The organism is Pseudomonas oligotrophica (assembly GCF_021726475.1).
GTDB classification, from domain to species: Bacteria; Pseudomonadota; Gammaproteobacteria; order Pseudomonadales; family Pseudomonadaceae; genus Stutzerimonas; species Stutzerimonas oligotrophica.
This window is the reverse complement of record NZ_JAKJRU010000006.1, coordinates 272,817-327,994: the sequence shown is the minus strand read 5'-3', so window position 1 is coordinate 327,994 and position 55,178 is coordinate 272,817. Positions and strand designations below refer to the sequence as shown.

Annotated in this window: 58 protein-coding genes and 1 tRNA gene (2 of these 59 cut by a window edge); 34 read left to right on the top strand and 25 right to left on the bottom strand. The window is 67.0% G+C overall.

Features of this window, described 5'->3' with window-relative positions; all coding sequences use genetic code 11:
* From ffh to thrC, 9 genes are all read left to right on the top strand, one after another.
* A protein-coding gene (gene ffh, locus L3N39_RS14860) for a signal recognition particle protein (protein WP_237258228.1) crosses the window boundary here: on the top strand, positions 1-613 show its final stretch. Its footprint begins 764 nt before the window's first position; 613 of the gene's 1,377 nt are visible here — the last part of the coding sequence; its start codon lies off the left edge, out of view; its stop codon occupies positions 611-613.
* A gap of 145 nt (positions 614-758) precedes the next feature.
* A complete protein-coding gene (rpsP, locus tag L3N39_RS14855; protein WP_237258227.1) occupies positions 759-1,010 on the top strand; it encodes a 30S ribosomal protein S16 in 252 nt (83 codons plus the stop codon).
* Between the two features lie 5 nt (positions 1,011-1,015).
* Positions 1,016-1,552, top strand: coding sequence for a ribosome maturation factor RimM (gene rimM / locus L3N39_RS14850; RefSeq protein ID WP_237258226.1), 537 nt, complete (start codon positions 1,016-1,018; stop codon positions 1,550-1,552).
* A gap of 4 nt (positions 1,553-1,556) precedes the next feature.
* Positions 1,557-2,309 carry a tRNA (guanosine(37)-N1)-methyltransferase TrmD gene (gene trmD / locus L3N39_RS14845; protein ID WP_237258225.1) on the top strand — a complete coding sequence of 251 codons (753 nt, stop codon included), beginning with the start codon at positions 1,557-1,559 and terminating at the stop codon, positions 2,307-2,309.
* A gap of 46 nt (positions 2,310-2,355) precedes the next feature.
* Positions 2,356-2,706 (top strand): 50S ribosomal protein L19, encoded by a 351-nt coding sequence (rplS, locus tag L3N39_RS14840; RefSeq protein ID WP_237258224.1) that lies wholly within the window; start codon positions 2,356-2,358, stop codon positions 2,704-2,706.
* A 164-nt stretch (positions 2,707-2,870) separates the two neighbouring features.
* Positions 2,871-3,767: a site-specific tyrosine recombinase XerD gene (xerD, locus tag L3N39_RS14835; RefSeq protein WP_237258223.1), complete on the top strand. Its 897-nt coding sequence runs from the start codon at positions 2,871-2,873 to the stop codon at positions 3,765-3,767.
* A 93-nt stretch (positions 3,768-3,860) separates the two neighbouring features.
* The gene (locus L3N39_RS14830) at positions 3,861-4,589 is read left to right on the top strand and encodes a thioredoxin fold domain-containing protein (protein ID WP_237258222.1); all 729 of its coding nucleotides are present in this window, start codon (positions 3,861-3,863) and stop codon (positions 4,587-4,589) included.
* A 130-nt stretch (positions 4,590-4,719) separates the two neighbouring features.
* Entirely contained in the window at positions 4,720-6,024 is a 1,305-nt protein-coding gene (locus L3N39_RS14825) for a homoserine dehydrogenase (RefSeq protein ID WP_237258221.1), read from the top strand.
* Between the two features lie 96 nt (positions 6,025-6,120).
* Entirely contained in the window at positions 6,121-7,545 is a 1,425-nt protein-coding gene (gene thrC / locus L3N39_RS14820) for a threonine synthase (protein ID WP_237258220.1), read from the top strand.
* Between the two features lie 81 nt (positions 7,546-7,626).
* Here thrC and rnt read toward each other — a convergent pair whose 3' ends face one another.
* Entirely contained in the window at positions 7,627-8,301 is a 675-nt protein-coding gene (rnt, locus tag L3N39_RS14815; RefSeq protein ID WP_237258219.1) for a ribonuclease T, read from the bottom strand.
* A complete protein-coding gene (gene pyrC / locus L3N39_RS14810) occupies positions 8,298-9,341 on the bottom strand; it encodes a dihydroorotase (protein ID WP_237258218.1) in 1,044 nt (347 codons plus the stop codon). The genes rnt and pyrC overlap by 4 nt, the downstream gene beginning before the upstream one ends.
* Before the next feature lie 163 nt (positions 9,342-9,504).
* On the opposite strand from pyrC, the gene L3N39_RS14805 reads away from it, so the two are divergent.
* The 3 genes from L3N39_RS14805 to gloA all read left to right on the top strand — a co-directional run bounded on the left by L3N39_RS14805 (position 9,505) and on the right by gloA (position 12,171).
* Positions 9,505-10,395, top strand: a complete 891-nt coding sequence (locus L3N39_RS14805) for a flagellar protein MotY (protein WP_348983404.1) — start codon at positions 9,505-9,507, stop codon at positions 10,393-10,395.
* Positions 10,396-10,473: 78 nt separating this feature from the next.
* Complete coding sequence (locus L3N39_RS14800) at positions 10,474-11,691, top strand: argininosuccinate synthase (protein WP_237258217.1); 1,218 nt, start codon at positions 10,474-10,476, stop codon at positions 11,689-11,691.
* 87 nt (positions 11,692-11,778) lie between these two features.
* Positions 11,779-12,171 carry a lactoylglutathione lyase gene (gene gloA / locus L3N39_RS14795; protein ID WP_237258216.1) on the top strand — a complete coding sequence of 131 codons (393 nt, stop codon included), beginning with the start codon at positions 11,779-11,781 and terminating at the stop codon, positions 12,169-12,171.
* Between the two features lie 141 nt (positions 12,172-12,312).
* On the opposite strand, the gene L3N39_RS14790 is transcribed toward gloA, so the two are convergent.
* From L3N39_RS14790 to rsxA, 8 genes are all read right to left on the bottom strand, one after another.
* Positions 12,313-12,492, bottom strand: coding sequence for a PA3496 family putative envelope integrity protein (locus L3N39_RS14790; protein WP_237258215.1), 180 nt, complete (start codon positions 12,490-12,492; stop codon positions 12,313-12,315).
* 106 nt (positions 12,493-12,598) lie between these two features.
* Entirely contained in the window at positions 12,599-13,237 is a 639-nt protein-coding gene (nth, locus tag L3N39_RS14785; protein ID WP_237258214.1) for an endonuclease III, read from the bottom strand.
* Positions 13,238-13,292: 55 nt separating this feature from the next.
* The gene (locus L3N39_RS14780) at positions 13,293-14,003 is read right to left on the bottom strand and encodes an electron transport complex subunit E (protein WP_237258213.1); all 711 of its coding nucleotides are present in this window, start codon (positions 14,001-14,003) and stop codon (positions 13,293-13,295) included.
* Positions 14,000-14,755: an electron transport complex subunit RsxG gene (gene rsxG / locus L3N39_RS14775; protein WP_237258273.1), complete on the bottom strand. Its 756-nt coding sequence runs from the start codon at positions 14,753-14,755 to the stop codon at positions 14,000-14,002. Before rsxG ends, L3N39_RS14780 begins: the two co-directional genes overlap by 4 nt.
* A gap of 2 nt (positions 14,756-14,757) precedes the next feature.
* Complete coding sequence (locus L3N39_RS14770; RefSeq protein ID WP_237258212.1) at positions 14,758-15,786, bottom strand: RnfABCDGE type electron transport complex subunit D; 1,029 nt, start codon at positions 15,784-15,786, stop codon at positions 14,758-14,760.
* Positions 15,787-15,875: 89 nt separating this feature from the next.
* A complete protein-coding gene (gene rsxC, locus L3N39_RS14765; RefSeq protein WP_237258211.1) occupies positions 15,876-18,323 on the bottom strand; it encodes an electron transport complex subunit RsxC in 2,448 nt (815 codons plus the stop codon).
* On the bottom strand, positions 18,320-18,895 hold the full coding sequence (gene rsxB / locus L3N39_RS14760) for an electron transport complex subunit RsxB (protein ID WP_237258210.1): 576 nt from the start codon (positions 18,893-18,895) through the stop codon (positions 18,320-18,322). The genes rsxC and rsxB overlap by 4 nt, the downstream gene beginning before the upstream one ends.
* On the bottom strand, positions 18,892-19,476 hold the full coding sequence (gene rsxA / locus L3N39_RS14755) for an electron transport complex subunit RsxA (protein WP_237258209.1): 585 nt from the start codon (positions 19,474-19,476) through the stop codon (positions 18,892-18,894). The genes rsxB and rsxA overlap by 4 nt, the downstream gene beginning before the upstream one ends.
* Before the next feature lie 195 nt (positions 19,477-19,671).
* On the opposite strand from rsxA, the gene L3N39_RS14750 reads away from it, so the two are divergent.
* Positions 19,672-20,094, top strand: a complete 423-nt coding sequence (locus L3N39_RS14750) for a hypothetical protein (protein WP_237258208.1) — start codon at positions 19,672-19,674, stop codon at positions 20,092-20,094.
* Between the two features lie 24 nt (positions 20,095-20,118).
* Here the strand turns inward: L3N39_RS14750 and L3N39_RS14745 are convergent, their stop codons facing one another.
* Positions 20,119-20,937, bottom strand: a complete 819-nt coding sequence (locus tag L3N39_RS14745) for an enoyl-CoA hydratase (RefSeq protein ID WP_237258207.1) — start codon at positions 20,935-20,937, stop codon at positions 20,119-20,121.
* A gap of 118 nt (positions 20,938-21,055) precedes the next feature.
* On the bottom strand, positions 21,056-22,300 hold the full coding sequence (locus L3N39_RS14740; RefSeq protein WP_237258206.1) for an ABC transporter substrate-binding protein: 1,245 nt from the start codon (positions 22,298-22,300) through the stop codon (positions 21,056-21,058).
* A gap of 259 nt (positions 22,301-22,559) precedes the next feature.
* Here L3N39_RS14740 and ung point away from each other — a divergent pair, with 259 nt between their 5' ends.
* Positions 22,560-23,255, top strand: a complete 696-nt coding sequence (ung, locus tag L3N39_RS14735) for a uracil-DNA glycosylase (RefSeq protein WP_237258205.1) — start codon at positions 22,560-22,562, stop codon at positions 23,253-23,255.
* A 37-nt stretch (positions 23,256-23,292) separates the two neighbouring features.
* On the opposite strand, the gene L3N39_RS14730 is transcribed toward ung, so the two are convergent.
* From L3N39_RS14730 to L3N39_RS14720, 3 genes are all read right to left on the bottom strand, one after another.
* On the bottom strand, positions 23,293-23,808 hold the full coding sequence (locus L3N39_RS14730; RefSeq protein ID WP_237258204.1) for a DUF4142 domain-containing protein: 516 nt from the start codon (positions 23,806-23,808) through the stop codon (positions 23,293-23,295).
* A 154-nt stretch (positions 23,809-23,962) separates the two neighbouring features.
* Entirely contained in the window at positions 23,963-24,799 is an 837-nt protein-coding gene (locus L3N39_RS14725) for an HDOD domain-containing protein (RefSeq protein WP_237258203.1), read from the bottom strand.
* A gap of 46 nt (positions 24,800-24,845) precedes the next feature.
* Positions 24,846-25,790, bottom strand: coding sequence for a CAF17-like 4Fe-4S cluster assembly/insertion protein YgfZ (locus L3N39_RS14720; protein WP_237258202.1), 945 nt, complete (start codon positions 25,788-25,790; stop codon positions 24,846-24,848).
* Between the two features lie 141 nt (positions 25,791-25,931).
* On the opposite strand from L3N39_RS14720, the gene L3N39_RS14715 reads away from it, so the two are divergent.
* Together L3N39_RS14715 and L3N39_RS14710 are read left to right on the top strand one after the other, a co-directional pair.
* On the top strand, positions 25,932-26,186 hold the full coding sequence (locus tag L3N39_RS14715) for an FAD assembly factor SdhE (RefSeq protein WP_237258201.1): 255 nt from the start codon (positions 25,932-25,934) through the stop codon (positions 26,184-26,186).
* Positions 26,170-26,625, top strand: coding sequence for a protein YgfX (locus tag L3N39_RS14710; protein WP_237258200.1), 456 nt, complete (start codon positions 26,170-26,172; stop codon positions 26,623-26,625). The genes L3N39_RS14715 and L3N39_RS14710 overlap by 17 nt, the downstream gene beginning before the upstream one ends.
* Here L3N39_RS14710 and nadB read toward each other — a convergent pair.
* Positions 26,594-28,210 (bottom strand): L-aspartate oxidase, encoded by a 1,617-nt coding sequence (nadB, locus tag L3N39_RS14705; protein WP_237258199.1) that lies wholly within the window; start codon positions 28,208-28,210, stop codon positions 26,594-26,596. The two genes, L3N39_RS14710 and nadB, sit on opposite strands and share 32 nt — an antisense overlap.
* 328 nt (positions 28,211-28,538) lie before the next feature.
* Between nadB and rpoE the strand changes: the two genes are divergently transcribed.
* The 12 genes from rpoE to pdxJ all read left to right on the top strand — a co-directional run bounded on the left by rpoE (position 28,539) and on the right by pdxJ (position 38,906).
* Positions 28,539-29,120, top strand: a complete 582-nt coding sequence (gene rpoE, locus L3N39_RS14700) for an RNA polymerase sigma factor RpoE/AlgU (RefSeq protein ID WP_237258198.1) — start codon at positions 28,539-28,541, stop codon at positions 29,118-29,120.
* Between the two features lie 31 nt (positions 29,121-29,151).
* Positions 29,152-29,754, top strand: a complete 603-nt coding sequence (locus L3N39_RS14695) for an RseA family anti-sigma factor (protein ID WP_237258197.1) — start codon at positions 29,152-29,154, stop codon at positions 29,752-29,754.
* 8 nt (positions 29,755-29,762) lie between these two features.
* Complete coding sequence (locus L3N39_RS14690) at positions 29,763-30,698, top strand: MucB/RseB C-terminal domain-containing protein (RefSeq protein ID WP_237258196.1); 936 nt, start codon at positions 29,763-29,765, stop codon at positions 30,696-30,698.
* Positions 30,695-31,174, top strand: a complete 480-nt coding sequence (locus L3N39_RS14685; RefSeq protein WP_237258195.1) for a SoxR reducing system RseC family protein — start codon at positions 30,695-30,697, stop codon at positions 31,172-31,174. Before L3N39_RS14690 ends, L3N39_RS14685 begins: the two co-directional genes overlap by 4 nt.
* Positions 31,175-31,213: 39 nt before the next feature.
* Positions 31,214-32,578 carry a DegQ family serine endoprotease gene (locus tag L3N39_RS14680; RefSeq protein WP_431978034.1) on the top strand — a complete coding sequence of 455 codons (1,365 nt, stop codon included), beginning with the start codon at positions 31,214-31,216 and terminating at the stop codon, positions 32,576-32,578.
* A gap of 132 nt (positions 32,579-32,710) precedes the next feature.
* Positions 32,711-34,510: a translation elongation factor 4 gene (lepA, locus tag L3N39_RS14675; RefSeq protein WP_237258193.1), complete on the top strand. Its 1,800-nt coding sequence runs from the start codon at positions 32,711-32,713 to the stop codon at positions 34,508-34,510.
* A 1-nt stretch (position 34,511) separates the two neighbouring features.
* The gene (lepB, locus tag L3N39_RS14670) at positions 34,512-35,366 is read left to right on the top strand and encodes a signal peptidase I (protein WP_237258192.1); all 855 of its coding nucleotides are present in this window, start codon (positions 34,512-34,514) and stop codon (positions 35,364-35,366) included.
* A 90-nt stretch (positions 35,367-35,456) separates the two neighbouring features.
* Positions 35,457-35,834 carry a DUF4845 domain-containing protein gene (locus L3N39_RS14665; RefSeq protein ID WP_237258191.1) on the top strand — a complete coding sequence of 126 codons (378 nt, stop codon included), beginning with the start codon at positions 35,457-35,459 and terminating at the stop codon, positions 35,832-35,834.
* Complete coding sequence (gene rnc, locus L3N39_RS14660) at positions 35,831-36,520, top strand: ribonuclease III (RefSeq protein ID WP_237258190.1); 690 nt, start codon at positions 35,831-35,833, stop codon at positions 36,518-36,520. Before L3N39_RS14665 ends, rnc begins: the two co-directional genes overlap by 4 nt.
* Positions 36,513-37,427, top strand: coding sequence for a GTPase Era (gene era / locus L3N39_RS14655; protein ID WP_237258189.1), 915 nt, complete (start codon positions 36,513-36,515; stop codon positions 37,425-37,427). The genes rnc and era overlap by 8 nt, the downstream gene beginning before the upstream one ends.
* A gap of 50 nt (positions 37,428-37,477) precedes the next feature.
* Entirely contained in the window at positions 37,478-38,167 is a 690-nt protein-coding gene (gene recO, locus L3N39_RS14650; RefSeq protein ID WP_237258188.1) for a DNA repair protein RecO, read from the top strand.
* On the top strand, positions 38,160-38,906 hold the full coding sequence (gene pdxJ, locus L3N39_RS14645) for a pyridoxine 5'-phosphate synthase (protein WP_237258187.1): 747 nt from the start codon (positions 38,160-38,162) through the stop codon (positions 38,904-38,906). The genes recO and pdxJ overlap by 8 nt, the downstream gene beginning before the upstream one ends.
* A 150-nt stretch (positions 38,907-39,056) precedes the next feature.
* On the opposite strand, the gene cmoB is transcribed toward pdxJ, so the two are convergent.
* From cmoB to lon, 5 genes are all read right to left on the bottom strand, one after another.
* Complete coding sequence (gene cmoB / locus L3N39_RS14640; protein WP_237258186.1) at positions 39,057-40,019, bottom strand: tRNA 5-methoxyuridine(34)/uridine 5-oxyacetic acid(34) synthase CmoB; 963 nt, start codon at positions 40,017-40,019, stop codon at positions 39,057-39,059.
* Complete coding sequence (gene cmoA / locus L3N39_RS14635) at positions 40,016-40,759, bottom strand: carboxy-S-adenosyl-L-methionine synthase CmoA (protein ID WP_237258185.1); 744 nt, start codon at positions 40,757-40,759, stop codon at positions 40,016-40,018. Before cmoA ends, cmoB begins: the two co-directional genes overlap by 4 nt.
* Positions 40,760-40,822: 63 nt before the next feature.
* A complete protein-coding gene (locus tag L3N39_RS14630; protein ID WP_237258184.1) occupies positions 40,823-41,392 on the bottom strand; it encodes a hypothetical protein in 570 nt (189 codons plus the stop codon).
* Positions 41,393-41,481: 89 nt separating this feature from the next.
* Positions 41,482-41,886, bottom strand: coding sequence for a protease inhibitor I42 family protein (locus L3N39_RS14625; protein WP_237258183.1), 405 nt, complete (start codon positions 41,884-41,886; stop codon positions 41,482-41,484).
* A 110-nt stretch (positions 41,887-41,996) separates the two neighbouring features.
* The gene (lon, locus tag L3N39_RS14620; RefSeq protein ID WP_237258182.1) at positions 41,997-44,381 is read right to left on the bottom strand and encodes an endopeptidase La; all 2,385 of its coding nucleotides are present in this window, start codon (positions 44,379-44,381) and stop codon (positions 41,997-41,999) included.
* Positions 44,382-44,506: 125 nt separating this feature from the next.
* Here lon and L3N39_RS14615 point away from each other — a divergent pair, with 125 nt between their 5' ends.
* The 3 genes from L3N39_RS14615 to putP all read left to right on the top strand — a co-directional run bounded on the left by L3N39_RS14615 (position 44,507) and on the right by putP (position 50,272).
* The gene (locus tag L3N39_RS14615; RefSeq protein ID WP_237258181.1) at positions 44,507-45,259 is read left to right on the top strand and encodes a helix-turn-helix domain-containing protein; all 753 of its coding nucleotides are present in this window, start codon (positions 44,507-44,509) and stop codon (positions 45,257-45,259) included.
* A 182-nt stretch (positions 45,260-45,441) separates the two neighbouring features.
* The gene (putA, locus tag L3N39_RS14610; RefSeq protein ID WP_237258180.1) at positions 45,442-48,600 is read left to right on the top strand and encodes a bifunctional proline dehydrogenase/L-glutamate gamma-semialdehyde dehydrogenase PutA; all 3,159 of its coding nucleotides are present in this window, start codon (positions 45,442-45,444) and stop codon (positions 48,598-48,600) included.
* 187 nt (positions 48,601-48,787) lie between these two features.
* A complete protein-coding gene (gene putP / locus L3N39_RS14605; protein ID WP_237258179.1) occupies positions 48,788-50,272 on the top strand; it encodes a sodium/proline symporter PutP in 1,485 nt (494 codons plus the stop codon).
* 57 nt (positions 50,273-50,329) lie between these two features.
* Here the strand turns inward: putP and L3N39_RS14600 are convergent, their stop codons facing one another.
* Positions 50,330-50,554, bottom strand: a complete 225-nt coding sequence (locus tag L3N39_RS14600; RefSeq protein ID WP_237258178.1) for a DUF3203 family protein — start codon at positions 50,552-50,554, stop codon at positions 50,330-50,332.
* A 184-nt stretch (positions 50,555-50,738) separates the two neighbouring features.
* On the opposite strand from L3N39_RS14600, the gene L3N39_RS14595 reads away from it, so the two are divergent.
* Complete coding sequence (locus L3N39_RS14595; protein ID WP_237258177.1) at positions 50,739-52,757, top strand: TonB-dependent receptor; 2,019 nt, start codon at positions 50,739-50,741, stop codon at positions 52,755-52,757.
* A 46-nt stretch (positions 52,758-52,803) separates the two neighbouring features.
* On the opposite strand, the gene L3N39_RS14590 is transcribed toward L3N39_RS14595, so the two are convergent.
* Complete coding sequence (locus L3N39_RS14590) at positions 52,804-53,613, bottom strand: DUF1206 domain-containing protein (protein WP_237258176.1); 810 nt, start codon at positions 53,611-53,613, stop codon at positions 52,804-52,806.
* 308 nt (positions 53,614-53,921) lie between these two features.
* Between L3N39_RS14590 and L3N39_RS14585 the strand changes: the two genes are divergently transcribed.
* Complete coding sequence (locus L3N39_RS14585) at positions 53,922-54,158, top strand: type II toxin-antitoxin system ParD family antitoxin (RefSeq protein ID WP_237258175.1); 237 nt, start codon at positions 53,922-53,924, stop codon at positions 54,156-54,158.
* Positions 54,155-54,481 carry a type II toxin-antitoxin system RelE/ParE family toxin gene (locus L3N39_RS14580; RefSeq protein WP_237258174.1) on the top strand — a complete coding sequence of 109 codons (327 nt, stop codon included), beginning with the start codon at positions 54,155-54,157 and terminating at the stop codon, positions 54,479-54,481. Before L3N39_RS14585 ends, L3N39_RS14580 begins: the two co-directional genes overlap by 4 nt.
* Positions 54,482-54,703: 222 nt before the next feature.
* Here the strand turns inward: L3N39_RS14580 and L3N39_RS14575 are convergent.
* A tRNA-Gly gene (locus L3N39_RS14575) sits at positions 54,704-54,777 on the bottom strand.
* 80 nt (positions 54,778-54,857) lie between these two features.
* Positions 54,858-55,178: the final stretch of a pseudouridine synthase gene (locus tag L3N39_RS14570; RefSeq protein ID WP_237258173.1), read on the bottom strand. 372 nt of this gene lie beyond the right edge of the window; the window shows 321 of its 693 coding nt (coding positions 373-693); the start codon falls outside the window, past its right edge; its stop codon occupies positions 54,858-54,860.

Below are 55,178 nucleotides of genomic sequence, written 5' to 3'. Positions count from 1 at the left end.
CGGCGGTGCGGCGCTCTCGGTACGGCATATCACCGGCAGGCCGATCAAGTTCCTCGGCATGGGCGAGAAGAGCGACGCGCTCGAGCCGTTCCACCCCGATCGCATCGCCTCGCGCATCCTCGGCATGGGCGACGTGCTCAGCCTGATCGAGCAGGCCGAGCAGACGCTGGACCGCGAGAAGGCCGAGAAGCTCACCAAGAAGCTGAAGAAGGGCAAGGGCTTCGATCTCGAGGACTTCCGCGACCAGCTGCAACAGATGAAGAACATGGGCGGGCTGGGCAGCCTCATGGACAAGCTGCCGGCCATCGGTGGCGTCAACCTGGCGCAGATGGGCAGCGCCCAGGGTGCCGCGGAGAAGCAGTTTCGCCAGATGGAGGCCATCATCAATTCGATGACCCCGGCCGAGCGACGCAACCCCGACCTGATCAGCGGCTCGCGCAAGCGGCGCATCGCGCTTGGCTCCGGTACCCAGGTGCAGGATGTCGGGCGGCTGATCAAGCAGCACAAGCAGATGCAGAAGATGATGAAGAAGGTCACCGGCAAGGGTGGCATGACCAAGATGATGCGCGGCCTGGGCGGTATGCTGCCCGGCGGTGGCATGCCGAAGTTCTGAATCCTCGCCGCGGCGGGCGCTGTTGTCGGCCGTCGCGGAAAAAGCCATTTGCAAAAATCCGCATAATCCTTAAAATGTGCGGCCTTTCGGGCCTTGGCCCTGTTTCCAAGATTTGCTGTACCGAACCTACAGGAACGATGTTCACATGGTAACTATTCGTCTGGCCCGTGGCGGCTCCAAGAAGCGCCCCTTCTACCACCTGACCGTGACCAACAGCCGCAACGCGCGTGACGGCCGTTTCGTCGAGCGCATCGGCTTCTTCAATCCGGTTGCCACCGGTGCCGAAGTCAAGCTGTCGGTCAACCAGGAGCGTGCCGCCTACTGGCTGAGCCAGGGCGCGCAGCCGTCTGAGCGCGTTGCTCAGCTGCTGAAGGAAGCCGGCAAGGCTGCTGCCTGAGTCGCATGAGCGCAACGTCTGCCCCGGCCGAAGACCTGCTGGTCATCGGCAAGATCGTGTCGGTGCATGGCGTTCGCGGTGACGTGAAGGTGTACTCCTTCACCGATCCGATCGAGAACCTGCTGGGTTATCGCAACTGGACACTTCGGCGAGGTGGCGAGTTCCGGCAGGCGCAGTTGGTCAAGGGGCGCGTTCAGGGCAATGTCCTGGTGGCGACGCTCAAGGGGCTGGATGATCGCGAAGTGGCGCGTGAGTATGCCGACTTCGAGATCTGCGTCCCGCGCGACGAGCTGCCGGCCCTCGGCGAGGGTGAATACTACTGGCACCAGCTCCAGGGCTTGAAGGTGATCGATACACACGGGCAGTTGCTCGGCGTGGTGGACCACCTGCTCGAGACCGGTGCCAACGACGTCCTGGTGGTGCGGCCCTGTGCCGGTAGCCTGGACGATCGCGAGCGGCTCCTGCCTTACATCGATCAGTGCGTACAGCAAATCGATCTGGTGGCCGGCGAGATGAAGGTCGACTGGGACGCGGACTTCTGAATCCATGTCCTCGCTGCGTGTCGATGTCATCAGCCTGTTTCCGGAGATGTTCGCCGCCATCCGTGACTTCGGTATTACCAGTCGCGCGGTGAGGCAGGGCCTGCTGGAGCTCAACTGCTGGAACCCTCGGAGCTACACCGAGGATCGTCACCAGACCGTGGATGACCGCCCCTTCGGCGGCGGCCCCGGGATGGTGATGAAAATCAGGCCACTGGAGCTGGCCCTGGCCGATGCCAGGCAGGCCAGTGGCTCGCAGGCGAAGGTGATCTACCTGTCGCCGCAGGGGCGTCCGCTCAAGCAGGCGGATGTCCGGCAGCTGGCAGGCGAGCGATCGCTGATTCTCATCGCCGGCCGCTACGAAGGTATCGACGAGCGCTTCATCGAGGCGCATGTGGATGAGGAATGGTCGATCGGCGACTACGTGCTGTCCGGTGGCGAGCTGCCGGCGATGGTGCTGATCGATGCCGTGACCAGGTTGCTTCCCGGAGCCCTGGGGCATGCTGATTCCGCCGAGGAGGATTCGTTTACCGACGGCCTGCTCGACTGCCCGCACTACACCCGACCCGAGGTGTACGAAGGCAAACGTGTTCCTGAGGTGCTGCTCAGCGGCAACCATGAACACATCCGGCGCTGGCGTTTGCAGCAGTCCCTGGGGCGAACCTGGGAACGCCGAGCCGATCTTCTGGATAGCCGCTCGCTTTCTGGAGAAGAACAGAAGCTGCTGACGGAATACCTCCGTCAGCGGGACGATAGTTGACTTAACGTATCGATGGCAGCCAGACGGTTTGCCTTAGGAGCACAGCATGACCAACAAGATCATCCAGCAGCTCGAAGCCGAGCAGATGAGCAAGGAAATCCCGGCCTTCGCCCCGGGCGACACCGTGATCGTCCAGGTGAAGGTGAAGGAAGGCGACCGCCAGCGCCTGCAGGCCTTCGAAGGCGTCGTGATCGGCAAGCGCAACCGCGGCCTGAACAGCGCCTTCACCGTGCGCAAGATCTCCAGCGGCGTGGGCGTCGAGCGTACCTTCCAGACCTACAGCCCGCTGGTCGACAGCATCACCGTCAAGCGTCGCGGTGACGTACGCAAGGCCAAGCTGTACTACCTGCGCGACCTGTCCGGCAAGGCAGCTCGCATCAAGGAAAAGCTGTCCTGAGGACTGCGCTCCTTGCACCGAAAAGGCAGCCTGCGGGCTGCCTTTTTCGTTTCCGCCGCCAGCCGTCCATGGCCTTGGCGCGTTCGTGCGGCCTGCCCGCCTTGTGGTCTGTCCTGGCGCTGCGGTAAAAGCCGGCAGACCGCCTGCCACTGCGTGATTGAACGATGCCTGCCCGTGAACATCCCCTGATCGACCGCTTCCTCGACAGCCTCTGGCTGGAGAAGGGGCTGGCGGACAACACCCGCGAGTCCTACCGCAGCGACCTGGCGCTGTTCAATGGCTGGCTGGCCGAGCACGGCCTCGAGCTGCCGGCGATCGGCCGCGAGGCGATTCTCGATCACCTGGCCTGGCGCCTGGAGAACGGCTACAAGGCGCGCTCCACTGCGCGCCTGCTGTCGGGGTTGCGGGGCTTCTATCGCTATCTGCTGCGCGAAGGCGAGATCGCGATCGACCCCACCCTGCGGGTCGAGCTGCCGCATATCGGCCGGCCGCTGCCCAAGGCGCTGTCGGAGGCCGATGTCGAAGCCTTGCTGGCTGCGCCCGAGGTCGACGAGCCGCTCGGGTTGCGCGATCGCGCCATGCTCGAGGTGCTCTATGCGTGCGGGTTGCGCGTTTCCGAGCTGGTCGGGCTCAGCCTCGAGCAGGTCAGCCTGCGCCAGGGCGTGCTGCGCGCCTTCGGCAAGGGCAGCAAGGAGCGGCTGGTGCCGCTCGGTGAGGAAGCCATGGTCTGGCTCGAGCGTTACCTCGGCGAGGCGCGCGATGTGCTGCTGGCCGGACGCCCCTGCGATGCGCTGTTTCCCAGCCAGCGCGGCGAGCAGATGACCCGGCAGACGTTCTGGTATCGCATCAAGCTGCATGCGCGCACGGCCGGCATCGCCAAGGCGATCTCGCCGCATACCCTGCGCCACGCCTTCGCCACCCACCTGCTCAACCACGGGGCGGACCTGCGCAGCGTGCAGATGCTGCTTGGCCACAGCGATCTTTCCACCACGCAGATCTATACGCACATCGCCCGTGCGCGCCTGCAGGAATTGCACGCGGCCCACCATCCGCGTGGCTAGTGCGTCGTGGCATGGCGACTGCGTAGCGTTATCGCGCCAAGCGGCTGTGATAGGCTTGCTGCCTCGTCGAGCGCCGTAGTCCAGGAGTCTCCCATGCGCATCACCACTCTCGCTGCCGCTGCGGCATTTGCCTTCGCCGGCAGCCTGGCACTGGCTGCCGAGCCCGCCCAGGCGATCCGCCAGAACCTGCTGGCGCTGCAGCCGGACATGCCGATCGAGTCGATCGCCGAAAGCCCGGTCGCCGGCCTGTACCAGGTGCAGCTCGCCGGCGGGCGCCAGCTCTATGCCAGCGCCGACGGCCAGTTCCTGCTGCATGGCTATCTCTACCAGGTGCAGAACGGCCAGGCAGTCAACCTGACCGAGCAGGCGCAGAGCAAGGCGATCGCCCGGCAGATCGAGGCCATCGATCGCAAGGACATGGTGGTCTTCGCGCCGGCCGAGGCCAAGACCCATATCACCGTGTTCACCGATACCGATTGCGGCTACTGCCAGAAGCTGCACAGCGAGGTGCCCGAGCTCAACCGCCAGGGTATCGAGGTGCGCTACCTCGCATTCCCGCGGCAGGGCCTGGGCAGCCATGGGGCGAAGACCCTGGCCAGCGTCTGGTGTGCCAAGGATCGCCAGGCGGCGATGAACCTGGCCAAGGCGCGCAAGGATGTCCCGGCGGCCAGTTGCGACAGCCCGATCGCCGGGCAGTACCAGCTGGGCCAGATGATCGGTGTCCAGGGTACGCCGGCCATCGTGCTCGCCGATGGTCAGGTCATTCCCGGCTACCAGCCGGCCGCCCAACTTGCCGAGCTGGCCCTGCGCGCCGGCAAGTGACGGCGCCCGCCACGGCCCGCTGTGCCTTGCCGCCGGCCGTGCAATTGACTAAAGCGGCCTCCCTTCGTAATGTGCGAATCCTTTTGCGGCTGGGTGTCCCAGCCGTTTCGCTGTGAATGGGGAGTTCAGCTTGAAACCGGTGAAGATAGGCATCTGTGGGCTGGGGACCGTCGGTGGCGGTACCTTCAATGTGCTCAAACGCAACGCCGAGGAAATCGCCCGTCGTGCCGGGCGAGGCATCGAGGTTGCCCAGATCGCCACTCGCCAGGCCAACCCCCGTTGTGACATCGGCAGCACGCCGGTCACCGATGACGTCTTCGCCATCGCCGAGAACCCCGAGATCGAGATCGTCGTCGAGCTGATCGGCGGCTACACGCTGGCTCGCGAGCTGGTGCTCAAGGCCATCGAGAACGGCAAGCACGTGGTCACTGCGAACAAGGCACTGATCGCCGTGCATGGCAACGAGATCTTCGCCAAGGCGCGCGAGAAGGGCGTGATCGTCGCCTTCGAGGCCTCGGTCGCCGGCGGCATCCCGGTGATCAAGGCGATCCGCGAGGGCCTGGCCGGCAACCGTATCAATTGGCTGGCCGGGATCATCAACGGCACCGGCAACTTCATCCTCACCGAGATGCGTGAAAAGGGCCGCGCCTTCGAGGACGTGCTCAAGGAAGCCCAGGCGCTGGGCTATGCCGAGGCCGACCCGACCTTCGACGTCGAAGGCATCGACGCCGCGCACAAGCTGACCATCCTCGCCTCGATCGCCTTCGGTATCCCGCTGCAGTTCGACAAGGCCTACACCGAGGGCATCTCGCGCCTGACCACGGCCGACGTGAACTACGCCGAGGCGCTGGGCTACCGGATCAAGCACCTGGGCGTGGCGCGTCGCACCGATGCCGGCATCGAGCTGCGCGTGCACCCGACGCTGATCCCGGCCGACCGCCTGATCGCCAACGTCAACGGCGTGATGAACGCGGTGATGGTCAATGGCGATGCGGTGGGCAGCACGCTGTACTACGGCGCTGGTGCCGGCATGGAGCCGACCGCCTCGGCCGTGGTTGCCGACCTGGTCGACGTGGCGCGCGCACTGACCACCGACCCGAACAACCGCGTGCCGCACCTGGCGTTCCAGGCCGATGCGCTGTCCGATCATCCGATCCTGCCGATCGGTGCCTGCGAAAGCGCCTACTATCTGCGCATCCAGGCCAAGGACCACCCCGGCGTGCTGGCGCAGGTGGCGACCATCCTCTCCGAGCGCGGCATCAACATCGAGTCGATCATGCAGAAGGAGGCCGAGGAGCACGACGGCCTGGTGCCGGTCATCCTGGTCACCCATCGCGTGGTCGAGCAGCGTATCGACGATGCCATCGCGGCGCTGGAGAAGCTCGACGACGTGGTTGGCAGCGTCGTGCGGATTCGCGTCGAACAATTGAATTAACCGCAGCCGCAGCCTCGAGCCTACGCTGCAGGTGAGCACCGCTTGCCTGGCAGCTTGCAGCTTGCAGCCTGCCGCTCAAACCGAAGGTTTGCATCAATGCGCTACATCAGTACCCGCGGCCAGGCGCCGGCCCTGAACTTCGAAGACGTCCTGCTCGCCGGCCTGGCCAGCGATGGCGGTCTCTACGTCCCGGAAAACCTGCCCCGCTTCACGGTCGAGGAGATCGCCTCCTGGGCCGGGCTGCCCTATCACGAGCTGGCCTTCCGGGTGATGCGTCCGTTCGTGGCCGGGAGCATCCCGGACGCGGACTTCAAGCGCATTCTCGCCGAGACCTACGCCACCGGCGACGGCGGCGTGTTCGCCCATGCCGCGGTGGCGCCGCTGCGCCAGCTGGACGGCAACGAGTGGGTGCTCGAGCTGTTCCACGGCCCGACCCTGGCCTTCAAGGACTTCGCCCTGCAGCTGCTCGGCCGTCTGCTCGATCATGTGCTGGCCAAGCGCGGCGAGCGCGTGGTGATCATGGGGGCCACCTCCGGCGACACCGGCTCGGCAGCCATCGAGGGCTGCAAGGCCTGCGATAACGTCGATATCTTCATCATGCACCCGCACAACCGCGTGTCCGAGGTGCAGCGCCGGCAGATGACCACCATCCTCGGCGAGAACATCCACAACATCGCCATCGAAGGCAACTTCGACGACTGCCAGGAGATGGTCAAGGCCAGCTTCGCCGACCAGGGCTTCCTCAAGGGCACCCGGCTGGTGGCGGTCAACTCGATCAACTGGGCGCGGATCATGGCCCAGATCGTCTACTACTTCCATGCCGCGCTGCAGCTCGGCGCGCCGGCGCGTTCCATCGCCTTCTCGGTGCCGACCGGCAACTTTGGCGACATCTTCGCCGGCTACCTGGCGCGCAACATGGGCCTGCCGGTCAGCCAGCTGATCGTGGCGACCAACCGCAACGACATCCTGCACCGCTTCATGAGCGGCAACCACTACGACAAGGACACCCTGCACCCGTCGCTGTCGCCTTCGATGGACATCATGGTGTCGTCCAACTTCGAGCGCCTGCTGTTCGACCTGCACGGGCGCAACGGCAAGGTGGTCGCCGAGCTGCTCGACGGCTTCAAGGCCAGCGGCAAGCTGTCGGTGGAAGAGGACCGCTGGACCGAGGCGCGCAAGCTGTTCGATTCGCTGGCCGTGGATGACGCGCAGACCTGCGCCACCATCGCCGAGGTGTTCGCCCAGACCGGCGAGGTGCTCGACCCGCACACCGCAATCGGCGTGCGCGCGGCGCGCGAATGCCGGCGCAGTCTTGCGGTGCCGATGGTGATCCTCGGGACCGCCCACCCGGTGAAGTTCCCCGAGGCGGTGGAGAAGGCCGGCGTAGGCAAGGCGCTGGCACTGCCGGCCCACCTGGCCGACCTGTTCGAGCGCGAGGAGCGCTGCACGGTACTGGCGAACGAACTGGGCGCCGTGCAAGCCTTCGTCGCCGGGCATGGCAACCGCGGCAAGCCGCTGTAAGCCGGGCGCAGCAAAGCAGAAAGGCCAGTCGAGAGACTGGCCTTTCTGCTTTTCGGGCGAGTATTTCAGGCGCGGCGACGGCTATTCGTCGAACTCTTCCCAGCCGCCCATCTCCCGCCAGCGGTTGACGATGCCGCAGAACAGCTCGGCGGTTTTCTCGGTGTCGTAGCGTGCCGAGTGTGCCTCGCGTCCGTCGAAGTCGATGCCGGCGGCCTGGCAGGCCTTGGCCAGCACGGTCTGGCCGTAGGCAAGGCCGGCCAGGGTCGCGGTGTCGAAGCTGGAGAAGGGGTGGAACGGGTTGCGCTTGAGGTCGCAGCGGGCGATCGCGGCGTTGAGGAAGCCAAGGTCGAAGCTGCTGTTGTGCCCGACCAGGATGGCGCGCTTGCAGCCGGCGGATTTCACCGCCTTGCGCACGTGGCGGAAGATGTCGCCGAGCGCCTGACTTTCCGGCACCGCCATGCGCAGCGGATGGTCGAGCTTGATGCCGGTGAACTCCAGCGCGGCGGCTTCGATGTTGGCGCCTTCGAAGGGCTCGACGCGATAGAACAGCGTCTCCTGCGGATAGAGCAGGCCCTGTTCGTCCATGGCGATGGGCACCGCGGCGATCTCCAGCAGCGCATCGGTGGCGCAGTTGAAGCCGCCGCACTCGACGTCGACCACCACCGGCAGGAAACCGCGAAAGCGCCGCCCCATGGGCGAGCGCGGCTTGCCGGGCAGGCTGTTCTCCAGTTCGTCGTCGAAATGATCTTCGCTCATCGACTGCCCTCCAGGCGCCAGCGCAGGGTTTCGCCGGCGCGCAGCGGGATCACGTTGTGCTCGCCGAACGGCAGGCTGGCGGGCATCTGCCAGTCCTCGCGGAGCAGGGTGACCTGCTCGGTGTTGCGCGGCAGGCCGTAGAAGTCCGCGCCGTGGTGGCTGGCGAAGGCCTCGAGCCTGTCCAGCGCGTTGCGCTGCTCGAAGGCCTCGGCGTACAGCTCGATCGCCGCGAACGCGGTGTAGCAGCCGGCGCAGCCGCAGGCTGCCTCCTTGGCATGCTGCGCGTGGGGCGCCGAATCGGTGCCGAGGAAGAACTTCGCGCTGCCGCCGGTCGCGGCGTCGAGCAGGGCTTCCTGGTGCACGTTGCGCTTGAGGATCGGCAGGCAGAAGAAGTGCGGGCGAATGCCGCCGACCAGCATGTGGTTGCGGTTGTACAGCAGGTGGTGGGCGGTGATGGTGGCGCCGACGTTGCTGCCGGCAGCCTCGACGAACTGCACCGCGTCACGCGTGGTGATGTGCTCGAAGACCACGCGCAGCGTCGGGAAGCGTTCGGTCACGCGGCACAGCTGCTCGTCGATGAAGCGCTTCTCGCGGTCGAAGATGTCGACCTCGCTGCGCGTCACCTCGCCATGGACCAAGAGCGGCAGGCCGACCTCGGCCATGGTTTCGAGTACCGGGAAGATGTTGTCCAGGCTGGTCACGCCGGAGGCCGAGTTGGTGGTGGCGCCGGCCGGGTAGAGCTTGGCCGCGTGTACGAAGCCACTGGCGCGCGCGCTGCGGATGTCGTCCGGGCGGGTGCTGTCGGTGAGATAGAGCACCATCAGCGGTTCGAAGCGGCTGCCGGCCGGGCGGGCCTCGAGGATGCGCTCGCGGTAGGCCTGCGCCTCCTCGGTGTTGCGCACCGGCGGTACCAGGTTGGGCATGACGATGGCGCGGGCGAACTGCCTGGCGGCGTCTGCGACCGTGTGGGCGAGTGCGGCGCCGTCGCGCAGGTGGATGTGCCAGTCGTCGGGGCGCAGCAGGGTGATTCTGTCGGTCATGCAGGAGTCTTCCAGGCCGGTGAAACGTGCCCGAATGCTACCGGAAATGGCCGGGCACGGCACCTTGCGATCGCGCGGCCAGGCCTGCCGCGGATGGCTGTCGCTCAAGTTTCGCCGGCCGGGCCCGATACCGGTTCTGAGTGTCCAACCAGCGGAGCCCGTCGTGCGCCTGCGTCCTGTCCTGTTGTTCTGCCTGCTGGCGACCCCGGCCAGCGCCATCACCTTCCAGACGCGTCTGGAACGGGTGGAGTGGCACGTGGAAGGCGATTCGTTCGAGTGCCGGCTGATCCAGCCGATCGCCGGCTTCGGCCAGGGCGAGTTCGTACGCCGTGCCGGCGAACAGGCAATCTTCCGCCTGCACTCGCCGCAGCGCTGGCTGGGCAACGGCAGTGCGACGCTGCTGGCCGCCGCGGCCCCCTGGCAGCCGTCGCGCAGCGATATCAACCTGGGCGTGGTCGCGGTCGGTGGCGGCGAGATTCCGTTCAACAGCTCGCAGGCGCAGGCCGGTCGGCTGCTCAGCGGCCTGCTGGAGGGGCGCAGCCCGGTGGTCCGGCATCGCACGCTGCAGGGTGGCGACCCGCTGGAGATCCGCCTGCTGCCGGCGCGCTTCGCCAAGGCCTACGAGGATTACCGCGCCTGTACGGCCAAGCTGCTGCCGGTCAACTACGACCAGATCCGCCAGAGCCAGATCGGCTTTCCCAGCGGCGGCGTCACGCTGGAGGAGGCCGGGCGCCAGCGGCTCGACCGCCTGCTGGCCTATCTCAAGGCCGATCCGAGCGTCAATCGCGTGCTGCTCGACGGCCACTCGGACAACAGCGGCAATCGCCTGACCAATCGCGACCTGTCGCGCCGCCGCGCGCTGGCGGTGCAGGAATACCTGCTGGCCAACGGCATCAGCGAAGAGCAGGTCACCCTGCGCTTCCATGGCGAGCGCTACCCGCTGGTGCCCAACAGCAACGCCGCCAACCGGGCGAAGAACCGCCGCGTGGCCATCCGCCTGGAGCGCGAGCCGGTGGCGCCGACGGCCGCCGCGGCTGCGGTGCCGGCGAGCTGAAACCGGCTCGCCCCTGTAAAAGCCGGGCCGCCAGGCGTAGAATCACGGGCTTTTCGACAACACCGTGGAGCTGATGGCATGGCGGACGTTAAGAAGGTGGTTCTGGCCTATTCCGGTGGCCTGGATACCTCGGTGATCCTCAAGTGGCTGCAGGACACCTACAACTGCGAGGTGGTGACCTTCACCGCCGACCTGGGTCAGGGCGAGGAAGTCGAGCCGGCGCGCGCCAAGGCTCAGGCCCTGGGCGTCAAGGAAATCTACATCGACGACCTGCGCGAAGAATTCGTGCGTGACTTCGTCTTCCCGATGTTCCGTGCCAACACCGTCTACGAGGGCGAGTACCTGCTGGGTACCTCCATCGCCCGCCCGCTGATCGCCAAGCGCCTGATCGAGATCGCCAACGAGACCGGCGCCGACGCCATCTCCCACGGCGCCACCGGCAAGGGCAACGACCAGGTGCGCTTCGAGCTGGGCGCCTATGCGCTGAAGCCGGGCGTGAAAGTGATCGCTCCCTGGCGCGAGTGGGACCTGCTGTCGCGCGAGAAGCTGATGGACTACGCCGAGAAGCACGCCATCCCGATCGAGCGCCACGGCAAGAAGAAGTCGCCGTACTCCATGGACGCCAACCTGCTGCATATCTCCTACGAGGGCGGCGTGCTGGAAGACACCTGGACCGAGCACGAAGAGGACATGTGGCGCTGGACCAAGTCGCCGGAAGCCGCGCCCGACAGCCCCACCTACCTCGAGCTGACCTACCAGGCCGGTGACATCGTCGCCATCGACGGCAAGGCCATGACCCCGGCCCAGGTGCTGACCGAACTGAACCGCATCGGCGGCGAGAACGGCATCGGTCGCCTGGACATCGTCGAGAACCGCTACGTCGGCATGAAGTCGCGCGGCTGCTACGAGACCCCCGGCGGCACCATCATGCTCAAGGCCCACCGCGCCATCGAGTCGATCACCCTCGACCGCGAAGTGGCCCACCTGAAAGACGAGCTGATGCCCAAGTACGCCAGCCTGATCTACAACGGCTACTGGTGGAGCCCGGAGCGCCTGATGCTGCAGCAGATGATCGACGCCTCGCAGGTCAACGTGAACGGCGTGGTACGCCTGAAGCTGTACAAGGGCAACGTCATCGTGGTCGGCCGCAAGTCCGACGAGTCGCTGTTCGATGCCAACATCGCGACCTTCGAGGAAGACGGCGGCGCCTACAACCAGGCCGATGCCGGTGGCTTCATCAAGCTCAACGCCCTGCGCATGCGCATCGCCGCGGGCAAGGGCCGCAGCCCGCTGTGACAGGCCGGTTGCCACAAGCCTGACCATGACCCCGGCCGCGCGCCGGGGTCATACTTTGTGCACCCTGAAAAGCCGAGGAGAACCCTGATGAGACTGCTGCATACCATGCTGCGCGTCGGCGACATGGACAAATCCATCGCCTTCTACACCGAAGTCCTGGGCATGACCCTGCTGCGCCGCAAGGATTATCCCGAAGGCCAGTTCACCCTGGCCTTCGTCGGCTACGGCGACGAGGCGCACAACAGCGTGATCGAGCTGACCTACAACTGGGGCGTGGACAGCTACGAGCTGGGCACCGGCTACGGCCACATCGCGCTGGAAGTGGAAGATGTCTACAAGGCCTGCGAGGATATCCGTTCCCGCGGCGGCAAGATCACCCGCGAGCCGGGGCCGATGAAGCACGGTTCGAGCATCCTGGCCTTCGTCGAGGACCCGGACGGCTACAAGATCGAGCTGCTGTCGCCGTCGCGCCGGGACTGAACCTCGGCGCCACGCAAGCCTCGCGTGCGCCAGCTGCCGCGCGCTGGCGCGCGTCCGGGAGTCTTCGTGGAGGGGTATCGTGAGTCGAGGGGCGCGCCCGGCCTGCCTGCGCGCCTGGCGGGCGCCGTTGCGGCGCCCGGCTCAGAGGTCGAAATCGAAGTCGTTGAGCTGCTTTTGCAGGCGCCGCTCTTCGAGCAGGTTGTCGATGATGCGGCGCTTGGTCAGGTTGGTCTTGGCGACCTCGACCGGCGCGTCGCCGCCCTCATCGTCGTCATCGGCGATGAAGTCGTCTTCGATCTGGATATCTTCTTTGTCGGACACGGGATCACTCCAGGCTATGGGGCGCTTTGGCGCACCTTATAGCGGCAAAGCCTGAGGCGGTAAAAAAGATTTTTTCAATCAGACCGACAGGTTTTTCCCTTGCGTCTCAATCGTCCGAGGTCTTGTGCTTGTACTCGCACAGATCCTCGATTCGGCAGCTGCCGCACTGCGGCTTGCGCGCCTTGCAGACGTAGCGGCCATGCAGGATCAGCCAGTGGTGGGCATCGAGCAGGTACTCCCTGGGCACCAGCCGGAGCAGGCGCCGCTCGACCTCCAGCACGTTCTTGCCGGGCGCGATGTTGGTGCGGTTGGCGACCCGGAAGATGTGCGTGTCGACCGCCATGGTCAGCTGGCGAAACGCGGTGTTGAGCACCACATTGGCCGTCTTGCGGCCGACGCCGGGCAGCGCCTCGAGCGCCTCGCGATTGTCTGGCACCTGGCCGCCGTGCCGCTCGACCAGGATGCGGCAGGTCTCGATGACGTTCTTCGCCTTGCTGCGGTACAGGCCGATGGTCTTGATGTACTGCTCCAGTCCGTCGACGCCCAGGGCGAGGATCGCCTGCGGGGTGTTGGCCACCGGGTAGAGCCTGGCGGTGGCCTTGTTGACGCCGACGTCGGTGGCCTGGGCGGAGAGGATCACCGCGATCAGCAGCTCGAACGGCGTGCTGTAGGCCAGCTCGGTCTTCGGTTCGGGGTTGTCCTCGTGGAAGCGACGGAAGATCTCCCGGCGTTTCTCGGCATTCATCGGCAGGCGACTCCAGGCTGCCGGCGGCGGGCCGCGGAGGCGGCGGCGTGGGGCTTCACTCGATCACCCCGGTCACGCGCACCCGGCGGTTGACCGCCGGCGCGGCCGGCTGGGCGGCGCGGGCGCGTTCGGCCAGGCTGTGGTCGATACGGTTCTTCAGCGCGATCAGCAGGCCCAGCACGATGAAGGCGCCCGGTGGCAGGATCGCCAGCAGGAAGCCCTTGTAGTCGTGCACCAGGGTGATCTGCCAGTCCTCGGCGAGGCTGCCAAGCAGCAGGTCCATGTTGGCCAGCAGGGCGCCGGTGCCGAACAGCTCGCGCGTCGCGCCCAGCACCACCAGCACCAGGCAGAAGCCCAGGCCCATCATCAGGCCGTCGAAGGCGGCGGTCAGCGGCCGGTTCTTCGCGGCGAAGCCGTCGGCGCGGCCGAGGATCACGCAGTTGGTGGTGATCAGCGGGATGAAGATGCCGAGGATCTGGTACAGCTCGTAGGTGAAGGCCTGCATCAACAGCTCGATGCAGGTGGTCAGCGCGGCGATGATCATCACGAAGGCGGGCAGGCGCACCGCGGTGTTGACCACCCCGCGCACCAGCGACACCGCCAGGTTCGAGCAGGTCAGCACGAGCATGGTCGCCAGCCCCAGGCCCAGGGCGTTGACCGTGGAGTTGCTCACGCCGAGCAGGGGGCAGAGGCCGAGCAGCTGCACCAGGCCGGGGTTGTTCTTCCACAGGCCGTTGAGCGCCAGGTCGCGGTATGGGGTGCTCATGGGCGATCCTCCCGGGCGGTGTCCACCGGTTGCTGCGGTTCGAGGGCGCCGGCGGTCCCGGCGCGCGAGTGCCGGGTGGCATCCGTGGCGGAGTCATCGGCGGCTGGTGCGGCCTCTGCCGGGCCGCCGGAGGCGCCGAGCAGCGTCTCGCGATGGGCCGCGAAATACTGCAGGGCGCGGTGCACGGCGCCGACCACGGCGCGCGGGGTGATGGTGGCCCCGGCGAACTGGTCGAACTCGCCGCGATCCTTCTTCACCGCCCAGCCGGCGGCCTGGGGTGCGTCCAGCGACTTGCCGTCGAAGCCACGGATCCAGTCGCTCTTGCTCAGCTCGATGCGATCGCCCAGCCCCGGCGTCTCGCGGTGGCTGAGGGCGCGCACGCCGGCGATCCGGCCGTCGGCATGGATACCGACCAGCAGCTGGATGGCGCCGCTGTAGCCATCGGGTGCGGTGACCTGGAGGATGACCGCGCTGACCTGGCCGTCCTTGCGCGCAAGATAGGCGGTGCGCGGCGCGCGGGTGCCGAGCAGGCGGTCATGCAGCTCGAGGGTGTCGGCCAGCAGGTCGTTGTCGTAGCTGCCGGCCGGCAGGATCTCGCCGAGGGTCCGCACCTGGGCGGCGCGCTCGGCGGCCTGGATGCGCTCCGCGGTGCCCTGCTGCAGGAGCGTCACGGCGCCGACGGTGGCGATGGCGAACAGCCCCAGCACCAGGCTGTTCTTCAGCATCGAGCGGCTGATTTCCGGAAGCATCATGGTCATTCGCCCAGCTTGAAGCCGCGCTCCGGCTTGCGATGGCCGTAGGTGCGCGGACGGGTGTAGTAGTCGATGGTCGGTGCCGCCAGGTTCATCAGCAGCACGGCGAAGGCGACGCCGTCCGGGTAGCCGCCCCAGGCCCGGATCACGTACATCAGCACGCCGACGCCGGCACCGAAGATCAGCCGGCCGAGGTTGCTGGTCGCGCCGCTGACCGGGTCGGTGACGATGAAGAAGGCGCCAAGCATGGTCGCGCCGCTGAGCAGGTGGAACAGCGGCGAGCCGTGGCTGTCCGAACCGCTGCCGTTCCAGAACAGCAGGCTCATCAGGGCCAGCGCGCCGAGCATGCCCGCCGGGGCATGCCAGCTGAAGATGCGCTTGTGCAGCAGGAACAGGCCGCCGGCGAGAAAGGCCAGGTTGACCACTTCCGAGCCGATGCCGCCGAAGTGACCGAACGCCGGGTTGCGCCAGAGTTCGGCCACCGTCAGGCTGTTGTTGATCTTCAGCGCATCGAGCGCGGTGGCCTGGCTCCAGCCATCGGGCAGCGCGCCGGCGCCGAGGATCTGCCGCAGCCCGTCGAGCAGGCCGACGGCGTGCGGTACCGGCCAGCTGGTCATTTCCACCGGAAAGGAGATCAGCACCACCACATAGCCGACCATCGCCGGGTTGAAGGGGTTCTGCCCCAGCCCGCCATAGAGCTGCTTGCCGAGCACGATGGCGCTGGCGACGGCGACCAGGGTCAGCCACCAGGGCGAATAGGGCGGCAGCGCCAGGGCCAGCAGCACCGCCGTCACCAGTGCGCTGCCATCCTGCAGGAAGAATTTCACCGGGCGCTGGCGCAGCCTGAGCAGCGCAGCTTCCAGGCCCAGCGCGGCAGCACTGGCCCAGGCCAGGTTGATCAGCGTGCCGGCACCGTACAGCCAGGTCAGCACGAGCGCGCCCGGCAGCGTGGCGAGCAGCACCAGCAGCATGACGCGTTGCGTTCGGTTGCTCCCCTTGGCGTGAGGCGAGGTGATGCGGGGCAGGGCCATGAATGCTCCGTTGTGTTCGCTGTGCCGGCTGCGCCTGCACATTGCCGGCGGTACCGGCGGTGATCGTTGGGTCTGGGGCGACAGGTCCGCTAGCCGGCCTGTTCGGTCAGCCTCTGCTCGGCCTCGGCCAGTCGCGTGCGTGCCGCCTGCAGGGCGTTCGGATCGGCCTGCTCGTCGCGTTCGAGCTTGCGCAGGTCGGCGCGGGCAAAGGCGAGCTCGGTCTTCAGGGCGCGCAGGGCTTCGTCGACCGGCTGCTTGTCGGTACGGACCAGCTCCGGCGCCGGCTTGGCCGAGGCCTGTTCGGCAGCATGCAGCGCCTGTTCGGCGGCCGCCAGGGCCTCGCCCAGGCGCGCCAGCTCGGCGGCGTCGGCCCCGGCCTTTTCCGCTTTCTTCAGTTCGGCGCGCTTCATGGCCAGTTCGATCTTGGCCTTCTTCAGCGCCTCGTCAGCGGCGGCAGGCTTGGCCGCTGGCGGCGGCGCGCTGGCCAGGTCGCGCTCGGCTGCGGCGAGCTGCTCGCGCAGGCGCGCCAGCTCGGCCTGCTGCTCGGCGTCCGGGGCTTCGATTTTTTCCAGCTTGCGCAGCTGCGCCTTGAGCATGGCGGCCTCGATCTTGGCCTTCTTCAGCGCCTCGTCAGCGGCGGCAGGCTTGGCCGCCGGCAGCGGCGCGCTGGCCAGGTCGCGCTCGGCTGCGGCGAGCTGCTCGCGCAGGCGCGCCAGCTCGGCCTGCTGCTCGGCGTCCGGGGCTTCGATTTTCTCCAGCTTGCGCAGCTGTGCCTTGAGCATCGCCGCTTCGATCTTGGCCTTCTTTTCGGCATCCGGCGTGCTGGCCGGCGCGACAGTCGGCGCCGCGGGCGTGGCCGCCTCCAGGGCGCGCTGGGCCGCTTCGGCGGCTTCGCGCAACTGGGCGACCTGGGCTTCGAGTTCGGCGGTGGCATGGTTGGCGAGCTGCTTCTCGGCCTTCTTCAGGGCGACCTGGGCCATGCTCGCCTCGATCTTCAGGCGCTTCTGCTCGTCGGACAGCGCGCCGGCCCCCGCTGCCTGCGGTGCGGCGGTGTCGCCGGGGCTCGTGCTCGTCTCGCCCTGGGCCGCCTTGGCGCGGGCGGCCTTCTCGGCGCGTGCCTTGCGCTCGGCTTCCTTCTGTTCCTCGGCCTTGCGCAGGCGCTCCTGGCGGGTCTCGAAGCGCTGGCGGGAGTGTTCGGCCTTCTGCTGCTTCTGCTCCAGCTCGCGGATCTCGGCCTTGGCGGCCCGGTAGTACTGCACCAGCGGGATGCTCGACGGGCAGACGTAGGCACAGGCACCGCATTCGATGCAGTCGAACAGGTTGTGGGCGCGCAGCTGGTCGTGCTCCTGGCCCAGGGCGAAGAAGTGCAGCTGCTGCGGCAGCAGCGCGGCCGGGCAGGCTTCGGCACACTCGCCGCAGCGGATGCAGGGCAGCGCCGGCGGTGGCGGCGGCAGCTCTGCGGCGGTGACGGCGAGCAGGCAGTTGGCGGTCTTGACCAGCGGCACCTCGAGCGACGGCAGGCTGAAGCCCATCATCGGGCCGCCCATGATCAGGCGGTCCAGGCGTTCCGGCTGCAAGCCGGCGAAGGCCAGCAGCTCGGCCACCGGCGTGCCGATCAGTGCCTCGACGTTCATCGGCCGGGCCAGGGCTTCGCCGGTGAGGGTGGTGATCCGCGAGATCAGCGGGCGGCCGAGCAGCACCGCGTCATGCACCGCGACACAGGTGCCGACGTTCTGGCAGAGCATGCCGATGTCCGCCGGCAGCCCGCCGCTGGGTACTTCCTCGCCGGTGAGGATCTGGATCAGTTGCTTCTCGCCGCCGGACGGGTACTTGGTGGGGAACACCTTGAGCACGTAGGGACGCTCGCCGAGCGCCTGGCGCACCGCGGCGATGGCCTCGGGCTTGTTGTCCTCGATGCCGATCAGCACTTCGCTCGGCGCGATCAGGTGCGCCAGGATGTCGATGCCGGCGACCAGCGCGGCGGCCCGCTCGCGCATCAGCAGGTCGTCGGCGGTGATGTAGGGCTCGCACTCGGTGCCGTTGATGATCAGCGTGCGGATCTGCTGCGTCGGCCGCGCGGCGAGCTTCACCGCGGTGGGAAAGCCGGCGCCGCCGAGCCCGCTGATGCCAGCCTCGCGGATGAGTTCGAGCAGGGCGGTCGGTTCCAGCACGCGGTAGTCCGCGGTTGGCTGCAGCGTGGTCCATTCATCCAGGCCATCGCTGTCGATGACGATGGCGGTGTTCGGCAACCCGGATGGATGCGGGTAGGGCTGCGGGCCGATGAAGCCGACCACGCCCGAGGTCGGGGCATGCACCGGCGCGCTGACGAAACTGCTCGCCTCGGCGATCTTCTGGCCCTTGAGCACGCGTTGGCCGACGCTCACGCAAGGCTCGGCCGGCGCGCCGAGATGCTGGGCCAGCGGGACGACCAGCCGGGCCGGCAGCGGCGGCTGCTGGACCGGGCCGCGGTTGGACAGCTCCTTGCGCTCCGGCGGATGGATGCCGCCGTGGATGTCCCAGACTTTCAACGCGCTCATGCGGCTTGCTCCCGATCCGTGGCGATGAGCCGAACCGGTGGCGTCGGCAGGTCCCATTTCCAGCTCTGCAGGTCACGGCCGACTTCGAGCATGTCGATGCAGTCCACCGGGCAGGGCTCGACGCAGAGGTCGCAGCCGGTGCACTCGGAGACGATCACCGTGTGCATCTGCCGCGCGGCGCCGACGATGGCATCCACCGGGCAGGCCTGGATGCACTTGGTACAACCGATGCATTCGGCTTCACGGATGAAGGCGACCATCTGCGGCTTCTCGCCGCCCTCGGCATCCAGCGGTTCGGGCTCGACATCCAGCAGGTCGGCCAGCGCCTGGATGGTGGCCTCGCCGCCGGGTGGGCATTTGTTGATCTTGTCGCCGGCGGCGATCGCCTCGGCGTAGGGCTTGCAGCCCGGGTAGCCGCACTGGCCGCACTGGGTCTGCGGCAGCAGGGCGTTGACCTGTTCGGCGATGGGGTCGCCCTCGACCCGGAAGCGCACCGCGGCAAAGCCGAGGATGGCGCCGCAGGCCAGGCACAGCAGCAGGAGGGCGAGTACCGCGACCAGGACCAGGCTCATAGCTTGATCAGCCCGGTGAAGCCCATGAACGCCAGGGACATGAGCCCGGCGGTGATCATGCCGATGGCCGGGCCCTGGAAGGACTTCGGCACGTCGGCGATGGCGATCCGCTCGCGCATCGCGGCGAACAGCACCAGCACCAGCGAAAAGCCGAGGCCGGCGGCGAAGCCGTTGGCAGTGGCGGTGATGAAGGTGAATTCGCTCTTGTTGGCGTTGAGCAGGGCCACGCCGAGGACGATGCAGTTGGTGGTGATCAGCGGCAGGAAGATGCCGAGTACGCGGTAGAGCAGGGGGCTGGTCTTGTTGACCACCATCTCGGTGAACTGCACCACCACGGCGATGACCAGGATGAAGCTGATGGTGCGCAGGAATTCGAGTTCCAGCGGCGCCAGCACGTAGCGCTGCACCAGGTAGCTGCACATCGCCGCCAGGGTGAGCACGAAGGTGGTGGCCAGCGACAGGCCGATGGCGGTCTCGATCTTCTTCGACACGCCCATGAAGGGGCACAGTCCGAGGAACTGCACCAGCACGAAGTTGTTGACCAGAATGGCGCTAACCATGATCAGGGCGAGTTCGGTCATCGAGGTTTCCGTCGCGATCGGCAGGAGCCATGGGGTAAAGGGCGGCTATTATCGGGAAGCGCCGCCGGCGGTACAAGCCGCGGCCGGCTGCCGCAGCGAAGCCGGCATGCGGCCGGTCGTCCGATCTGCGCTCGCCGCCGGCGGCACTGTGGTCATATGAAGCGGTCCTCAGCCTCGGCGGCACGGAGGTGTCCGATGAAAACGATCCTGCTGGTGGCGGCGCTGTCTCTCGCGCTGGGCGCCGGGATGGCGCAGGCGCAATGGCGCGGCGGCGTGTTCGTCTACGATCCGCAGGCGCCGTTCGCCTACGGTGCGCGGGACTATCGCTACGATCCGCGCAGCCCCTACCCACCGCCACGCGACTACCGCCCCGGCCTGCCGCCGCGCTATGACGGCCGGCTGCCGCCGCGCTACTACGAGCGGCACATGCCGGGGCGCGACGAGCGCTACTGGCGGCATGCCGAGCGCTTCCCGCCGCACCGCCCGGCGCCGCCCGGGCAGTGGCGGCCCGAGCGGCCGCACGAGCGTCACTGGCAGCAGCGCCCGCCGGTGCGGGACTACCGCACGCTGCAGCGGCGCTACGAGGGCGGTGGTCATTACCCGCGCCACTGGCGCTGAGCCGCGGCGCGGCGACGCATGGGGCTAGCGATTGCGCCAGCGTGGCTGGCGTTTCTCCAGGAAGGCGTGGATGCCCTCGCGGGTGTCCTCGGCATCGAACAGCTGCAGGAAGGCTTCCCGCTCGGCCGCCCGGAAGGTGTCCGGCAGGCGTCTGCGGGCGCCGTCGATCAGCGGCTTGATCGCCCGTATCGCCACCGGGCTTTGCTGCGCGGCGCGGGCCGCCAGTAGCAGCGCGTGGCCGCGGGATTCGCCGCTGGCGCAGGTCTGCTCGACCAGGCCGATGCGCAGCGCGGTATCGGCGCGGATGCGTTCGGCACAGAGGATCATGCGCTTGGCCCAGCCTTCGCCGACCAGCCAGGCCAGCGCCTGGGTGCCGCCGGCGCAGGGTAGCAGGCCGACCGCGGCTTCCGGCAGGCCCAGCTCGGCGTGCTCTTCGACGATGCGCAGGTCGCAGGCCAGGGCACATTCCAGCCCGCCGCCGAGGGCGAAGCCGTTGATCGCGGCGATGGAGACGCCGCGGAAGTCGCGCAGCGCCTCGAAGGCCTCGCCGAAGCGCCGCGCCATTTCCTGGGCCCGGGCATGGTCGCCGTCGGCGAACAGGTTGAGGTCGGCACCGGCGCTGAAGAAGCGCTCGCCCTGGCCGGTGATGACCAGCGCATAGATATCATCGTCGCGGTCGAGGTGCTCGACCACCTGCTTGAGGCCGATCAGCGAATCCCGGTCCCAGGTGTTGGCCGGCGGATGGTTGATGGTGATCAGGGCGGTATGGCCGTGCTTCTCGACGGTCAGCTTGTGGGTGACATCGAAAAAACCGGACTGATAGGGCTCGAGGTCTGTACGCATCTGCTGGCTCTCCACAACGCAGGCCGACGGCGGCCTTGCCGGTTGGTCTGACAGACGCAGGAGGACGAGGTGCCCGCTGTGACCGGGGCGGCAGCCGCGCTGCGCGCCCCGGCCCGTGTCACTGGAGCCTGTTCGGCTGGTTGCCGGCGCGGCGTTCCTCCTGCCATTCGGCAAGTGTAGGCGCTGCCAGCTCGCCACTCAGGCGATGGACGATTTCGAAGTAGTCCTGCTTGAAGTGGTCCTTGAGCACTTCCTCGCGCGGCTTGACCTTCACCGCGTACACCGTCTGGATGTTCTGGTGGTCGAAGGTGCGCCACTGCTGCTCGCCCTTGAGCAGGCTGTAGCGATGGCCTTCCAGTGCCGCGATCACCGGTTCGCTGGCGATGCTGCGCGCGCGGGTGGCGGCGTCGGCCCACTGGTAGACGATGCTGTAGGCCGAGGCGGCCGAGCTGGAGGGGTGGGTCTGGTAGCGTTCGTCGAAGTTCTTCACGAAGGCCTGCCCGGCGGCCGAACCTTCGATCTCCGGCACGCGCCAGGTCCAGGGCTCGGTGCCGAGCACGCCGCGCATGATGTCCGGGCCGGCCAGCTCGACCATGCTCTGGGTCAGGTTGGGCACGGCGATCTGCAGGTTCTTGTTCAGGCCCAGTTGGTCGGCAATCCGCATGGCGCGCACCATGTCCTCGCCGAACAGCACCAGCACCAGGACTTCGGCGCCGCTGTCGCGGGCCTTTTCCAGCGCCGCGCGGTACTGCGACAGGCGCGCGCCGGGGAAGGGCGTCTTGACGCCCGGGTGCCTGGCCTGGTCCTGGGTGCCGGTGGCCTGGCGCAGCGAGCTCTCGCTGGTGTGGCCCCAGGTGTAGTCGCTGGTGATATAGAAGTAGCGCTTGCCCGGCAGCTGTTCGTTGAGGTATTGGCCGAGCACGCGGGCGCTCATCCAGGCGTTGTTGCACTCGCGGAACATGTAGCGGTGGCCGTCCTTGCCGGTGGTGTCGTTGGAATAGGTCAGCGTGCCGAAATAGAGCAGGCCGCGCTCCTTGGCGCGCTTGCTGGCGGCGATGGCGACCGCGCTGGACACGCCGCCGAAGAGCATGGCGGCACCGTCGTCGGCCATCTTGTCGACGTTGGCCACGGCCTTCTCCGGGCGCGAGGCGGTATTGCGGCTGATCAGCTGCAGCGGCCGGCCGAGCACGCCACCACGGGCATTGATCTCGTCGACCGCCATCAGCGCGCCGCGCATCTGGGCGAGCCCTTCTTCCTTGTAGCTGCCAGTGCGCGGGTAGTTGAGGCCCAGGGTGATCGGATCGGCGGCCTGGGCAGCGACACAGAATCCTAGCGTCAGCGCGAGGAGGGTAGTCCGTTTCATTGCAGTTCCTTGCGGTGCTAATTGTTATTGGTTGTTGGCAGACGGTTTTTTACTCTGCGGTCGTTCGGGCGTCATCTGTTATCCAGCCAGCCCGGATCGCGCCCATTCGCGAATGTGACCGAGGCGTCATTTTGCCTGCGCCTGGCCCGCAATTCGTTGCTGCGCAGCAAGCCCGGCGCGGGTTGCACCAGGCGCTTCGCATTGACAGGCTTCGCCGGCTTTATTTAGGGTCTGCGGCCCGCACGCCCCAGGTGACTCCATGACGCAGGACGACCGCATCAAGCTCGAACCCAGCTGGAAGCAAGCGCTGCGCGAGGAATTCGAGCAGCCCTACATGCAGGAGTTGTCGGCCTTTCTGCGCCAGGAGAAGGCGGCCGGCAAGGTGATCTACCCACCGGGGCCGATGATCTTCAACGCGCTGAACTCCACGCCGCTGGACCAGGTGAAGGTGGTGATCCTCGGCCAGGACCCCTATCACGGACCGGGCCAGGCGCACGGCCTGTGCTTTTCGGTGCAGCCGGGCGTGGCGCCGCCGCCGTCGTTGCAGAACATCTTCAAGGAACTCAAGCGCGATCTGAACCTGCCGATGCCGCAGCACGGCTACCTGCAGCGCTGGGCCGAGCAGGGTGTGCTGCTGCTCAATACCTCGCTGACGGTCGAGCAGGGCCAGGCGGGCTCGCATGCCAAGGCAGGCTGGCAGCGCTTCACCGACCGGGTGATCGAGGTGGTGGCCGAGCGCAGGCCGCACCTGGTGTTCCTGCTCTGGGGCGCGCATGCGCAGAGCAAGGTGAAGCTGATCGACCCGACCCGGCACCTGTTGCTCAAATCGGTGCACCCCTCGCCGCTCTCGGCCCACCGGGGCTTCATCGGCAACGGCCATTTCAGCCGGGCCAACCAGTTCCTCCGCCAGCACGGCATGCAGCCGATCGACTGGGCGCTGCCGCCGCTGGCCTAGGCGACCTGCAGGTCAGGGCGGCAGGCCGCGATCGGCCTCAGTCCTCGTCGGCGTACTTGCCCTGCAGTTGCTTGGCTTCCTGCAGGTGCGCTTCGAGCGTCGGCAGCTGGGTGTCGGCGAACTGCTTGAGCCCGGCATTCTTGCCGTCTTCCAGATACTCGCGGTAGAGGTCGATGGTCTGCTCGTGGGCGACTACCTGGTTGTTGGCGTAGGCTTCGTCGAAGTCGTCGCCGTCGCGCAGTTGCAGGATCAGCGCCTTGGCCTTGTTCATCAGGGTGACGTCGTCCGACAGCGGCAGCTTCTCCGCCTTGGCCAGTTGTGCCAGTTCCTGGCGGGACTTGCTGTGGTCATCGAGCATGCGCTGGGCGAACGCACGGATGTCGTCGGCCTTGCTCTTTTCCAGTGCCATGCGCGCGGTTTCGATCTCGGCCATGCCATTGGCCGAAGCCTGGTCGACGAAGTCGTCGCCCGGTGCGGCGAGGGCCAGGTTGGCGGCAACACCGAGCAGCACGGCGAGGGCTGCGCGGCGGTAGGTTCTCGAAGTAGGAATCATCGACGTTCTCCTGCATTGACCAGATGGCTCCGGCTGCTTGGCAGGGCGCCGGAGATTCAGGCAAGGAGCCTTCCTCAGGTCTGACTGGATCGGTCGGGGTGCGTTCAGGGGATGCGGCCGAGCGGTCGTTACCGTTCGGCCGCAATGGCACGGCCTACTGCAGCATGCTCATGGCGGCGTCCATGGCGACCGAAAGGTCTTCGTCGTCGTGCAGCAGCGTGCTCGGGTCGAGGCCCAGCTTGGCGAATGCCCGGACCTGCTGCCAGTCCAGCTGGGTATAGGGATGGTTGCTTCCCAGGTAGCTCTGCAGGGTGGCCACCTGGACGATGTCGGCGTAGTCGAGGGTCGTCGAGTCGCGAGCGAAGTCGGAGTACTGGCGGGGGACCGCGGCGATCGGTTCGCGGAAGTCCCAGGCACGCAGGATGCGCTCGCCCAGCAGCGGGTGGATCTTCTCGATGACGTGGTTGAGGCTGATGGAGTCGGCCATCAGCGCGCCGTGCTCCTCGGCGTAGGTGAGGATCGGCAGCACGCCGATCTGGTGCACCAGGCCGGCCAGCGTCGCCTGGTCCGGCATCAGGCGGGTGTAGTGCCGGCACAGCACGTGGCTGATGGCGGCCACCTCGGTGCTCTTGTTCCAGACTTCGCGCATCTTGCGGTCGACCACGTCGGTGGTGGCCTGGAACATCTGCTCCATGGCAAGCCCGGTGGCCAGGTTGCAGGTGTAGTTGATGCCGAGCCGGCCGATGGCCGTCTGCAGGTCGTTGATCTCGCGGTTGGTGCGCAGCAGCGGGCTGTTGACCACCTTGATGATGCGCGCGGTGAGCGCGGCATCGTTGCCGATCACCTTGCCCAGCTCGGCGACGCCGATGTCCGGGTCTTCCGCGGCTTCGCGCACGCGCAGGGCGACCTCGGGGAGGGTCGGCAATACCAGTTCGTCGTTCTCGATCGCTTGCAGCAGATCGCGCTGGACTTTCTCGGCGAGGGTGCTCATTTCGTTCCTTGTGGCGTGATGGCTGGTGCGGGCGGCCCGGCGGGCTTCAGCGCTTGATTTCCTGGTCCGGGTTGAGGCTGTAGGGAAGCGTCAGCAGGCTGAGCGGAATACCGTCCGGCGAGCCGAGGTAGAGGCGTCCGTCGGCGGCAGCGTCTTCCTGCAGCACCGCCAGCATCTCGATGCCCGCCTCGGCCGGCGCGGCCAGCACCACTTCGCCGACGCTCGATCCGTGGACCGGCGAGAACAGCTCCACGCCAGGGCTCGGCAGGTCGCTCGCCGGGGCCTCGGCGGCGAGCCGGAAGAGGCGGCGCTTGAGCTTGCCCAGGTACTGCATGCGGGCGACGATCTCCTGGCCGGTGTAGCAGCCCTTCTTGAAGCTGACGCCGCCAAGCGCCTGCAGGTTGATCATCTGCGGAATGAACAGCTCGGCAGTGGTGCCGAATACCTGGCCGATGCCGGCACGGACCTGGGCGAGCAGCCAGCGCTCGAGCGGCGCCTGCGGCAGCCGGGCCTGCAGCAGTTGCAGCAGCTGCTCGTCCGGCGTGGGCGCCCAGAGTTCGGCGCGGCCGTCGGGCAGGCGGATGGCCAGGCGCGAGTCGCTGCGCGCGACGCTGTCGGCGGCCGGCGGCAGCGTCAGGCCGAGCTCGTTGAGCAGTTCGTCCGCCGCGTTGAGGCCGAAGCGCGCCCAGGCGGCGCTTTCGTCGAGCAGGCGCGATTTGGAGAACACGGCGTACTTGCCGAGGTTGTCCCGCTGCGGTTGCAGCAGCTCCTTCGTCATGGCCAGCAGGTAGCCGTCCTCGTGCGGCAGGATGCGGAAGCTCGACTGCATGCGGCCCTTGGGCGTGCAGCGCGCGCCCAAGCTGGAGGTGCTCTCGTCGAGATAGTCCAGGTTGCAGGTCAGCTGGCCCTGGAGGAACTTGCCGGCGTCGGGGCCGCGCACGGCAAGCACGCCCTCATGCGACAGCGGGCAGAAATAGGCGGCATCGGTCATGGTCGGTCCCGTTTCAATGCGAGCCGCCATCATAGCAAGCCGGGCCGAAAAAACGGTGGCAAAGCGGACTGCGTCGTATGGAGCCTGCCGCTGCGCCGACGCGCTCGCTATACTGGCGGCCTTCTTTCAAGGAGCCGTTGCATGGCCGATCAAACCGAACTCAATCGCCTTTTCTGGCACAGCCGCCGCGGTATGCTCGAGCTGGACGTTCTGCTGGTGCCCTTCGTCAAGGAGGTCTACCCGAGCCTCGATGCGGAGGACCAGCGGCGCTATCGCAAGCTCCTCGAATGCGAGGATCAGGACATGTTCGGTTGGTTCATGGAGCGCGAGGAGCCCGAGGACGAGGACCTGCGGCGCATGGTCCGCATGATCCTCGATCGTGTCCAGCCCAAGTAATCCCCCGTTCGAGTGCCACTGGCAGCCATCCCGCCGGCTGTCATGGTGCTATGCGCTGGCCTGGGGGCTGGCCGTGCTGGGCCTGCTGCTCAGCGCCGCGCCGGGCTGGCTGAAGGGGTTCGTGACCCTTGGCTGTATGCTGCACGCTTGGTGGGTGGTGCCGCGCGCGCTGTGGCTGGTGCATCCCGACAGTTGGCGTGGCTTGCGCCTGGATGCCGATGGCTGGCAGCTGTGGAGCCCGCGGCGCGGCTGGCAGGCGGTGCAGCTGCTGCCCGACAGCCTGGCGTTACCGGCGCTGGTCGTGCTGCGTGTACGCGTGCCTGGCCAGCGCTTTGCTTCCGGCCTGTGCATCCCGGCCGACAGCCTGCCGAAGGAGGTCCACCGGCAGCTGCGGGTAAGGCTGAAGTTCAGTCGCCATAGGTGGGCGGTACCAGGATAGTGTCCGCGGCATCGGGCAGCTGTTCGGGGTAGTCCAGCGTGTAGTGCAGCCCGCGGCTTTCCTTGCGCTGCATCGCCGAACGGATCATTAGCTCGGCCACCAGGGCGAGGTTGCGCAGTTCGAGCAGGTCGCGGCTGACCTTGTAGTTGGAGTAGAACTCGTCGATCTCGTCGAGCAGCAGCTTCACCCGGTGCTGGGCGCGCATCAGGCGCTTGCTGGTGCGCACGATACCCACGTAGTCCCACATGAAACGCCGCAGCTCGTCCCAGTTGTGCGCGATGATGACGTCCTCGTCCGAGTCGGTGACCTGGCTGGCATCCCAGGCCGGCAGCCCTTCGGGCAGCGGTACCTGGGCCAGGTTGCGCAGGATGTCGTCGGCCGCCGAGCGGCCGTAGACGAAGCATTCGAGCAGCGAGTTGCTGGCCATGCGGTTGGCGCCGTGCAGGCCGGTGAAGCTGGTCTCGCCGATGGCGTAGAGGTTCGGAATGTCGGTGCGGCCAGCTTCGTCGACCACCACGCCGCCGCAGGTATAGTGCGCGGCCGGGACCACCGGGATGGCCTGGCGGGTGATGTCGATGCCGAAGGCCAGGCAGCGTTCGTAGACGGTGGGGAAGTGGCTCTTGATGAAGTCGGCAGGCTGGTGGCTGATGTCCAGGTAGACGCAGTCGATACCCAGGCGCTTCATCTCGTGGTCGATGGCGCGGGCCACCACGTCGCGCGGTGCGAGTTCGGCGCGGGCATCGAAGCGCGGCATGAAGCGTTCGCCATTCGGCAGCTTGAGCAGGGCGCCTTCGCCGCGCAGGGCTTCGGTGACCAGGAAGCTCTTGGCCTGCGGGTGATACAAGCAGGTCGGATGGAACTGGTTGAACTCCAGGTTGCCGACCCGGCAGCCGGCGCGCCAGGCCATGGCGATGCCGTCGCCGCAGGCGCTGTCCGGGTTGCTGGTATAGAGGTAAACCTTCGCCGCACCACCGGTGGCCAGCACCACGAAGCGCGCCTGGAAGGTGTCCACCTCGCCGCTGCTGCGATCGAGCACGTAGGCGCCCAGGCAGCGCCGGCCGGGCAGGCCGAGCTTGTGTTCGGTGATCAGGTCGACGGCGACCCGCTGCTCGAGCAGTTCGATATTGTGCCGGGCCTGGGCGCGTGCCAGCAGCGTGCGGAAGATCGCTGCGCCGGTGGCGTCGGCGGCGTGGATGATGCGTCGATGGCTGTGGCCGCCTTCGCGGGTGAGGTGGAACTCGAAACCGCCGTCCTCGCGGTCGGGTGCGTCGTCGCGGGTGAAGGGCACGCCCTGCTCGATGAGCCAGTCGATCGCGTCACGGCTGTGCTCGACGGTGAAGCGCACGGCATCCTCGTGACACAGGCCGCCGCCGGCAATGAGGGTGTCGGCGACATGGGACTCCACGGTGTCGGTGGTATCGAGCACGGCAGCTACGCCGCCCTGGGCCCAGTAGGTCGAGCCGTTGGACAGGTCGCCCTTGCTCAGCACGGCGATGCGCAGCGACTCGGGCAGATTGAGGGCGAGGGTCAGGCCGGCCGCACCGCTGCCAATCACCAGTACGTCGTATTGAAAATGCTGGCTCATCTCGGATTCCGCGAAGAAGTCGCTCGGTAGTATATAGAGCGCGCCATGCGGCAAAATACCCGGGGTGGGATTAATCTTCGGCTTCGTGGAACTTTTTTTGCAGGCGTGCGATCAATAGATGCTTGAGAACACTCGCTAAGCATGCGAGGCGTTGCAGTAGGCGCCAGAAAACATGCCTGGATATGGTGAAGACCATAGCGCAGCTGTCGCCAAGGTATCGCAGGAAAGCTTGCTAGGAAGGGGGAGAACTTTTGCGTAAAGCCCGGGTCTATTCTGGCAGGTCGGTTCGCTGGTCGGCGCGACACGTCCTCGGTATGGAGGCGCGTCTATGTTGACCCAGGAGCAGGACCAGCAGTTGGTCGAGCGCGTTCAGCAAGGTGACAAGCGAGCGTTCGATCTGCTGGTGATGAAGTATCAGCACAAGATCCTCGGGTTGATCGTGCGCTTCGTGCACGACTCCCATGAGGCGCAGGATGTGGCGCAGGAAGCGTTCATCAAGGCCTATCGCGCGCTGAGTAATTTCCGCGGCGACAGTGCTTTCTACACCTGGCTGTACCGCATCGCCATCAATACGGCGAAGAATCATCTGGTGGCGCGTGGCAGGCGTCCGCCGGATAGTGATGTCAGTTCCGAGGATGCCGAGTTCTACGAGGGTGATCACGCCCTGAAGGATATCGAGTCGCCGGAACGGTCGCTGCTCAGGGATGAGATTGAAGACACCGTCCATCGGACCATTCAGCAGTTGCCGGAAGATTTGCGCACCGCCTTAACATTGCGTGAATTCGACGGTCTCAGCTACGAAGACATTGCAAGCGTGATGCAGTGTCCGGTTGGAACGGTGCGCTCCCGGATCTTCCGGGCGCGAGAAGCCATCGATAAGTCGTTGCAACCCTTGTTGCATGAATCCTGAGACAGCGGCGACAGCCAAGAGAGGAACCGCCATGAGTCGTGAAGCCCTGCATGAATCGCTGTCCGCGGTGATGGATAACGAAGCGGACGAACTGGAATTGCGTCGCGTGCTAGCCGCAAGCGACGACCAAGACGTACGTGCCACTTGGTCCCGTTATCAGATCGCCCGTGCCGCGATGCACAGGGAACTGCTTGTGCCCCAGCTGGATATCTCGGCGGCGGTCTCGGCGGCGATTGCCGAAGAGGCGGCACCGGTCGCTCCGGCGCGGGCCGGTTCCGGCTGGCGCAGCCTGGGACGCCTGGCGGTGGCGGCCTCGGTAACCGTGGCTGTGCTGGCAGGCGTGCGTTTGTACAATCAGCACGATGCCGTCGCGCCTCAGCTCGCCCAGGAGGCAGCGCAGCCGTCGATCGCCGTGCCGCAGGCCAGCCAGGGCCCGGCCGTATTGGCTGGCTACAGCGAAGGCCAGAAGGACGTGCAGGCGCAGGCCGGCGCGGAATCGGCCCCCATCGAGCGCTGGCATGAGGAGCGACTGCCGTCCTATGTGCGCCAGCACGCTCAGCAGGCCGCATTCGGCAGCGGTTCGGACAGTGCTCTGCCTTACGCCCGCGCGGCCAGCATGGAAGAACATAAATAGGGAGAAACATGCGCGCACTGCCGCTATGTGTAGTACTCGGAGGCTGGCTCTCGATGCCGGCCTTCGCTGCAGATGCCGAGACCTGGATGAACAACCTCGCCAAGGCGGGGCAGAGTCATAGCTATTCCGGAACCTTCGTCTATGGACGGGACGGTAGCTTTTCCAGTCATGCGCTGTGGCATCGGGTAGAAGGGAAGGCCGTCCGCGAGCGACTGCTCCAGCTCGACGGGCCTGCGGTCGAAGTACTCCGCGTCGACGGCCGCGTCGAGTGCTCCACGGAGGCATTCGCTCGTGATACCGAGGGTCGCGGTTGGCAGGATACGAACTTCGATGCCAAGGCGCTTTCGCAATGGTACGAGTACCGCCTGATCGGCGACTCGCGCGTTGCCGATCGTCCCACGGTGGCCATCGCCGTGCTGGCACGTGACCAGCATCGCTACAGCTTCGAGCTGCATCTGGATCGCGAGACCGGCTTTGCGGTGAAGTCGCTGATGCTCAGCGAGAAGGGGCAGCTGCTCGAGCGCTTGCAGTTTACGAGTTTCGAGGTCGGGACGATCGCGCCGACCGATCTGCAGCCGCGCGGCGAATGCAAAGCGCTCGAAGTGCCGCAGCTGCAGAAGCAGGCCGCCACCTGGCGTGCCGATTGGCTGCCGCCGGGGTTCCGCCTGCTGGACTCCAGCCTGGCCGCGGGCGATTCGAAGGCACCGGTTACCTTCCTTTCCTACGGCGATGGCCTGGCGCGTTTCTCCGTCTTCATCGAGCCCCTGCAGGGCGAGCAGGTGCATGACGCGCGCAGCCAGATGGGGCCCACCGTGATCGTCTCGAAGCGCATCAGTGCCGCCGGCGGTGACGTGATGGTGACGGTGGTGGGCGAAGTGCCCCTGGGCACCGCCGAGCGGGTCGCCCTCTCGGTTCGGGACGACGCCGAGAAAGCCGGGCAATGATCGAAGAGCAGGGGCGCGTCGTTGGGCTGGAGAGCGGCGCCGTCTGGGTCCAGACCCAGCCCCAGGGCACCTGCTCCGGTTGTGCGGCCAGAAGCGGCTGCGGCCAGGGCCTGATGGATGGCCTGGGGCTGAGCGGCCGGCGCGGCCTGACCCGGGCGGCGACCGATCTCCAGTTGCAGGTCGGTGACAGCGTGGTCATCGGCATTTCCGAAAGCGCGCTGCTGCGCAGCACGCTGCTCGTTTACCTCCTTCCGCTGCTGCTTCTGCTGGTCGGCGCGCTGCTGGCTCAGGCAATGGGCCTCGGCGAGCCCTTCGTCATTCTCGGCGGCCTGGCCGGGTTCGCCTGCGCCTGGTTGTGGGTGCGTCGACAGGGCCGGCGCCTGGCGGCGAGCGCCGACATGCAGCCGGTGGTCCTGCGGGCTCTGCTCGGCCAGTCGACCTGCGTGAAGTTTGGTCTGGAAGAGGGCAGGCCCTAGATGTCGAGCCGTAGAACCGGCATCGTCGCGTTCGCGGCGATGCTGCTGTGGGGGCAGGCGCTGCTGGCCCAGGCCCGGTTGCCGGACTTCACACCGCTGGTTGAAAGTGCCTCGCCTGCGGTGGTCAACATCAGTACCAAGCAGAAGGCTCCCGCCCGGGGCGCGATTGCGCAGTTGTCCGAACTCGAAGGGCTGCCTCCAATCTTTCGTGAATTCTTCGAGCGCGGCTTGCCCGGCACGCCCGCTCCCCATGGGCAGCGCGAGGCCCAGTCGCTGGGCTCGGGCTTCATCATTTCCGCCGATGGCTACGTGCTGACCAACAATCACGTCGTGGCGGAGGCGGACGAGATCATCGTGCGCCTGCCCGATCGCAGCGAGCTCGAGGCCCGGCTGGTCGGCGCCGATCCACGTACCGACGTGGCGGTGCTCAAGATCCAGGGCGAGCGCCTGCCCACCGTCCGGCTGGGGCGCTCCAGCGAGCTGAAGGTCGGCGAATGGGTGCTGGCGATCGGCTCGCCCTTCGGCTTCGACCACACGGTGACGGCCGGCATCGTCAGTGCCACCGGGCGCAACCTGCCCAACGAGAGCTATGTGCCGTTCATCCAGACCGATGTTGCGATCAACCCCGGAAATTCGGGCGGCCCGTTGTTCAACCTGGCGGGCGAGGTGGTTGGTATCAACTCGCAGATATTCACCCGCTCCGGTGGCTTCATGGGCTTGTCGTTCGCGATTCCCATCGACGTGGCGATGGATGTCGCCGAGCAGTTGCGCAGCGATGGCAAGGTCAACCGTGGCTGGCTCGGGGTGGTGATCCAGGAGATCAACCGTGACCTGGCGGAGTCCTTCGGCCTGCAGCGACCTGCCGGCGCCCTCGTGGCGCAGGTGCTGGATGGCGGGCCGGCTGCCAGGGGCGGCTTGCGCGTAGGTGACGTGATCCTCAGCCTCGACGGCAAGCCGATCAATATGTCGGCGGACCTGCCGCACCTGGTGGGCGCGATCCGACCGGGCGCGACGGTGCGGCTGGAAGTGGTCCGCGAGGGTGAGCGCCGGGCGCTGAAGGTGCGCATCGGAGCCATGCCGGAAGAAGGCGATGCCCTGGTGGCGGGCGATGGCGGGGCGCAGGGCGACAACCGCCTGGGCGCGAAGGTCGCCGAGCTGAGTGCCGAGCAGAAGCGCAGCCTCGACCTGCAGGGCGGCGTGGTGATCAGCGAGGTGCTCAATGGCCCGGCCGCGATGATCGGGCTGCGCCCCGGCGACGTGATTACCCATCTCAACAACCAGGCGATCGACTCGGTGCGTACGTTCGCGCGGGTGGCCAGGCAGCTGCCGAAGAATCGCTCGGTGTCCATGCGCGTGCTGCGCCAGGGGCGCGCCAGCTTCATCACCTTCAAGCTGGCCGACTGAGCGCCCGTCGGGCGGCGTCAGGGTCGCCCGTCGTGGGCGCCCCAGGCGCGTGGCGCTCGATAGCTCGATCGGTTAAACTCCGCGGCTATTTTTGCGGGCTACCGGCCTGCGACATCTATCGAGTGTTGAGCTGTGAGTGACCTGAGTCATATCCGCAATTTCTCCATCATCGCCCATATCGACCACGGCAAGTCGACCCTGGCCGACCGCTTCATCCAGATCTGCGGAGGCCTCTCCGATCGCGAGATGGAAGCGCAGGTGCTGGACTCCATGGACCTGGAGCGCGAGCGCGGCATCACCATCAAGGCGCACAGCGTGACCCTGCACTACAACGCGCAGGACGGCCGCACCTACCAGCTCAACTTCATCGACACGCCCGGGCACGTCGACTTCACCTACGAGGTCAGCCGTTCGCTGGCCGCCTGTGAAGGCGCGATCCTGGTGGTTGACGCCGGCCAGGGCGTGGAGGCGCAGTCGGTCGCCAACTGCTACACCGCCATCGAGCAGGGCCTGGAAGTGATGCCCGTGCTGAACAAGATGGACCTGCCCCAGGCCGAGCCGGAGCGGGTCAAGGAAGAGATCGAGCACATCATCGGCATCGACGCTACCGACGCGGTGCCCTGCAGCGCCAAGAGCGGCATGGGCGTGGTCGATGTGCTCGAGCGGCTGGTCCGGGTCATCCCGGCCCCGGAAGGCGAGATCGAGGCGCCGCTGCAGGCGCTAATCATCGACTCCTGGTTCGACAACTACCTGGGCGTGGTCTCGCTGGTGCGCGTCAAGCACGGCCGGGTGAAGAAGGGCGACAAGATCCTCGTCAAGTCCACCGGCAAGCTGCACCAGGTCGACAGCGTCGGCGTGTTCACTCCCAAGCACACCGCGACCGAGGACCTGAAGGCCGGCGAAGTGGGCTTCATCATCGCCGGAATCAAGGACATCCATGGCGCCCCGGTGGGCGACACCCTGACCCTGTCCAACACCCCGGACGTGGAGATGCTGCCGGGTTTCCAGCGCATCAAGCCGCAGGTCTACGCCGGCCTGTTCCCGGTCAGTTCGGACGACTTCGAGGACTTCCGCGAGGCGCTGCAGAAGCTGACGCTCAACGATGCGGCGCTGCAGTTCGAGCCGGAGAGTTCCGACGCCCTGGGCTTCGGCTTCCGCATCGGCTTCCTCGGCATGCTGCACATGGAGATCATCCAAGAGCGCCTCGAGCGCGAATACGACCTGGACCTGATCACGACGGCGCCCACCGTGGTCTACGAGGTGGTGCTGAAGAACGGCGACACCGTCTATGTCGACAACCCGTCCAAGCTGCCGGACCTGGCCTCCATCGGCGAGATGCGCGAGCCGATCGTGCAGGCCAACATCCTCGTTCCGCAGGATCACCTGGGCAACGTCATCGCGCTGTGCATCGAGAAGCGCGGCGTGCAGCGCGACATGCAGTTCCTCGGCTCGCAGGTGCAGGTGCGCTACGACCTGCCGATGAGCGAGGTGGTGCTGGACTTCTTCGACCGCCTGAAGTCGGTGAGCCGTGGCTACGCCTCGCTGGACTACAGCTTCGATCGCTTCCAGACCGCCAACCTGATCAAGCTCGACGTGCTGATCAACGGCGAGAAGGTCGACGCCCTGGCGCTGATCGTGCACCGCGACAACGCGCACTACAAAGGTCGCCAGCTGACCGAGAAGATGAAGGAGCTGATCCCCCGGCAGATGTTCGACGTGGCCATCCAGGCGGCCATCGGCGGGCAGGTCGTCGCGCGGACCACGGTCAAGGCGCTGCGCAAGAACGTCCTGGCGAAATGCTACGGCGGCGACGTCAGCCGCAAGCGCAAGCTGCTCGAGAAGCAGAAGGCGGGCAAGAAGCGCATGAAACAGGTCGGTAGCGTTGAAATCCCGCAGGAGGCCTTCCTCGCGGTGCTCAAGGTAGATAGCTGATATGTCGATCAATTTTCCGCTGCTGCTGGTCGTCGCCGTGCTGGTGTCGGGGCTCCTGGCACTGAGCGACCTGCTCTACTTCGCACCGCGGCGGCGTGCCGCCATCGCCAGCTACCAGGGGCGTACCGGCCAGGCCGACGCACAGACCCTCGAGGCGCTCGGTCGCGAGCCGGTGCTGATCGAGTACGGCAAGTCGTTCTTCCCGGTGCTGGCCATCGTGCTGGTGCTGCGCTCGTTCCTCGTCGAGCCGTTCCAGATCCCGTCCGGCTCGATGAAGCCGACCCTCGAGGTCGGCGATTTCATCCTCGTCAACAAGTTCGCCTACGGCATTCGCCTGCCGGTGATCGACACCAAGATCATCGAGGTGAGCGACCCGCAGCGCGGCGATGTGATGGTGTTCCGCTATCCCAGCGACCCCAACATCAACTACATCAAGCGCGTGGTCGGCCTGCCGGGCGACGTGATCCGCTACAGCAGCGACCGTCGGCTGTTCGTCAACGACCAGCCGGTGGCCGAGGCGCTGATCGGCGAGGAGCCGGGCAGCCTGGGTAGCGCCGTGCTCTATCGCGAAAAGCTGGGCGACGTCGAGCACGTCATCCGCAAGGAGATGGGGCGCTATCGCATCGAGCCCAGCCGCCAGTGGACGGTACCCGCCGGCCACTACTTCATGATGGGCGACAACCGCGACAACTCCAACGACAGCCGCTACTGGCAGGACGACTCGATCGCGCCAGAGCTGGTGGGCATGGTCCCGGACCGCAATATCGTCGGCAAGGCGTTCGCGGTGTGGATGAGCTGGCCCGATCCGAAGTTCAGCAACCTGCCGAATTTCTCCCGCGTGGGCCTGATTCACTGAGGCTGTGAAATGCCGCCGATGACGCAGCGGCGGGGCTCGCTATAGTTGATAGGCCCCGCTGGGTGGGTATCGAGACGACTAGAGGTCGACATGAGTTTCGCGCGTTCGCAGAAAGGGTTGTCCATGCTGAGCTGGCTGGTAGTGCTGGCCTTCGTGGCTTTCTTCGCCAGCACCGCCTTCAAGATGCTGCCGCACTACCTGGACTACATGTCCCTGGACAAGATCATCACCTCGGTCGAAACCGACAAGGCGCAGGAAATCCGCAGCATCGGCGAGTTCTATAATCACGTCAGCAGGGGCCTGCAGGTGAACGGGATTCGTGATTTCGACCTGCGCGAAGCACTCAAGGTGGAGATCCAGGAAAACGAGTTCCGGGCCCATCTCAAATATGAAAAACGCGAGCCGCTGATCAGCAACCTCGATCTGGTGGCCAACTTCGACAAAGAATATCGCCTAAGGATGCCGTGAGCACTTCGCTAGCCCGTCTCGAGCGCAAGCTCGGTTACCACTTCAAGGACCAGGAGCTGATGCTCCTGGCCCTCACGCACCGCAGCTACGCCGGGCGCAACAACGAGCGCCTGGAGTTCCTCGGTGACGCCATCCTCAACTTCATCGCCGGCGAAGCCCTGTTCAACCACTTCCCGCAAGCCAAGGAAGGGCAGCTGTCGCGCCTGCGCGCGCGCCTGGTGAAGGGCGAGACCCTGGCGGTGCTGGCCCGTGGCTTCGAGCTGGGCGACCACCTACGCCTGGGCTCCGGCGAGCTGAAGAGCGGTGGCTACCGCCGCGAATCCATCCTGGCCGATACGCTCGAGGCGCTGATCGGGGCGATCTACCTGGATGCCGGCATGGACGTCGCGCGCGAGCGCGTGCTCGACTGGCTGTCCGGCGAGCTGCAGGGGCTGACCCTGGTCGACACCAACAAGGATCCCAAGACGCGCCTGCAGGAGTTCCTGCAGTCGCGCGCCTGCGAGCTGCCGCGCTACGAGGTGGTGGACATCCAGGGCGAGCCGCACTGCCGGACCTTCTTCGTCGAGTGCCAGGTCGCCCTGCTGACCGACAAGACCCATGGCCAGGGCGCCAGCCGGCGTATCGCCGAACAGGTGGCCGCGGCCGCCGCACTCATCGCCCTCGGCGTGGAGAACGGACATGACTGAACACCTCGATACCGAGCACGACGACGTCAGCCGCTGCGGCTATGTCGCCATCGTCGGCCGCCCCAACGTCGGCAAGTCGACGCTGCTCAACCACATCCTCGGGCAGAAGCTGGCGATCACCTCGCGCAAGCCACAGACCACCCGCCACAACATGCTCGGCATCAAGACCGAGGGCAGCGTGCAGGCGGTCTACGTCGACACGCCCGGGCTGCACAAGAACGGCGAGACTGCGCTCAACCGCTACATGAACCGCACCGCGGCGTCGGCCTTGAAGGACGTCGACGTGGTGATCTTCGTCGTCGACCGCACCCGCTGGACCGACGAGGACCAGGCCGTGCTCGAGCGCGTGCAGTACGTCAGCGGGCCGCTGATCGTCGCGGTCAACAAGACCGACCGCATCGAGGACAAGGCCGAGCTGCTGCCGCACCTGCGCTGGCTCGCCGAGCAGCTGCCGAACGCCGAGATCGTGCCGATTTCGGCGCAGCACGGGCAGAACCTCGAGGCGCTGGAGCAACTGGTGGCCGAGCGCCTGCCCGAGGGCGAGCATTTCTTCCCCGAGGACCAGATCACCGATCGCAGCAGCCGCTTCCTCGCCGCCGAGCTGGTGCGCGAGAAGATCATGCGCCAGCTGGGTGCCGAGGTGCCCTATCAGATCACCGTGGAGATCGAGGACTTCAAGCAGGAAGGCCACGTGCTGCACATCCATGCGCTGATCCTGGTCGAGCGCGACGGGCAGAAGAAGATCATCATTGGCGACAAGGGCGAGCGCATCAAGCGCATCGGCCAGGAGGCGCGCAAGGACATGGAGGTGCTGTTCGACTCCAAGGTCATGCTCAACCTCTGGGTCAAGGTCAAGGGCGGCTGGTCCGACGACGAGCGCGCCCTGCATTCGCTCGGCTACCAGTAATGCGCCGTACGCTGCGCGCCGCCGACTGCAGGGCTCGCTGAGGCTGCCGCTTGGAGCTTGCCGCTTACGTCCTGCACAGCCGGCCCTACAAGGAGAGCAGCGCGCTGGTCGAGCTGTTCACCCCCCAGGGCCGGCAGCGCGCGGTGATGCGGGCCGCACGCGGCCGCAGCGGCAGCCTGCTGCGGCCCTTCGTCTCGCTGGCGACCGAACTGCGCGGGCGCAGCGACCTGAAGAACATTTCCCGACTCGAGCAGGTCGGCCCGACCTTCTGGCTCGACGGGCAGGCGTTGTTCAGTGGCCTGTACCTGAACGAGCTGCTGGTGCGCCTGCTGCCGGTCGAGGATGCCCAGCCGGCGCTGTTCGAGCACTACGCCGCGACCCTGCCGGCGCTCGCCGCGAAACGCCCGATCGAACCCCTGTTGCGCGCCTTCGAGTGGCGACTGCTCGGCGAGCTTGGCTACGGCTTCGCCCTGGAGCATGACGTCCAGGGCTTGCCGATTGAACCCCGGGGCCTCTACCGTCTGCTGCCGGACGCCGGCCTCGAGCCGGTCGCGCAGTTCCAGCCCGGGCTGTTCAACGGTGCCGAGCTGCTGGCCATGGCCGAGGCCGACTGGCATGTGCCCGGGGCGCTGGCGGCGGCCAAGCGCCTGATGCGCCAGGCGCTGGCGCCGCATCTGGGCGGTCGGCCGCTGGTCAGCCGTGAACTGTTCATGAACATGAAGGAGGTAACGCGTGACTGAGGCCAACCGTATTCTGCTGGGCGTGAACGTCGATCATGTGGCCACCCTGCGCCAGGCCCGTGGTACTCGTTATCCCGACCCCGTCAAGGCGGCGCTGGATGCCGAGGAGGCTGGCGCCGACGGCATCACCGTGCACCTGCGCGAGGATCGTCGGCACATCCAGGAGCGCGACGTGCTGCTGATGAAGGACGCGTTGCAGACGCGCATGAACTTCGAGATGGGCGTCACCGAGTTCATGCTCGCGTTTGCCGAGTCCCTGCGGCCGGCGCATGTCTGCCTGGTCCCCGAGACCCGCCAGGAGCTCACCACCGAAGGCGGCCTGGACGTGGCCGGGCAGGAGGCGCGCATCCGCGAGGCGGTCGAGCGCCTGACGCTCTGCGGCGCCGAGGTCTCGCTGTTCATCGATGCCGACCCGCGCCAGATCGAGGCGGCGGCGCGCATCGGCGCACCGGCCATCGAGCTGCATACCGGGCGCTATGCCGATGCCCACGGCGTTGCCGAGCGCAGCTGCGAGCTGGCGCGTATTCGCGACGGGGTGGAGGCTGGCCTGAGCCATGGCCTGGTGGTCAATGCCGGGCATGGCCTGCACTACCACAACGCCGAGGCCATCGCGGCGATCCGCGGGATCAACGAGCTGAACATCGGCCATGCCATCGTCGCCCATGCGCTGTTCGTCGGCTTCAAGCAGGCGGTCAGGGAAATGAAGCAGCTGATCGTCGCGGCAGCCGCGCGCGGCTGATTGCGCGGCCGCCAGGGCTGCGCCGTTGCCCACCCTGCGGTAGATCGGATCGGGTCGGCGCTGGTCCGGGCATGGCGTTATGGCGGCCGGCCCGTAGGGTGGACAACCTGCGAAGCGATTGTCCACCGCGGTACGGAGCCTCGCGGTGGCCTATGGCTTGCGGGCCAGGAGCACCGCGCGGGTCGGTGCCGGTAGTCCTTCGATGGTCCGGCTGCGGTCGGCCGGGTCGAGGAAGTCGGGCAGCGACTGGTAGCGCATCCAGTCGGTGCTGCGTTGTTCGTCGAGGCTGGTGACGCTGACATCGACGCAGCGCACATCGGCGAAACCGGCGCGGCGTAGCCAGCGCTCCAGTGCCGGCACCGAGGGCAGGAACCAGACGTTGCGCATCTGCGCATAACGGTCCTCGGGGACCAGCGCGGTGTGCTCGTCGCCCTCGACGACCAGGGTCTCGAGGACCAGCTCGCCGCCACGCACCAGGCAGTCCTTCAGGTCGAGCAGGTGGTCGACGGGCGAGCGGCGATGGTAGAGCACGCCCATGGAGAATACCGTGTCGAAGCCTTCGAGCCTGGCCGGCAGCTCCTCCAGGGCGAACGGCAGGTGCCAGGCCGGCAGCTCCGGCAGGTAGCGCTTCATCGCGTGGAACTGGCAGAAGAACAGCCAGTTCGGATCGACGCCGACCACGCTGTCGGCGCCGGCACCGAGCATCCGCCACATGTAGTAGCCGTTGCCGCAGCCGACATCGAGGATCCGCTTGCCGGCCAGCTCCAGGTGCGGGGCGACGCGCGCCCACTTCCAGTCCGAACGCCACTCGGTATCGACGTGCACGCCGAACAGGTCGAACGGCCCCTTGCGCCAGGGCGACAGGTCGAACAGCGCCTGGCGCACGGCCGCGCGGGTGTCGAGGTCGCAGTCGGCATCGAGGCGAAAGCCCTCGCGCAATTCGACGCGCGCCGCTTGCAGGAGCGGCAGTGCCTGCACGGCACGCTGCCAGCGCGGCAGGTCGCCGTGGCCGATGGCCAGCTTGGCGTCGAGCTGCGCCTGTAGGCCGTTGGCCCAGGCGGCCAGGGGAGTGCCGGCCAGTTTCCAGGCCAGGGATGAAAGGTCGAGATTCATGGCAGGGCGATCAGCGAGGCGAAATTCAGGCACTGGAACCAGGGCACGACGCTGGAGAAACCGGCGTCCAGCAGGCGCTGGCGATGGGTCGCCAGGCTGTCGGGCTTCATCACGTTCTCGATGGCGCTGCGCTTCTGGGCGATTTCCAGTTCGCTGTAGCCGTTGGCGCGCTTGAAGGCGACGTGCAGGCTGGTGAGCAACTGCTGCTCGTCTTCGTCCTCGAAGCGCAGCTTTTCCGAGAGGATCAGCGCACCGCCCGGCAGCAGGGCCTGGCGGATGCGGCCGAGCAGGGCCGAGCGCTGCTCGGGGGGGATGAACTGCAGGGTGAAGTTCAGCGCCACCAGCGAGCTCGGCTGGAATTCCAGGGCCAGGATGTCGGCCTCGATCACCTCGGCCGGCAGCAACTCCTGGAACATCGAATCCTGCGCGTGCAGGTATTCGCGGCAGCGCTCGACCATCGCCGGCGAGTTGTCCACCGCGACCACCCGGCAACCCTGTGTCCTGACGTGGCGGCGCAGCGCCTGGCTTACCGCGCCGAGCGAACAGCCCAGGTCATAGAGCCGGGTGTCCGGCTGGGCGAACTGCGCGGCCAGCACGCCGATGTTCTCGACGATGGTCGGGTAGCCGGGTACCGAGCGCTTGATCATGTCGGGGAAGACGCGCGCGACGTCCTCGTTGAAGACGAAATCGGCGACCCGCGCCTGGGGCGTGGCATAGATGCGGTCGGGAAGTTGCGTCACGGCAGGTTCCGGTGGAGCGAAAAAAGGCCCGCATTTTAACGCGCAACCACAGGCCTGGTTCGCTCATTTCAACTGATCGGAGAGAAACTCGCCGGCGCCCTGCAGCGGCCCCAGCGGGTTGCGCTGGACCTGGTAGCGGCGGATCTGCGGCTCGCCGTTGCTGACCTTGTGCACCAGCACGTCGTCGACCAGGACGAACACCGCGCGCAGGTTCCAGCCCTGGATCTGGCGGTTCTTGCGGAAGTTGAGCACATCGGCCCAGAAGCTGCCGACCCGCTGGCTGTCGGTCTGGGTGAACTCGAAGGCATAGCCGTTGCAGCGCTCCTTGGCCTCCAGGCAGGTGACCAGGCTGTCGGGCAGGTAGTCGATGGGGATGTTCGGCTGCACGAACAGCGTGCGCACGTCGAGAAACGAGAGGATGCGACCGTTGCCGCCGTACTGCGGATCGAAGCCGAGGGTGAACAGCTCGCTGCGTGTGGTGCGCCCCGGTGTCGCCCGGGCGAAGGCGGTTTCCGCGTCGAGATAGTCGCGGAAGGTCGAACTGACCTCGGCGCGCTCGCTGGGCAACAGGTTGCCACACCCTCCAAGCAGTACCAGCGCGTAGCCGAGCAGACACGCTCTGAAGCCGTCCATGACGATTCCCCCGACTGCTGAAATCCCCTGTATTGGGTATAGGCGATTTTCGTCCGGTCTGCCGTTCTTGAGTCAGGGGCGTCGGTGGGTCACTTGACGCGGATGCGGCAGTCGAACTGCCGGGCGGGCGCCACCTCGCGTTCCCAGGGGCGTGCGTAGTCCAGGCCCAGCGCGGCCTCGCCGCGGGCGACGGCACGGAAGCGCCAGCTGGAAACGCCCGCCGCACCGACCAGGCCGGCTTCCTCGGGCACGATGTAGACCTCCGGGCCGAGCAGCTTCAGCTGCGGCGCGGCGTCGGCGCGCAAGGTCCAGCGAAAGCCGGTGGTCGGGTTGCTCGGCAGGCGCAGGTTGAACTCCTGCCCCGGGCTCAGCTGCAGCGGCTGGCAATGGCGGGCGTGGTTGTCCAGGGTCAGCGTGCTGGGAGCCTGCTGGGCGCAGGCCGCCAGCAGCAGGGCGGCGGCGAGGATGGACGCGCGGCGGATGACGGAAAGCATGGGCGGCACCGGTCGGGAAGGTAGGCCAAGGATAGCCCGCTCGTGGCCTTCGCTCCCAGCCATGGGGCGGGCGCCGACGGCTGCCGGGAGCGCCCGCCGGCCACGGCCGTTCAGAACAGCACCCGGGCGACGTCGGCGAAGCGCTTGGCGAAATGCACCGTCAGGCCTTCCTTCAGGTAGTCCGGCAGCTCCTCGAAGTCGCCGCGATTGGCTTCCGGCAGGATCAGCTCGAAGATCTTCTGCCGCCGCGCGGCGATGACCTTCTCGCGTACACCGCCGATGGGCAGCACATGGCCGGTCAGCGTCAGCTCGCCAGTCATGGCCACGCCCTTCTTCGGCGGCTGGTTGCGCGCCAGCGAGAGCAGCGCGCTGGCCATGGTGATGCCGGCGCTGGGGCCGTCCTTGGGTGTCGCCCCTTCCGGTACGTGCAGGTGCACGAAGGCCTCGTCGAAGAAGGCCGGGTCGCCCTTGAAGTCCTTCAGGTGCGAGCTGACGTAGCTGTAGGCGATCTCGGCCGATTCCTTCATCACCTCGCCGAGCTTGCCGGTGAGCTTGAAGCCGCGGTTGTGGGTGTGGATGCGAGTCGCCTCGATCGGCAGGGTGGCGCCGCCCATGCTGGTCCAGGCCAGGCCGGTGATGACGCCGACGCCGGAGAGCAGCTGCTCGGTGCGGAATACCGGCTTGCCGAGGTAGTCGTCCAGCTCCCGCGGCGTGATCCGCAGCGTCGCGGCCGGCTCGTCGAGCAGCTTGATCACCGCCTTGCGCACCAGCTTGCCGAGCTGCTTCTCCAGCTGGCGCACGCCGGCCTCGCGGGCATAGCCCTCGATCACCGCCTTCAGCGCGCTGTCGCTGATGGACAGGCGTTCCTTCGGCACGCCGGCCTTGTCCAGCTGTTTGGGCCACAGGTGGCGCTTGGCGATGGCGAGCTTTTCCTCGGCGATGTAGCCGGACAGGCGGATCACCTCCATGCGGTCGAGCAGCGGGCCGGGGATCGAGTCCAGCGTGTTGGCAGTGCAGACGAACAGCACCTTGGACAGGTCCAGGCGCAGGTCCAGGTAGTGGTCGAGGAATTCGACGTTCTGCTCGGGATCGAGGGTTTCCAGCAGCGCCGAGGCCGGATCGCCCTGGTAGCTGCTGCTGAGCTTGTCGATCTCGTCGAGCATGATCACCGGGTTCATCACCTCGACATCCTTGAGCGCCTGCACCAGCTTGCCGGGTAGGGCACCGATGTAGGTGCGGCGGTGGCCCTTGATCTCCGCCTCGTCGCGCATGCCGCCGACGCTGAAGCGGTAGAACGGCCGGCCGAGGGATTCGGCGATGGACTTGCCGATGCTGGTCTTGCCGACGCCCGGCGGGCCGACCAGCAACACGATGGAACCGGCGATCTCGCCCTTGAAGGCGCCGACGGCAAGGAACTCGAGGATGCGGTTCTTGATGTCGTCGAGCCCGGCGTGATGCTTGTCGAGCACCTTGCGCGCGCGCTTGAGGTCGAGCTTGTCCTGGCCGTGCACGCCCCAGGGCAGGGCGGTGGCCCAGTCCAGGTAGTTGCGCGTGACGGCGTATTCCGGCGAGCCGGTCTCGAGGATCGACAGCTTGTTCAGTTCCTCGTCGATGCGCTTCTGCGCGGCCGGTGGCACCACCTTGCCTTCCAGGCGCGCGCGGAACTCGTCGGCGTCGGCGCTCTTGTCGTCCTTGGTGATGCCCAGCTCACGCTGGATGATCTTCAGCTGTTCCTTGAGGAAGAACTCGCGCTGGCGCTCGCCGATCTTGCGGTTCACCTCGCCGGTCAGCTCCTTCTGCAGGCGCGCGACCTCGACTTCCTTGCGCAGCAGCGGCAGCACCTTCTCCATGCGTTTGAGGACCGGTACGCAGTCGAGTACCTCCTGCAGCTCGCGCCCCGGCGCGGTGGTCAGCGCGGCGGCAAAATCGGTCAAGGGCGACGGGTCGTTGGGGCTGAAGCGGTTGAGGTAGTTCTTCAGCTCCTCGCTATACAGCGGGTTGAGCGGCAAGAGCTCCTTGATTGCGTTGATCAGCGCCATGCCGTAGGCCTTGACCTCGTCACGCGGGTCTTCCTCGGGGCGCGGATAGTCGACCTCCACCAGATACGGCGGCTTGCGCCGCAGCCAGCCGCGGATGCGCACGCGGGCCATGCCCTGGGCGACGAACTGCAGCTTGCCGCCTTCCTGCGAGGCGTGGTGCACGCGCACCATGGTGCCGTGCTCGGGCAGGCTGTCGGGGTCGAAGCTGGCGGCATCGGGCACCGGGCTGTCGACGAAGAACAGCGCCAGGCGCTGGTGCGGCGTATTGGCCACGCGCTGCAGCGTCTCGGCCCAGGGCTCCTCGTTGACGATCACCGGCAGCACCTGTGCCGGGAAGAACGGCCGGTTGTGCACCGGGATGACGTAGAGCTTGTCCGGCTGGTTCTGGTCGGGCAGCACCAGCCCGTTGGACGAAATGATTTCCGGATCGTTGGCGTGGTTCGCTTCGTCGTTCATGCGGCACCTGACAGGGGGACTTGCCGATCAAGATGGGTAGTCGGGCCGGTGATTTCAATCCCGCCCGGGCATGGCGGCGGTCCGGCAGTTTCGTTACAGTGCCCGGACGCCCGAGGTGCCTTGCCATGCTCAACGCCCGACTGATTCGCCTGGACGATCAGGCCCACAAGCACGCCCACGACTATCACCAGCTGGTGATGTCGGTCGCCGGGCGCGCCGAATTCGAGGTCAACGGCTCGGGTGGCGAGGTCTGCCGCATGCGCGCCTGCGTGGTGCCGGGCGACGCGGACCACGGTTTCGCCGGGGTGGGCGACAACCGCATGCTGATCATCGACCTCGACGAGCATGACGACCTCGACGATCCCGAACTGCTGGCCCGCCTGTTCGAGGCGCCGCGCTACCCGGCGCTGGATGCCGACTTCCAGCACCTGCTGGCCTACGCCGAGGCGGAACTCGCCCGCTACGGCGACGACCCGCTGCTGGCCCGCGCCCTGGGGGGCGTGCTGCTGCGCGCATTGCACCTGCGCCTGTTCGGCGAGCAGCGCCAGCGGCCGGTCGGCCCGCTGAACTTCGAGCGCCTGGATGCGCATATCCGCGACAACCTGGCCCGGCGCATCACCGTCGCCGAGTTGGCCCAGGTGGCCTGCCTGAGCCCGAGCCATTTCCACGTGCAGTTCAAGGATGCCGTCGGCCTGACGCCGCACCAGTACCTGCTCAAGAGCCGCCTCGACCGCGCCGCACACCTGCTGCGCGCCACGCCGCTGCCGCTGGCGCGGATCGCCGAGGAGTGCGGCTTCTCCAGCCAGAGCGCGCTGACCACCGCGACCCGCCGCTACCTGGGCCTGACACCCCGACGCCTGCGCAAGGCCGACCACTGAGCCCGCACGGGGCCATGAGCTTCCCGAGTCTTCTGTAAAAAAACCGTAGCTTTACGCAAGATCGCCGCGCATCCCTGCCTTTACATTTCGCTACCGCTCGCCTTGCCGGCCAGAGGGCGATCCCGCCTGCGCCGCGCTGGGCTAGACCTAATAACATCAACCACCAACGGAGGAGCGGCGCGATGTTCCAAGCCAGTCAGGTGCTCGGCGATAGCTTCGCCAGCCTCAAAGCCGCTGAATTCCTGCCCCTCGTCAGCGCCAACTACAGCGTCGACGAAGGCGCCTATCTCGACCAACTGCTGCAGCTTGCCGACCCCGGCGAGGCCGGCGTGGCACGTATCCGCGAGCGTGCCCGGGCGCTGATCCAGGCCGTGCGCAGCCGCGATAATGCAGTCGATACCCTCGATGCGCTGCTGCGCCAGTACAGCCTGGACACCCAGGAAGGGCTGATGCTGATGTGCCTGGCCGAGGCGCTGCTGCGCGTGCCGGACCCGGCCACCGCCGATGCGCTGATCCGCGACAAGCTCGGTGCCGCCGAATGGGAGCGTCACCTGGGCCAGAGCGACAACGTGCTGGTCAACTTCGCCGCCTGGGGCCTGGTGATGACCGGCAAGGTGGTCGACCCGCAGGCCACCGACGGTCGGCCGAAGAACGTCATCGGCCGGCTGATCAAGCGTTCCGGCGAGCCGGTCATCCGCGCGGCGATGAACCAGGCGATGAAGCTGATGGGCAAGCAGTTCGTGCTCGGCCGCAGCATCGCCGAGGCGCTGAAGAACGGCCGCCCCGAGCGCGAGAAGGGCTACACCTACTCGTTCGACATGCTCGGCGAGGCGGCGCTGACCGAGGCGGACGCGGCCAAGTACATGGCCGACTACCGCCAGGCGGTGGAAACCGTCGGCGCCGAGCCGCAGGTCGGCAAGGGCCCGCGCCCGTCGGTCTCGATCAAGCTGTCGGCGCTGCACCCGCGCTACGAGGTCGCCCAGCGCGAGCGCGTGCTGACCGAGCTGTTCGCCAGCGTGCGCGACCTGGCCATTCTGGCCCGCCGCCTGGATGTCGGCATCACCATCGACGCCGAGGAGGCCGACCGCCTGGAGCTGTCGCTCGAACTCTTCGAAAAACTCATGCGCGACCCGGCCATCGCCGGCTGGGGCGAGTTCGGCCTGGTGGTGCAGGCCTATTCCAAGCGCTGCCTGCCGGTGCTGGTCTGGCTGACGCTGCTCGGCCGCGAACTCGGTGCGCGCATCCCGCTGCGCCTGGTCAAGGGCGCCTACTGGGACAGCGAGATCAAGCAGTGCCAGGTCCAGGGCCTGGACGGCTACCCGGTGTACACCCGCAAGGAAGGCACCGACACCTCGTACCTGGCCTGCGCGCGCTACCTGCTCTCCGAGCACACCCGCGGGGTGATCTACCCGCAGTTCGCCAGCCACAACGCGCACACCGTCAGCTGCATCCTCGACATGGTCGAGCAGCTCGGCGAGCCGCGCGAGTTCGAGTTCCAGCGCCTGCATGGCATGGGCGATGCGCTGTACGACACGGTGCTCGAGCAGTACCGGCAGAACGTGCGCATCTACGCCCCGGTCGGTGCGCACAAGGATTTGCTGCCGTACCTGGTCCGCCGGCTGCTGGAAAACGGCGCCAACTCATCCTTCGTGCATCAGCTGGTCGATCCGCGGGTGCCGGTCGAATCGCTGATCGATCATCCGGTCACCCAGCTGCGCCGGTTCGCCAGCCCCGGCAATCCACGCATTCCATCGCCCCGGGCGCTGTTCGGCGACCGCAAGAATTCGCAGGGAATCAATATGAACATCCAGCAACAGTGGGACTCGCTGGCGGACGCCTACCGCCCCTTCCTCGACCGCCAGTGGCAGGCCGCCCCGGTGATTGGCGGCCAGCGCCTGGCCGGTACGCCGCAACAGGTGCGTTGCCCCTACGAACTGAGCAAGATCGTCGGCACGGCGCAGTTCGCCTCGGCCGACCAGGCGCGCCAGGCGCTCGACGGCCTGGCCGCGGCCTGGCCGCGCTGGAATGCCACACCGGTTGAGCAGCGCGCGGCGATTCTCGAGCGCATCGGCGACCTGCTCGAGGCCAACCGCGCCGAGCTGATGGCGCTGTGCACGCTGGAGGCCGGCAAGTCCCTGCAGGACGGCATCGACGAGGTGCGCGAAGCGGTGGATTTCTGCCGCTACTACGCGCAGCAGGCGCGGCTGAAACTCGGTCGTGCGGAGCTCAAGGGCCCGACCGGCGAGCGCAACGAGCTGTTCCACGAGGGGCGCGGCGTGTTCGTCTGCGTCAGCCCGTGGAACTTCCCGCTGGCCATCTACCTGGGCCAGATCACCGCGGCGCTGGTCGCCGGCAACACCGTGCTGGCCAAGCCCGCCGAACAGACCAGCCTGATCGCCGCGCGTGCCCTGGAACTGATGTTCGAGGCCGGCCTGCCGAAGGATGTCATCGCCCTGCTGCCGGGCGACGGTGCGACCCTGGGCGCGGTGTTCTGCCGTGACCCGCGCGTGGCGGGCGTGTGCTTCACCGGTTCGACCGATACCGCGCGGATCATCAACCGCCAGCTGGCCGAGAAGGAGGGCCCGATCGCCACCCTGATCGCCGAGACCGGCGGGCAGAACGCGATGATCGTCGACTCCACCGCGCTGCCCGAGCAGGTGGTCAAGGACGCCCTGGCCTCGGCCTTCACCAGCGCCGGCCAGCGTTGCTCGGCGCTGCGCGTGCTCTACGTGCAGCGCGACATCGCCGACCGGGTGATCGAGCTGATCAAGGGCGCGATGGCCGAGCTGAAGGTCGGCCCGACGCACCTGCGCGAAAGCGATGTCGGCCCGGTGATCGACCAGGAGGCCCGCGACGGCCTGCTGGCGCACATCGAATCGCTCAAGGCCCAGGGACGCCTGATCGCCGAGGCGCGCCTGCCGCAGCACGAGGGCTACTTCGTGGCGCCGGTGGCCTTCGAGATCGGCGGCATCGCCGAGCTCAAGAAGGAGCATTTCGGCCCGGTTCTGCACGTAGTGCGTTACGATGCCGCCGATTTGGACAACGTGGTCGCGGCGATCAACGCCACCGGCTACGGCCTGACCCTGGGCGTGCACAGCCGCAACGAGGAGACCGCCGAGCGCATCGAGCGCCTGGCGCGCGTCGGCAACCTCTACGTCAACCGCAACCAGGTGGGCGCGGTGGTCGGGGTCCAGCCGTTCGGCGGTTGCGGGTTGTCCGGTACCGGCCCGAAGGCCGGTGGTCCGAGCTACCTGCTGCGTTTCGTCAACGAGCGCACCACGTCGACCAACACCACGGCAGTGGGAGGCAATGCCTCGTTGCTCTCGCTGGGCGACGACTGAGGCTATCGGCCGGCGGCCCATACCGCCGGCCGGACAACAACAACAGCACACTGGCGCACGCTCTTGCGCCATTGGCAGGTTCCGTTGACCTGCCCCCGGTGATGGCGTCCTAGCCGTCGCCCTCTGCCAAGATGGGAGCGGCATCTACCGTCGTTCCCATCGAACAACAACTAACGAGGGACAACAAATGAGCGTCACAACACCCACCCTGATCACGTTCGTGATCTACATCGCGGCGATGATCCTGATTGGCCTGATGGCCTATCGCGCCACCAACAACTTCTCCGATTACATCCTCGGTGGCCGCAGCCTCGGCAGCTTCGTCACCGCGCTGTCGGCCGGCGCCTCGGACATGAGCGGCTGGCTGCTGATGGGCCTGCCCGGTGCGGTATTCGTCTCCGGCCTTTCGGAAAGCTGGATCGCCATCGGCCTGATCGCCGGTGCCTGGCTCAACTGGCTGTTCGTCGCCGGACGCCTGCGCGTGCATACCGAGCACAACCACAACGCGCTGACCCTGCCGGACTACTTCTCCCACCGGTTCGAGGACGAGAGCCGCATGCTGCGGATCTTCTCGGCGCTGGTGATCCTGGTGTTCTTCACCATCTATTGCGCCTCGGGCGTGGTCGCCGGTGCGCGCCTGTTCGAATCGACCTTCGGCCTGGAGTACTCGACCGCCCTGTGGGTCGGCGCGGCAGCGACCATCCTCTACGTGTTCATCGGCGGCTTCCTCGCGGTCAGCTGGACCGACACCGTGCAGGCCACGCTGATGATCTTCGCCCTGTTGATCACTCCGCTGTTCGTCATCCTGGCGCTCGGCGACATGGATTCGGTGATGGCCACCATCGAGGCGCAGAATCCGGCCAACTTCGACATGTTCCGCGGGCTCAGCTTCGTCGCCATCATCTCGCTGCTGGCCTGGGGCCTGGGCTACTTCGGCCAGCCGCACATCCTGGTGCGCTTCATGGCGGCCGACTCGGTCCGCACCATCCCCAACGCCCGGCGCATCGGCATGACCTGGATGATCCTGACCCTCGCCGGCGCGGTGGCGGTGGGCTTCTTCGGCATCGCCTACTTCGCCGATCATCCGGACCTGGCCGGCCCGGTCAGCGCCAACGGCGAGCGGGTGTTCCTCGAGCTGACCAAGATTCTCTTCAACCCCTGGATCGCCGGCCTGATCCTCTCCGGCGTGCTGGCAGCGGTGATGAGCACCCTCAGCGCCCAGCTGCTGGTCAGCTCCAGCGCCCTGACCCAGGACTTCTACAAGGCCATGCTGCGCAAGAACGCCTCGCAGCGTGAGCTGGTCTGGGTTGGCCGGGCGATGGTGCTGCTGATCGCGCTGATCGCCATCGGCATCGCCTCGAATCCCGAGAGCAAGGTGCTGGGCCTGGTCTCCTACGCCTGGGCCGGCTTCGGCGCGGCGTTCGGCCCGGTAGTGCTGATCTCGCTGCTGTGGAAGGGCATGACCCGCAACGGCGCGCTGGCCGGCATGCTGGTCGGTGCCGTCACCGTGGTGGTGTGGAAGGAGTTCATCGGCCTGGGCCTGTACGAGATCATCCCGGGCTTCATCCTCGCCAGCCTGGCCATCTTCGTCTTCAGCAAGATGGGCCCGGCGCCGAGCGCGAGCATCGTCAAGCGCTTCGAGGAAGCCGACGCCGACTATCACGCCGGCTGACGCCCACGGCAGTACCCGAAAAAGCCCCGGTTCGCCGGGGCTTTTTCGTTGCCGGGCTCAGTCGTCGGCAATCAGGTTGGAACGGTCATCGGTCGCGCCGGCGGCAATCAGGTGCTCGGCCTCGTCCTCGGGCAGGTGCAGCCGGTGGCCGTCCAGATGCAGCTCGGACATTCGCGCCTGCGGGTCGGTGGTGATGCGCGCATCGCCGATCGCCCCACGGTGCGGTTGGCCGTTGACGGTGATGACGCAGGTCCCGGTGGTGGTATCGATTTCGACAGCCATGGCTGAGCCTCCTGTTTTCGTTGCGGCTATGAAGGTGGGACCAGCCAGGGCGGCAGAGGTTGTCGAGCCGGGCAAATAGCGCTTAAGTGTTACGATATAACATGCTAGATTCTCCGCCCCCTGCCGACCGGCGGCTTCGCTTGGCCGCCCCGGCTGGTGGTTTCGAGACGAACAGGAGAGTCGCATGCACCCGAAGTTGAACCCCCTGGCCCTGGCCCTCGGCCTGGCGACAGCGCCCGTAGCGCTGGCCGGCGAGCCACTGCAACTGGCGCCCGACGTGGTCAGCGCCAGCGCGCTGGGCAGCGCGAGCAGCGAGATGACCACCGCCGCACAGGTGCTCGCCGGCGATGAGCTGGTGCTGCGCCGTGAAGCGACTCTCGGCGAGTCGCTGGAGTCGCTGCCGGGCGTGCGCTCCAGCGGTTTCGGCGCCGGCGCCGCTCGGCCGGTGATTCGCGGTCTGGATGGCGCACGGGTCAAGGTGCTGAGCGATGGCGCGGAGCTGCTCGACGCGTCCACCATCAGCCCGGACCATGCGGTGCTCAGCGAGCCGCTGCTGGCCGAGCGCATCGAGGTGCTCAAGGGGCCGGTGACGTTGCTGTACGGCGGCGGCGCCATCGGCGGGGTGGTCAACGTGATCGACCGCAAGATCCCCACCTACGTCCCCGAGAAGGGCTACGAAGGCGAACTGGAGCTGCGCGCCAACAGCGTCGCCGAGGAGGGGGCCGGCGTGTTCGGCATCACCGCCGGCAGCGGCAACTTCGCGGTCCGCGCCGAGGGCAGCAAGCGCCAGGCCGAGCCCTACGAGATTCCCGCGGCGCCGGGCGAGCAGCCAGGCGCCTACAACGACACCGACAGCTTCAGCCTGGGTGCCAGCTACATCGGCGAGCGCGGCTACCTCGGTGCGGCCTACAGCGAGCAGAACAACCGCTACGGCCTGCTCGGCCACGAACACGCCGAATGCCATCTCGATGGCAGCGACTGGCACTGTGGTGAACACGACGAAGAAGATGAGGGCGAGGATCACGAGGACGAAGCCGGCGGCGTACCCTATATCGACATGCACCAGCAGCGCTGGGATCTGCGCGGCGAACTCGACGATCCGCTGCCCGGCTTCGAGCGGGCGCGCCTGCGGGCCGGCCACAGCCAGTACCGGCATCGGGAGATCGAAGGCGGCGAGGTCGGCACGCGCTTCAGCAACGATGCCAGCGACCTGCGCCTGGAACTCACCCACCAGCCGCTGCTCGGCTGGCGCGGTGTGATCGGCGGGCAGACCCTGCGCCGCGACTTCGCAGCGCTCGGCGAGGAGGCCTACGTACCGGCCACGCTGACCCGCAACCACGGCCTGTTCCTGCTCGAGGAATACACCGCTGGCGCCTGGCGCTACGAACTCGGCCTGCGCCACGAGTGGCAGGATATCGGCGCCGACGGCCGGGCGGATACCGATCACCGCGGCACCTCGATCTCCGCCGGTGCCGTCTGGAGCTTCGCCCCGCAGTATTCGCTCGGCTTCTCGCTGTCGCGCGCGCAGCGCCTGCCGACCGCCGAGGAGCTCTACGCCAACGGCCCGCACGCGGCGACCCGCACCGTGGAACTGGGCAACCTGGCGCTCGGCGAGGAAACCTCGCATAACGCCGAGCTGACGCTGCGCAAGCTCGCCGGGCGCACCACTTTCAGCCTCAGCCTTTTCCGCAACCAGGTGGCTGACTTCATCTACGCGGCCGACACCGGCCATGACATCGGCGAAGGCTATCGCGAGATCGAGTACCGCCAGCAGGACGCCGTGCTCACCGGCGCCGAGGGCGAGCTGCGCTTCCAGGCCACCGATGCCACTGCCTTCACCCTGTTCGGCGACCATGTGCGCGGCAAGCTGCGCGACGGTGGCGGCGACCTGCCACGTATCCCCGCCGACCGGCTCGGGGTGCGCCTGGAACAGCGATTCGGCATGGCGCTCGACGGCCAGCTGGAGTTCTATCGCGTGCAGCGCCAGGACCGGCTGGCCGACCACGAGACCGAGACCGGCGGCTACAACATGCTCGGCGCCGGGCTGAGCCATGGCGGATCGCTCGAGCAGGCCGACTATCTCGTCTACCTAAAGGCCAGCAACCTGCTCGACGAGAAGGCCCGCCAGCACAGCTCCTTCATCAAGGACGAGGTGCTGCTGCCCGGGCGCAACCTGACCCTGGGCGTGCGGCTGACGTTCTGAGTGCCGGCGGCAGGCGCAGCCGAAAGGTTGGCGCCTGCCGTCGTGCTCAGTCCATCACCTCGGACAGGTCGATGCGCCGCCATTTCGCCTCGGCGAAGCTGTAGAGCGCGAAGGCCAGCAGGCCGACGCCGATGGCCAGCAGCAAGGTGCCGCCTGCCGGCAGGCTGCGCAGCGCCTCGAAGGCTTCCTTCAGGCCGGGTGGGTCGGTGGGCTCGTAGCGGCTGCCGCCGGTGAACAGCAGCGCCGCGATCACCAGGAACACGCAGCCGCGCGCGGCCAGGCCGATGCGTGAAACCGGGCGGACCAGGCGCATGGTCTGCCCGTCGCACTGGAAATAGCGCTCGAAATGCGCGCGCCAGGCCTTGATCAGATGGGCGATGCCGGCGCCGAGCGGGATCAGCGCCAGCGCATAGATCAGCCACTTCGAATGTTGCAGGCCGAGCAGGCGCTGCAGGGTATCCGCCTGGCCGCCACCCGAGCCCCCACCGTTGCCCAGCGAGTCCAACCCGCTGATCAGGCCGAGGGTGAACAGCGCGAGCAGCAGGTTCACCGCCGCGCTGCCGAGCAGCCCGCCGCGGATCAGCAGGCCCTTGGCATCGCTGCCATGGCGGTCGGTATCGCCGATCGCCTGGGTGACGCGCCAGGCCACGTGGGCGAGCAGGCCGATCACCACCAGCCAGAGCAGGGTGGCCCCGAACGGCTGGGTCAGCAGTTCCTGGACCGCGCCCTTGGTATCCACCGTTCGCCCGGCCCCCAGCGCAGCCAGCACGGCAAAGAAGGCGACGATCGCATAGACCAGCCCGCGAGCGGCATAGCCACTGCGGGCCAGCCAGACGACACCTCGGGTCACATTCATGCCTGCCCCTCCGTCGATGGCCATCGACATGACGGCCTCTTCAGTGGGACGCGGTTTGGCGCTATTCGGTTCGCTTGGGAGCGACCGGGGGGCGCCTGGTGCAGCACAGCGGGGGTTTCGTGCTCGAGTCAGAGCCCTTTTTCCGGTTGCTTGGTTTAGGCGCCAGCCATGTCGTTGCGGTATTTTCGCTTACCCCTGTGCCCGTTTCGTCGCCGTGCAGCACAGTGATTTCGACAGGCTATCGACACGGGGTTTAGCTGCACGTTAGATTGGTTCTTGCCAATTTTTGCCAAATCGGAGCCGCGAAAATGAGCACTATGAACATCTCCTTGCCCGATACGCTGAAAAGCTTCGTGGATGAACAAGTCAGCCAACGCGGCTACGGTACGAGTAGCGAATACGTCCGCGAACTGATCCGCAGGGACCAGGATCGCCAGCACCTGCGCGGTTTACTGCTGACCGGTGCCGCCTCGCCGGCAACGGCTCCGGCTGATGCCGACTACTTCGAATCCCTGCGGGACCGGATGCGCAAAGCACGCGTATGAAGCAGAAGCCGGTGATTCCGAGAGCGCTGGCCAGCCAAGACGTGGATCGGGCGGTTGCCTATTACCTCGAGAACGAAGCGGCCAACGCGGCACTAGGCTTCATTGACGCGCTCGAGCAGGCCTATAAGCGGCTCGGCCGTCATCCCGAAGTTGGCTCCAATCGCTACGCTCACGAGCTGGACCTGCCGGGGCTGCGATCTTGGCCGCTCAAGCGGTATCCCTACGTGGTGTTCTACCTTGAGCTGCCAGACCACATTGAGGTGTGGCGGGTGCTGCACGGCATGCGTGATATTCCGTCTTGGTTCCAGGGTGACCCTGTGTAGAGCCATTGAGAGCGGTGTCAGTGCAGCCCGTTCGGCGCAGCTGCCATGACACGCTGGCCTTCATCGACCGGCCCAGGACTGAGAGAGAGTGCTGGCCAAAACCCGCTCGGCAAGCTGTCGGGTGGTGGCGAGGGAATGACCGCCATTTCGATCCGCCTTCGATACCAGCGAAGGCCAGAAACGAAAAAGCCCTGTAAGAACAGGGCTTTAACTTTTGGTGTCTGGAGCGGGCGAAGGGAATCGAACCCTCGTCATGAGCTTGGGAAGCTCAGGTAATGCCATTATACGACGCCCGCTTGAGGGTGACTTTTTACCAGAAGGCCGGGCCGAAATGAAGGGTGCTGGCCGCTTTTTCTGGTGGGCGGCCGATGCCGGCCTACACTTGGGCGATTTCCTCGGCGGTCAGCGGTCGGTAGCGTCCAGGTGCCAGGGCAGGGTCCAGTTGCACCAGGCCCATGCGCTCGCGGTGCAGGGCGGTGACCCGGTTGCGGAAGTGGCCGAACATGCGCTTGACCTGGTGGTAGCGGCCCTCGTGCAGGACCAGGCGGGCGCGGCGCGGGCCGAGCAGCGCCAGTTCGGCTGGAAGCGTGGTGAGGTTCTCGAAGCGGAAATACAGCCCCCGGGCGAAGGCCTCGACGCAGGCGGGGTCGATCTCGTCTTCGGTCTCGACCAGGTAGACCTTGCCCTGCAGGCTGCT

Coding starts and splice junctions, on each gene's coding strand:
- rpsP (WP_237258227.1), top strand. CDS start 759: ATGGTAACTATTCGTCTGGCCCGTGGCGGCTCCAAGAAGCGCCCCTTC.
- rimM (WP_237258226.1), top strand. CDS start 1,016: ATGAGCGCAACGTCTGCCCCGGCCGAAGACCTGCTGGTCATCGGCAAG.
- trmD (WP_237258225.1), top strand. CDS start 1,557: ATGTCCTCGCTGCGTGTCGATGTCATCAGCCTGTTTCCGGAGATGTTC.
- rplS (WP_237258224.1), top strand. CDS start 2,356: ATGACCAACAAGATCATCCAGCAGCTCGAAGCCGAGCAGATGAGCAAG.
- xerD (WP_237258223.1), top strand. CDS start 2,871: ATGCCTGCCCGTGAACATCCCCTGATCGACCGCTTCCTCGACAGCCTC.
- L3N39_RS14830 (WP_237258222.1), top strand. CDS start 3,861: ATGCGCATCACCACTCTCGCTGCCGCTGCGGCATTTGCCTTCGCCGGC.
- thrC (WP_237258220.1), top strand. CDS start 6,121: ATGCGCTACATCAGTACCCGCGGCCAGGCGCCGGCCCTGAACTTCGAA.
- rnt (WP_237258219.1), bottom strand. CDS start 8,301: ATGAGCGAAGATCATTTCGACGACGAACTGGAGAACAGCCTGCCCGGC.
- pyrC (WP_237258218.1), bottom strand. CDS start 9,341: ATGACCGACAGAATCACCCTGCTGCGCCCCGACGACTGGCACATCCAC.
- L3N39_RS14800 (WP_237258217.1), top strand. CDS start 10,474: ATGGCGGACGTTAAGAAGGTGGTTCTGGCCTATTCCGGTGGCCTGGAT.
- gloA (WP_237258216.1), top strand. CDS start 11,779: ATGAGACTGCTGCATACCATGCTGCGCGTCGGCGACATGGACAAATCC.
- nth (WP_237258214.1), bottom strand. CDS start 13,237: ATGAATGCCGAGAAACGCCGGGAGATCTTCCGTCGCTTCCACGAGGAC.
- L3N39_RS14780 (WP_237258213.1), bottom strand. CDS start 14,003: ATGAGCACCCCATACCGCGACCTGGCGCTCAACGGCCTGTGGAAGAAC.
- rsxG (WP_237258273.1), bottom strand. CDS start 14,755: ATGATGCTTCCGGAAATCAGCCGCTCGATGCTGAAGAACAGCCTGGTG.
- L3N39_RS14770 (WP_237258212.1), bottom strand. CDS start 15,786: ATGGCCCTGCCCCGCATCACCTCGCCTCACGCCAAGGGGAGCAACCGA.
- rsxC (WP_237258211.1), bottom strand. CDS start 18,323: ATGAGCGCGTTGAAAGTCTGGGACATCCACGGCGGCATCCATCCGCCG.
- rsxB (WP_237258210.1), bottom strand. CDS start 18,895: ATGAGCCTGGTCCTGGTCGCGGTACTCGCCCTCCTGCTGCTGTGCCTG.
- rsxA (WP_237258209.1), bottom strand. CDS start 19,476: ATGACCGAACTCGCCCTGATCATGGTTAGCGCCATTCTGGTCAACAAC.
- L3N39_RS14750 (WP_237258208.1), top strand. CDS start 19,672: ATGAAAACGATCCTGCTGGTGGCGGCGCTGTCTCTCGCGCTGGGCGCC.
- L3N39_RS14745 (WP_237258207.1), bottom strand. CDS start 20,937: ATGCGTACAGACCTCGAGCCCTATCAGTCCGGTTTTTTCGATGTCACC.
- L3N39_RS14740 (WP_237258206.1), bottom strand. CDS start 22,300: ATGAAACGGACTACCCTCCTCGCGCTGACGCTAGGATTCTGTGTCGCT.
- ung (WP_237258205.1), top strand. CDS start 22,560: ATGACGCAGGACGACCGCATCAAGCTCGAACCCAGCTGGAAGCAAGCG.
- L3N39_RS14730 (WP_237258204.1), bottom strand. CDS start 23,808: ATGATTCCTACTTCGAGAACCTACCGCCGCGCAGCCCTCGCCGTGCTG.
- L3N39_RS14725 (WP_237258203.1), bottom strand. CDS start 24,799: ATGAGCACCCTCGCCGAGAAAGTCCAGCGCGATCTGCTGCAAGCGATC.
- L3N39_RS14720 (WP_237258202.1), bottom strand. CDS start 25,790: ATGACCGATGCCGCCTATTTCTGCCCGCTGTCGCATGAGGGCGTGCTT.
- L3N39_RS14715 (WP_237258201.1), top strand. CDS start 25,932: ATGGCCGATCAAACCGAACTCAATCGCCTTTTCTGGCACAGCCGCCGC.
- nadB (WP_237258199.1), bottom strand. CDS start 28,210: ATGAGCCAGCATTTTCAATACGACGTACTGGTGATTGGCAGCGGTGCG.
- rpoE (WP_237258198.1), top strand. CDS start 28,539: ATGTTGACCCAGGAGCAGGACCAGCAGTTGGTCGAGCGCGTTCAGCAA.
- L3N39_RS14695 (WP_237258197.1), top strand. CDS start 29,152: ATGAGTCGTGAAGCCCTGCATGAATCGCTGTCCGCGGTGATGGATAAC.
- L3N39_RS14690 (WP_237258196.1), top strand. CDS start 29,763: ATGCGCGCACTGCCGCTATGTGTAGTACTCGGAGGCTGGCTCTCGATG.
- L3N39_RS14685 (WP_237258195.1), top strand. CDS start 30,695: ATGATCGAAGAGCAGGGGCGCGTCGTTGGGCTGGAGAGCGGCGCCGTC.
- L3N39_RS14680 (WP_431978034.1), top strand. CDS start 31,214: ATGCTGCTGTGGGGGCAGGCGCTGCTGGCCCAGGCCCGGTTGCCGGAC.
- lepB (WP_237258192.1), top strand. CDS start 34,512: ATGTCGATCAATTTTCCGCTGCTGCTGGTCGTCGCCGTGCTGGTGTCG.
- L3N39_RS14665 (WP_237258191.1), top strand. CDS start 35,457: ATGAGTTTCGCGCGTTCGCAGAAAGGGTTGTCCATGCTGAGCTGGCTG.
- era (WP_237258189.1), top strand. CDS start 36,513: ATGACTGAACACCTCGATACCGAGCACGACGACGTCAGCCGCTGCGGC.
- cmoB (WP_237258186.1), bottom strand. CDS start 40,019: ATGAATCTCGACCTTTCATCCCTGGCCTGGAAACTGGCCGGCACTCCC.
- L3N39_RS14630 (WP_237258184.1), bottom strand. CDS start 41,392: ATGGACGGCTTCAGAGCGTGTCTGCTCGGCTACGCGCTGGTACTGCTT.
- L3N39_RS14625 (WP_237258183.1), bottom strand. CDS start 41,886: ATGCTTTCCGTCATCCGCCGCGCGTCCATCCTCGCCGCCGCCCTGCTG.
- lon (WP_237258182.1), bottom strand. CDS start 44,381: ATGAACGACGAAGCGAACCACGCCAACGATCCGGAAATCATTTCGTCC.
- L3N39_RS14615 (WP_237258181.1), top strand. CDS start 44,507: ATGCTCAACGCCCGACTGATTCGCCTGGACGATCAGGCCCACAAGCAC.
- putA (WP_237258180.1), top strand. CDS start 45,442: ATGTTCCAAGCCAGTCAGGTGCTCGGCGATAGCTTCGCCAGCCTCAAA.
- putP (WP_237258179.1), top strand. CDS start 48,788: ATGAGCGTCACAACACCCACCCTGATCACGTTCGTGATCTACATCGCG.
- L3N39_RS14600 (WP_237258178.1), bottom strand. CDS start 50,554: ATGGCTGTCGAAATCGATACCACCACCGGGACCTGCGTCATCACCGTC.
- L3N39_RS14595 (WP_237258177.1), top strand. CDS start 50,739: ATGCACCCGAAGTTGAACCCCCTGGCCCTGGCCCTCGGCCTGGCGACA.
- L3N39_RS14590 (WP_237258176.1), bottom strand. CDS start 53,613: ATGAATGTGACCCGAGGTGTCGTCTGGCTGGCCCGCAGTGGCTATGCC.
- L3N39_RS14585 (WP_237258175.1), top strand. CDS start 53,922: ATGAGCACTATGAACATCTCCTTGCCCGATACGCTGAAAAGCTTCGTG.
- L3N39_RS14580 (WP_237258174.1), top strand. CDS start 54,155: ATGAAGCAGAAGCCGGTGATTCCGAGAGCGCTGGCCAGCCAAGACGTG.